Source organism: Candidatus Polarisedimenticolaceae bacterium (assembly GCA_036376135.1).
Classification (GTDB): domain Bacteria; phylum Acidobacteriota; class Polarisedimenticolia; order Polarisedimenticolales; family DASRJG01; genus DASVAW01.
In genome coordinates this window covers 1-56,911 of the sequence record DASVAW010000107.1, presented here as the reverse complement: position 1 = coordinate 56,911, position 56,911 = coordinate 1, and the positions used below count along the sequence as shown (strand labels likewise).

Annotated in this window: 53 protein-coding genes; 14 read left to right on the top strand and 39 right to left on the bottom strand. The window is 70.2% G+C overall.

Annotated features, from left to right (window positions below):
* Positions 1–22 precede the first annotated feature (22 nt).
* Genes VF139_11045 through VF139_11035 form a run of 3 tightly spaced genes read left to right on the top strand, consistent with a single transcriptional unit; the run spans position 23 to position 4,858 of the window.
* Positions 23–1,000 (top strand): magnesium transporter CorA family protein, encoded by a 978-nt coding sequence (locus tag VF139_11045; protein ID HEX6851928.1) that lies wholly within the window; start codon positions 23–25, stop codon positions 998–1,000.
* Positions 1,001–1,025: 25 nt separating this feature from the next.
* On the top strand, positions 1,026–4,514 hold the full coding sequence (locus VF139_11040) for a glycoside hydrolase family 38 C-terminal domain-containing protein (protein HEX6851927.1): 3,489 nt from the start codon (positions 1,026–1,028) through the stop codon (positions 4,512–4,514).
* On the top strand, positions 4,511–4,858 hold the full coding sequence (locus tag VF139_11035; protein ID HEX6851926.1) for a hypothetical protein: 348 nt from the start codon (positions 4,511–4,513) through the stop codon (positions 4,856–4,858). The genes VF139_11040 and VF139_11035 overlap by 4 nt, the downstream gene beginning before the upstream one ends.
* On the opposite strand, the gene VF139_11030 is transcribed toward VF139_11035, so the two are convergent.
* Positions 4,828–5,361, bottom strand: a complete 534-nt coding sequence (locus VF139_11030; protein HEX6851925.1) for a hypothetical protein — start codon at positions 5,359–5,361, stop codon at positions 4,828–4,830. The two genes, VF139_11035 and VF139_11030, sit on opposite strands and share 31 nt — an antisense overlap.
* Before the next feature lie 77 nt (positions 5,362–5,438).
* On the opposite strand from VF139_11030, the gene VF139_11025 reads away from it, so the two are divergent.
* Both VF139_11025 and VF139_11020 read left to right on the top strand, forming a co-directional pair.
* Positions 5,439–6,113, top strand: a complete 675-nt coding sequence (locus VF139_11025; GenBank protein ID HEX6851924.1) for a PDZ domain-containing protein — start codon at positions 5,439–5,441, stop codon at positions 6,111–6,113.
* Entirely contained in the window at positions 6,110–7,228 is a 1,119-nt protein-coding gene (locus VF139_11020; GenBank protein HEX6851923.1) for a hypothetical protein, read from the top strand. The genes VF139_11025 and VF139_11020 overlap by 4 nt, the downstream gene beginning before the upstream one ends.
* On the opposite strand, the gene VF139_11015 is transcribed toward VF139_11020, so the two are convergent.
* Positions 7,174–8,514 (bottom strand): COX15/CtaA family protein, encoded by a 1,341-nt coding sequence (locus VF139_11015; protein HEX6851922.1) that lies wholly within the window; start codon positions 8,512–8,514, stop codon positions 7,174–7,176. The genes VF139_11020 and VF139_11015 overlap by 55 nt on opposite strands.
* Before the next feature lie 65 nt (positions 8,515–8,579).
* On the opposite strand from VF139_11015, the gene VF139_11010 reads away from it, so the two are divergent.
* Complete coding sequence (locus VF139_11010; protein ID HEX6851921.1) at positions 8,580–9,590, top strand: DUF3179 domain-containing (seleno)protein; 1,011 nt, start codon at positions 8,580–8,582, stop codon at positions 9,588–9,590.
* Positions 9,591–9,593: 3 nt separating this feature from the next.
* Here VF139_11010 and VF139_11005 read toward each other — a convergent pair whose 3' ends face one another.
* Genes VF139_11005 through VF139_10935 form a run of 15 tightly spaced genes read right to left on the bottom strand, consistent with a single transcriptional unit; the run spans position 9,594 to position 23,956 of the window.
* Positions 9,594–10,220 (bottom strand): cytochrome c oxidase subunit 3, encoded by a 627-nt coding sequence (locus VF139_11005; GenBank protein ID HEX6851920.1) that lies wholly within the window; start codon positions 10,218–10,220, stop codon positions 9,594–9,596.
* Positions 10,217–10,573 carry a cytochrome C oxidase subunit IV family protein gene (locus tag VF139_11000; protein ID HEX6851919.1) on the bottom strand — a complete coding sequence of 119 codons (357 nt, stop codon included), beginning with the start codon at positions 10,571–10,573 and terminating at the stop codon, positions 10,217–10,219. The genes VF139_11005 and VF139_11000 overlap by 4 nt, the downstream gene beginning before the upstream one ends.
* Before the next feature lie 9 nt (positions 10,574–10,582).
* Positions 10,583–11,449, bottom strand: a complete 867-nt coding sequence (locus VF139_10995) for a cytochrome c oxidase subunit 3 family protein (protein HEX6851918.1) — start codon at positions 11,447–11,449, stop codon at positions 10,583–10,585.
* Between the two features lie 6 nt (positions 11,450–11,455).
* The gene (gene ctaD, locus VF139_10990) at positions 11,456–13,132 is read right to left on the bottom strand and encodes a cytochrome c oxidase subunit I (GenBank protein HEX6851917.1); all 1,677 of its coding nucleotides are present in this window, start codon (positions 13,130–13,132) and stop codon (positions 11,456–11,458) included.
* A 16-nt stretch (positions 13,133–13,148) separates the two neighbouring features.
* Entirely contained in the window at positions 13,149–14,132 is a 984-nt protein-coding gene (gene coxB / locus VF139_10985) for a cytochrome c oxidase subunit II (GenBank protein HEX6851916.1), read from the bottom strand.
* Positions 14,133–14,152: 20 nt separating this feature from the next.
* Entirely contained in the window at positions 14,153–14,962 is an 810-nt protein-coding gene (locus VF139_10980; protein HEX6851915.1) for an SCO family protein, read from the bottom strand.
* Complete coding sequence (locus tag VF139_10975; GenBank protein HEX6851914.1) at positions 14,959–15,279, bottom strand: hypothetical protein; 321 nt, start codon at positions 15,277–15,279, stop codon at positions 14,959–14,961. Before VF139_10975 ends, VF139_10980 begins: the two co-directional genes overlap by 4 nt.
* 10 nt (positions 15,280–15,289) lie before the next feature.
* The gene (locus VF139_10970; protein HEX6851913.1) at positions 15,290–16,507 is read right to left on the bottom strand and encodes a hypothetical protein; all 1,218 of its coding nucleotides are present in this window, start codon (positions 16,505–16,507) and stop codon (positions 15,290–15,292) included.
* Positions 16,508–16,509: 2 nt separating this feature from the next.
* Positions 16,510–17,160 (bottom strand): cytochrome c, encoded by a 651-nt coding sequence (locus tag VF139_10965; protein HEX6851912.1) that lies wholly within the window; start codon positions 17,158–17,160, stop codon positions 16,510–16,512.
* 3 nt (positions 17,161–17,163) lie between these two features.
* Positions 17,164–17,709, bottom strand: coding sequence for a DUF3341 domain-containing protein (locus tag VF139_10960; GenBank protein ID HEX6851911.1), 546 nt, complete (start codon positions 17,707–17,709; stop codon positions 17,164–17,166).
* Entirely contained in the window at positions 17,706–19,124 is a 1,419-nt protein-coding gene (gene nrfD, locus VF139_10955) for an NrfD/PsrC family molybdoenzyme membrane anchor subunit (protein ID HEX6851910.1), read from the bottom strand. The genes VF139_10960 and nrfD overlap by 4 nt, the downstream gene beginning before the upstream one ends.
* Positions 19,125–19,128: 4 nt before the next feature.
* Positions 19,129–22,206 (bottom strand): TAT-variant-translocated molybdopterin oxidoreductase, encoded by a 3,078-nt coding sequence (locus VF139_10950; protein HEX6851909.1) that lies wholly within the window; start codon positions 22,204–22,206, stop codon positions 19,129–19,131.
* The gene (locus tag VF139_10945) at positions 22,194–22,862 is read right to left on the bottom strand and encodes a cytochrome c3 family protein (protein ID HEX6851908.1); all 669 of its coding nucleotides are present in this window, start codon (positions 22,860–22,862) and stop codon (positions 22,194–22,196) included. Before VF139_10945 ends, VF139_10950 begins: the two co-directional genes overlap by 13 nt.
* Positions 22,863–22,919: 57 nt before the next feature.
* A complete protein-coding gene (locus VF139_10940) occupies positions 22,920–23,507 on the bottom strand; it encodes a thioredoxin family protein (protein ID HEX6851907.1) in 588 nt (195 codons plus the stop codon).
* Complete coding sequence (locus tag VF139_10935) at positions 23,504–23,956, bottom strand: TlpA disulfide reductase family protein (GenBank protein HEX6851906.1); 453 nt, start codon at positions 23,954–23,956, stop codon at positions 23,504–23,506. The genes VF139_10940 and VF139_10935 overlap by 4 nt, the downstream gene beginning before the upstream one ends.
* Before the next feature lie 101 nt (positions 23,957–24,057).
* On the opposite strand from VF139_10935, the gene VF139_10930 reads away from it, so the two are divergent.
* Both VF139_10930 and metH read left to right on the top strand, forming a co-directional pair.
* The gene (locus VF139_10930; GenBank protein ID HEX6851905.1) at positions 24,058–24,603 is read left to right on the top strand and encodes a hypothetical protein; all 546 of its coding nucleotides are present in this window, start codon (positions 24,058–24,060) and stop codon (positions 24,601–24,603) included.
* Positions 24,600–28,274 (top strand): methionine synthase, encoded by a 3,675-nt coding sequence (metH, locus tag VF139_10925; protein HEX6851904.1) that lies wholly within the window; start codon positions 24,600–24,602, stop codon positions 28,272–28,274. Before VF139_10930 ends, metH begins: the two co-directional genes overlap by 4 nt.
* A gap of 28 nt (positions 28,275–28,302) precedes the next feature.
* Here the strand turns inward: metH and VF139_10920 are convergent, their stop codons facing one another.
* The 6 genes from VF139_10920 to VF139_10895 all read right to left on the bottom strand — a co-directional run bounded on the left by VF139_10920 (position 28,303) and on the right by VF139_10895 (position 32,219).
* Complete coding sequence (locus VF139_10920) at positions 28,303–28,653, bottom strand: DUF2200 domain-containing protein (protein ID HEX6851903.1); 351 nt, start codon at positions 28,651–28,653, stop codon at positions 28,303–28,305.
* Between the two features lie 31 nt (positions 28,654–28,684).
* Positions 28,685–29,056: a DoxX family protein gene (locus VF139_10915; GenBank protein HEX6851902.1), complete on the bottom strand. Its 372-nt coding sequence runs from the start codon at positions 29,054–29,056 to the stop codon at positions 28,685–28,687.
* Between the two features lie 118 nt (positions 29,057–29,174).
* Complete coding sequence (locus VF139_10910; protein ID HEX6851901.1) at positions 29,175–29,615, bottom strand: nuclear transport factor 2 family protein; 441 nt, start codon at positions 29,613–29,615, stop codon at positions 29,175–29,177.
* Positions 29,616–29,750: 135 nt separating this feature from the next.
* Positions 29,751–30,215 carry a VOC family protein gene (locus tag VF139_10905; protein HEX6851900.1) on the bottom strand — a complete coding sequence of 155 codons (465 nt, stop codon included), beginning with the start codon at positions 30,213–30,215 and terminating at the stop codon, positions 29,751–29,753.
* 145 nt (positions 30,216–30,360) lie between these two features.
* Positions 30,361–31,110, bottom strand: a complete 750-nt coding sequence (locus VF139_10900) for an amino acid racemase (protein HEX6851899.1) — start codon at positions 31,108–31,110, stop codon at positions 30,361–30,363.
* Positions 31,107–32,219: an alpha/beta fold hydrolase gene (locus VF139_10895; GenBank protein HEX6851898.1), complete on the bottom strand. Its 1,113-nt coding sequence runs from the start codon at positions 32,217–32,219 to the stop codon at positions 31,107–31,109. The genes VF139_10900 and VF139_10895 overlap by 4 nt, the downstream gene beginning before the upstream one ends.
* A 137-nt stretch (positions 32,220–32,356) precedes the next feature.
* Here VF139_10895 and VF139_10890 point away from each other — a divergent pair, with 137 nt between their 5' ends.
* The gene (locus VF139_10890) at positions 32,357–33,127 is read left to right on the top strand and encodes an isoprenylcysteine carboxylmethyltransferase family protein (protein HEX6851897.1); all 771 of its coding nucleotides are present in this window, start codon (positions 32,357–32,359) and stop codon (positions 33,125–33,127) included.
* Here VF139_10890 and VF139_10885 read toward each other — a convergent pair.
* The 11 genes from VF139_10885 to VF139_10835 are packed head-to-tail and all read right to left on the bottom strand — an operon-like array spanning position 33,043 to position 40,671.
* Positions 33,043–33,549: a hypothetical protein gene (locus VF139_10885; protein HEX6851896.1), complete on the bottom strand. Its 507-nt coding sequence runs from the start codon at positions 33,547–33,549 to the stop codon at positions 33,043–33,045. The two genes, VF139_10890 and VF139_10885, sit on opposite strands and share 85 nt — an antisense overlap.
* Complete coding sequence (locus tag VF139_10880) at positions 33,549–34,292, bottom strand: class I SAM-dependent methyltransferase (protein ID HEX6851895.1); 744 nt, start codon at positions 34,290–34,292, stop codon at positions 33,549–33,551. Before VF139_10880 ends, VF139_10885 begins: the two co-directional genes overlap by 1 nt.
* The gene (locus tag VF139_10875; GenBank protein HEX6851894.1) at positions 34,289–35,200 is read right to left on the bottom strand and encodes a dienelactone hydrolase family protein; all 912 of its coding nucleotides are present in this window, start codon (positions 35,198–35,200) and stop codon (positions 34,289–34,291) included. The genes VF139_10880 and VF139_10875 overlap by 4 nt, the downstream gene beginning before the upstream one ends.
* 26 nt (positions 35,201–35,226) lie before the next feature.
* Positions 35,227–36,045 (bottom strand): hypothetical protein, encoded by an 819-nt coding sequence (locus tag VF139_10870; protein ID HEX6851893.1) that lies wholly within the window; start codon positions 36,043–36,045, stop codon positions 35,227–35,229.
* Positions 36,042–37,079 carry a DUF3500 domain-containing protein gene (locus VF139_10865; protein ID HEX6851892.1) on the bottom strand — a complete coding sequence of 346 codons (1,038 nt, stop codon included), beginning with the start codon at positions 37,077–37,079 and terminating at the stop codon, positions 36,042–36,044. Before VF139_10865 ends, VF139_10870 begins: the two co-directional genes overlap by 4 nt.
* Positions 37,080–37,124: 45 nt before the next feature.
* Positions 37,125–37,949, bottom strand: coding sequence for an alpha/beta hydrolase (locus VF139_10860; protein HEX6851891.1), 825 nt, complete (start codon positions 37,947–37,949; stop codon positions 37,125–37,127).
* A complete protein-coding gene (locus VF139_10855; GenBank protein ID HEX6851890.1) occupies positions 37,946–38,578 on the bottom strand; it encodes a hypothetical protein in 633 nt (210 codons plus the stop codon). Before VF139_10855 ends, VF139_10860 begins: the two co-directional genes overlap by 4 nt.
* 4 nt (positions 38,579–38,582) lie before the next feature.
* Positions 38,583–39,047, bottom strand: coding sequence for an RES domain-containing protein (locus VF139_10850; GenBank protein HEX6851889.1), 465 nt, complete (start codon positions 39,045–39,047; stop codon positions 38,583–38,585).
* Positions 39,044–39,532, bottom strand: coding sequence for an antitoxin Xre-like helix-turn-helix domain-containing protein (locus VF139_10845; protein ID HEX6851888.1), 489 nt, complete (start codon positions 39,530–39,532; stop codon positions 39,044–39,046). The genes VF139_10850 and VF139_10845 overlap by 4 nt, the downstream gene beginning before the upstream one ends.
* 48 nt (positions 39,533–39,580) lie before the next feature.
* Positions 39,581–40,000 carry a Rieske (2Fe-2S) protein gene (locus VF139_10840; GenBank protein HEX6851887.1) on the bottom strand — a complete coding sequence of 140 codons (420 nt, stop codon included), beginning with the start codon at positions 39,998–40,000 and terminating at the stop codon, positions 39,581–39,583.
* On the bottom strand, positions 39,997–40,671 hold the full coding sequence (locus VF139_10835; protein HEX6851886.1) for a glutathione S-transferase family protein: 675 nt from the start codon (positions 40,669–40,671) through the stop codon (positions 39,997–39,999). Before VF139_10835 ends, VF139_10840 begins: the two co-directional genes overlap by 4 nt.
* Positions 40,672–40,725: 54 nt before the next feature.
* Here VF139_10835 and VF139_10830 point away from each other — a divergent pair, with 54 nt between their 5' ends.
* Positions 40,726–41,958, top strand: a complete 1,233-nt coding sequence (locus VF139_10830; protein ID HEX6851885.1) for an alpha/beta hydrolase-fold protein — start codon at positions 40,726–40,728, stop codon at positions 41,956–41,958.
* On the opposite strand, the gene VF139_10825 is transcribed toward VF139_10830, so the two are convergent.
* From VF139_10825 to VF139_10815, 3 genes are read right to left on the bottom strand one after another with little or no spacing between them, the layout of a single operon-like run.
* Positions 41,934–43,757 (bottom strand): S9 family peptidase, encoded by a 1,824-nt coding sequence (locus VF139_10825; GenBank protein ID HEX6851884.1) that lies wholly within the window; start codon positions 43,755–43,757, stop codon positions 41,934–41,936. The two genes, VF139_10830 and VF139_10825, sit on opposite strands and share 25 nt — an antisense overlap.
* A gap of 27 nt (positions 43,758–43,784) precedes the next feature.
* Positions 43,785–46,019, bottom strand: a complete 2,235-nt coding sequence (pbpC, locus tag VF139_10820) for a penicillin-binding protein 1C (protein ID HEX6851883.1) — start codon at positions 46,017–46,019, stop codon at positions 43,785–43,787.
* The gene (locus VF139_10815; GenBank protein HEX6851882.1) at positions 46,016–51,628 is read right to left on the bottom strand and encodes an MG2 domain-containing protein; all 5,613 of its coding nucleotides are present in this window, start codon (positions 51,626–51,628) and stop codon (positions 46,016–46,018) included. Before VF139_10815 ends, pbpC begins: the two co-directional genes overlap by 4 nt.
* A 41-nt stretch (positions 51,629–51,669) precedes the next feature.
* Between VF139_10815 and VF139_10810 the strand changes: the two genes are divergently transcribed.
* The 3 genes from VF139_10810 to VF139_10800 are packed head-to-tail and all read left to right on the top strand — an operon-like array spanning position 51,670 to position 55,093.
* A complete protein-coding gene (locus tag VF139_10810; GenBank protein HEX6851881.1) occupies positions 51,670–52,635 on the top strand; it encodes an FAD-dependent oxidoreductase in 966 nt (321 codons plus the stop codon).
* An 11-nt stretch (positions 52,636–52,646) separates the two neighbouring features.
* A complete protein-coding gene (locus VF139_10805; GenBank protein ID HEX6851880.1) occupies positions 52,647–54,626 on the top strand; it encodes a dehydrogenase E1 component subunit alpha/beta in 1,980 nt (659 codons plus the stop codon).
* On the top strand, positions 54,620–55,093 hold the full coding sequence (locus VF139_10800; GenBank protein ID HEX6851879.1) for a TspO/MBR family protein: 474 nt from the start codon (positions 54,620–54,622) through the stop codon (positions 55,091–55,093). Before VF139_10805 ends, VF139_10800 begins: the two co-directional genes overlap by 7 nt.
* 2 nt (positions 55,094–55,095) lie before the next feature.
* On the opposite strand, the gene VF139_10795 is transcribed toward VF139_10800, so the two are convergent.
* Both VF139_10795 and VF139_10790 read right to left on the bottom strand, forming a co-directional pair.
* Positions 55,096–55,278, bottom strand: a complete 183-nt coding sequence (locus VF139_10795) for a PspC domain-containing protein (protein ID HEX6851878.1) — start codon at positions 55,276–55,278, stop codon at positions 55,096–55,098.
* A gap of 32 nt (positions 55,279–55,310) precedes the next feature.
* On the bottom strand, positions 55,311–56,024 hold the full coding sequence (locus VF139_10790; protein ID HEX6851877.1) for an energy transducer TonB: 714 nt from the start codon (positions 56,022–56,024) through the stop codon (positions 55,311–55,313).
* A gap of 314 nt (positions 56,025–56,338) precedes the next feature.
* On the opposite strand from VF139_10790, the gene hisG reads away from it, so the two are divergent.
* On the top strand, positions 56,339–56,911 hold a 573-nt coding region (gene hisG, locus VF139_10785), incomplete at its 3' end, for an ATP phosphoribosyltransferase (GenBank protein HEX6851876.1).

The following is a 56,911-nucleotide window of genomic DNA, read 5'->3' as shown; positions in this document are numbered from 1 at the left end:
CTCGGTCGCCGCCCTCATCTAGATGATCCACGCGTACGTCCCGCGTGCCGCGGCGGTGGACCGCCTCGAGGTCCAGCCCGGCCAGCTCCTCCCCGACGGGGCGGTGTGGATCGACCTCCACGCTCCCACCGACGAGGAGCGACGCCAGGTCGACAGGCAGCTCTTCGTGGAGCTGCCGTCGCGCGAGGACATGCTGGAGATCGAGCCGTCGAGCCGGCTCTACGTCGACGGGGACGCCACGTACATGACGGCGACCGTGATCACGCACGCCGACGCGCCGAACCCCTCGAGCGACGTGATCACGTTCATCCTCACGCGCAAGACGCTGCTCACGCTGCGTTACGTCGATCCCAGGCCGCTTTCGACGTTCGCCCAGCGCCTCGTCAAGCAGCCGGGGGCCTGTGCGACCCCCGAGGACGCGTTTCTCGGGCTCGTCGAGAGCTTCATCGACCGGATCGCGGACATCCTCGAGAAGGTGGCGCTCGACCTCGACCACCTGTCCCAGAAGATCTTCCACGAGGACCCGCAGCGGATCGGCCCGAGCCAGCTCGACCTCCGGGGGGCGTTGCGCTCGCTCGGCCGCAACGACGATCTCGCCTCGACCGCGCGCGAGAGCCTGCTGTCCCTCAGCCGGATCCTGCGGTTCTCGATCCAGACGATCGATCTCAACGGCCGCAAGGAGCTCAAGAACCGCCTGAAGGAGATCCAGTCCGACCTCGCGTGGCTCTCCGAACACGCCTCGTTCGAGGCGAACAAGGTCGTCTTCCTGCTCGACGCGACGCTCGGCATGATCAACATCGAGCAGAACGCGATCATCAAGATCTTCTCGGTCGCCGCGGTCGTCTTCCTGCCCCCGACGCTCGTCGCGAGCATCTACGGCATGAACTTCAAGGTCATGCCGGAGCTCGAGTGGGTCCACGGCTACCCCTTCGCCCTAGGGCTGATGGTGATGTCGGCGGTCCTCCCCTACCTGTTCTTCAAGCGGAAGGGTTGGCTCTAGGCGTCGATCGACGTATCGTCCCGCAATGCGCGCGTTCGTCCTGGTCACGGCTCTCGCGGCATGCGGGGCTCCCGCCCTCGCCTACACCCCGGGGAGCGGAACGCTCTTCACCGAGAACTTCAACGGGACCCTCGACGCCGACTGGGAGCAGCAGAACGGGTATCTCGGGAACCCGGCCCCCTGGACGCAGGTGGTGGACGGGGTCGACAAGGCCTTCTACGCGGACGGGATCGGCCCCGGCGGGAACAACCAGACGCGGCACTGGGCCCGGCACTACGTCCAGCCCACGCCGGCCACCGCCTTCTCGATCGCCTTCGAGCACCGCGCCGAGCTGGGCGCGGGGTACCTGTTCGACCTCGATCTCGAGCAGCGCGCGCCGGTCGCGCGCCGCTACCGCATGCGCATCGACGGCAACGGCGTGGTCTCGTTGTGGAGGACGACCGCGGGGGTCTTCGCCCAGGTCGCCGCGACCGGCTCGGGAACGATCCCGGTGAACCAGAAGCGGTGGGTCCGCTTCGCGATCGAGCCCGACGGCACCGGACACCCGCGCGTGCGCGTGCGTGTCTGGGGGACGAGCGCCACCGCCGAGCCCGCGACGTGGAATCTCGACTTCCTCGACGCGAACGACACCCTCGATCGCGTCCACCGTTACGAGCTCACCGCCGACGGCCCGCGCGGGATCGAGACGTGGGTGGACGACCTCGACGTGTGGGGGGACGGCTCGGAAGGGTGCGCCTCGTCGATCCGGACGATCTGGCTCATGGAGCTCAGCCACCTCGACATCGGCTTCACCGATCCGCCGGACGTCGTGGCGGCGTTCCAGAAGACGCACCTCGACCAGGTGCTCGACAACCTCGACGCCGACGCGGACTACCGCTGGACGATCGAGGCGGGATGGGACCTCGACCGCTGGTGGGAGGTCTCGACCGACGTCGAACGGCAACGCATGGTCGACGCGCTGCGGGCCGGGAGGATCGTCCTCACCGCCGGATACGCCAGCCTGCACACGACGACCGCGGGGCACGAGGAGCTCACGCGCAACGTCTACTGGGCCTCGCGATTCGCGCGCACGCACGGGATCCCGCTTCGGACCTGGATCACCGACGACGTTCCGGGAACGAGCTTCGCGGTTCCCGAGATCCTGAAGCGCTCCGGGATCGACTTCTTCGTCGGCGGGATGAACACCCCCTTCGGCGGGAGGATCACCCAGCCCGATCACGGCGACCGGCCGTTCTGGTGGACGGGACCCGACGGGAGCTCGGTTCTCTCGTGGATCACGTTCGACTCGTACGCCGAGGCCTTCGACTACGGGTTCTCGTTCTTCGACAACCTCGGCGTCATGTACAAGAAGATGGGGAAGAAGCTCCCCGAGCAGGAGGAGGCCGGATACCCCTGGGCCGACCTGCTCCTCATGCGCGCCTTCGACAACCACTACCAGGGATTCCACGCGCGAAACCTCGTCGACCAGTGGAACGCGACCTACGACAACCCGAAGTTCCGGCTCGCGACCGCCGAGGAGTTCCTCGACCACATGCTCGCCACGCACGGCGCCGCGGCGTTCCCGTCGTTCTCGGGGGATTTCGGCGCGGCGTGGTCGGGCTCGCACGCGAACGCGCCGCACACGGAGGCGATGGTGCGCGAGTCGCACCGGGACGCGCGCGCGGCCGAGGCGCTGATCGCGGCGGGTTCGACGATCGACGGCGGGGCGGTTCCCGCGGCGTCGATCGACTTCGCCTACCGGATGATGCTGCAGGTCGACGAGCACTCGGGTGCGGGGGGCTGGCCGGGGTACTTCACCCCTCAGGAGATGGACGCGAACAACGTCCAGCACCTCCAGTACGCGCAGGACGCCAAGGGGACCGCCGACGCGCTGGTCGAGCAGGGGCTCGACCGGGCGCTCGCCGACCTGCCGGTCGCGGGAGACGCCGTCGTCGCGGTGAATCCCCTCGGGCGGCCGCGCGACGGGTTCGTGCGCCAGGTGCTGCCGCCGGAGGTCTACGCGACGACCTTCCGCGTCGTCGAGCGGGGCACGGGGACCGAGATCCCCTTCCAGCGGGACGCCGCCGCGCAGAGCATCACCTTCGCCGCGACGGGCGTGCCGGCGTTCGGATACCGCGTCCACGACCTGGTGCCGGGCTCCCCGACGGCGAGCCCGACGGGGGTCCTCTCGGTGACGGCGACGACCCTCGAGAACGACTTCTACCGGGTCGTGGTCGACGGGACGGACGGGTCCCTGACGAGCCTCTACGACAAGGTTCGCGCGAGAGAGCTCGTCGACGGCGCGTCGACCTTCGACTTCAACGAGCTCGCGGCGGCGACGAAGCAGCAGATGGACGCGGCGCAGGCGCCCGTCGCGGTCGTCCCGGGTTCGGCGTCGGCCGTGGTCCTCGAGTCGGGCCCGCTCGTCGCCTCGATCCAGGTGACGCGTACCGGCACGCCGCACGTGCGGTCGGTCTACCGCCTCCGGCGCGGCGAGGACCGCGTCGAGATCGAGAACACCCTGGATCAGGCGCAGATGCCTTACGTCCCCAACGCGACCGGCGTGCGCGCGTACACGGTCTCGCTTCCCTTCGACGTCAAGAACTTCCAGATCCGCAGCGAGACGACGACCCGGTTCCTGAACCCCGTCGCCGACGGCTTCCCGCGCACCTCGGTGTTCGACTGGCACAACGTCGAGCACACCCTCGCCTTCCACGACGCGCAGAAGGGGGTCCTCTACGCCGTCGACGCATCGGACGCGCACAGCTTCGAGCGTTTCTCGACGCTGCCGCCGCCGACGTGGGCGACGGGAACCGCCCTCGTCCTCACGCGGATGAAGGACAAGGCGGACGAATACGAGTTCGAGGGCGGTTCGATCGGTCCCTACACGATCGAGCCCGGAACCGACCCGATCCTGAAGTTCACCCATCACATCCGCGCCACGGCGCCGTCGTTCGACCCGGCCGCGGCGAGCCGATTCGGGTTCGAGGCGCTCAACCCCGTCCTGTCGCGGTTCCTGCGCCGACGGCCGGGGAATCTCCCCGACGCCGCCGCGAGCTTCGCGGGCGTCGACGCGCCGGGGGTCCTCGTGTACACGATGAAGAATGCGGAAACGGGCCCCGGGATCGTGTTCCGCATGACCGAGCTGACCGGCGTCGCCTCAACCGCCCGCTTCGCCTCGGAGGCGTTCACCTGGTCCGTCCCGGAGCGGGTCGAGCAGGACGAGGACGCCGGCGCGCCCCTGGCGATGGACGGCGACGGGTTCCTCGTGCCGCTGCAGCCGTACGAGACGGCGACGGTTCGCGTCCGTGCGGCGCCGAACTGGTCCCCGATCACGCTTTCGGTCGGCAAGGACCCCGGGAACGGGTCGGTGTCGCTCACGTGGAGCGGCGGGCGCGCCCCCTACACCGTGACGCGGGCGGAGAACGCCGCGTTCACGACGAACCCGTCGACCCTGGCCGACGAGCAGCCGGCGACGGCGGCCTCCGATCCCGTGCTCGGCGACGGGAAGAACTGGTTCTACCTCGTGCGATGAAGCGAGGCTTGCTGCTCGTCGCGCTCGCCGTCACCCCCGCCTTCGGTCACGGGGCGTCGAAGGGGCTGCACCTGCACGCCACGCCGGACCGCGCCGCCGCGGGGACCGAGGTGACACTCGCGGTCGACGCCTCGCGCCCGATGCGCGAGTTGAAGGTCGGCTTCGTGGGAGCCGAGCCGGTCCGCGTGGTTCCGAAGGCCCCCTCGAAACGGCTCGAGGTCGTCCTCCGCGTCCCGGCCGGCACCGGGAGCGCCCACGCCGAGGCGATCACCGATGACGGGCGGACGGTCCGCGCGGCGTTGCTGATCGCGCCTCAGCGCGACGCGAGCCGCGACGCGGAGTAGAGGATCGCGAGACCGGTGTCGGACTTGTCGCCGAAACCGGAGCTCCCCTGGATCGCCGCTCGATAGATCGCGAACGTGAAGGCGAAGTGCTCCGGGGCCGAGCCGAGCCGGATCCGCGCCCCCGCGTAGACCTGCGTCTGGTAGGAGATGCGGTCGTCGGTGCCGAACGGCTTCTCGAGGTTCAACCCGGCGACCGGTGAGACGGTCCGGTCCGGCCGGCAGCCGACCCCGATCGTGCCGCCGAGCGCCCACCCGGTGACCTTCGGCGCATCGTCGAGGTACTGCGTCCATGCCGCGCGGCCGCCGTAGAACCACCAGAAGCCGGTGTCGAAGACGTCCCCGAAGGTGAGCCCGCCGGCGACGCGCGCCGTCTCGGCTCCGCGATAGACGTCCACGTTGAACTCGTCGAGGATCCCGGATCGCTTGCCGAAGACGCCGGCCTGCGCCGCGTCCGCGCCGAGGGCGAGCAGGGCGATCGCGAGCACTCCCGATCCGAGCCTCATGGTCTGGAACCCTCCCGTGCGACGTCCGATTGTACACGCCGCTGGCCCGGGCCAAGCAGGGGCCGTAGACTCCCGGCATGCTGCGAATCGTGCTGACCCTCCTCCTGTGCTCGGCCGCGTGGGCGGCCCCGGGCGACTCCCCTCAGGGGTGGCTCGGCGCCTCCCTCGCCCCCGTCGAAGACGCGGCGACCGAGACCTCCGGCGTGTTCGTGTCGCAGATCGTCGAGGACTCCCCCGCGGAAAAGGCGGGGCTGCGCGGGCGCGACGTGATCGTCGGGATCGACGGCGTGAACGTGAACTCGCCGGCGGAGCTGATCGAGCGGATCCGGAAGCTCCCGCCGAACTCGTGGATCGGGCTTCGCGTCGTTCGCCGCGGCGCCGAACGGCAGATCGACGTCCGACTCGGAGAGCGCCCGGCGGAAGGCGGCCCGCTGAAGCTCGTCCGCGGGTGGATCGGCGTCCGGACGATCGACCTTCCCCCTTCCCTGCGCGTCCACTTCGGCGCGCGCGAAGAGGCCGGGATCATGGTCTCCGACCTCGTTCCCGGGGGACCCGCGGAGGCGGGAGGCCTCGAGCTCGGGGACGTGATCTACGAGATCGACGGCGAGCCCGTGGCCGGTCCCGGCGAGCTCTATCGCCTCGTCTCCCAGTCGGGGGTCGGGAACCCCGTCGAGATCGCCGTCGGCCGCGACGGCGCCCCGCTGACCCTCGAGATCGTGGTGGCCAAGGCCCCTCCCCGGGAGAACGAATGACCTTCGCGGTCCTGCTCCTCCTCACGGCCGGGGCGGCCTCCGATCCCGCCGCGATCGAGGCGCTCCTGGAGTCCGGCAAGCTCGACGAGGCGGTCGTGAAGGGTCGCGCGGCGGTCCTCGCGCACCCCGACGACGTCGAGGTCCGGCTCGCGGCGGCGAAGGCGCTCGCCGCCCGGGGCCGTCGCGTCGAGAAGCTCGTCGAGTTGTCGGGAACGCCGAGCGATCTCGCCTCCGGCAAGGTGAAGATCACGCGCGAGACGCTCGAGGCGGGCAAGATCACCCCGGGGTACGAGGCGACGTATTACGAGGAGGCGCTGCTCAACCTCGCCGAAGGAATCAAGCGCGCCCCGGCGCGCAAGGACCTCCGGTCGATGCAGCTGTTCCTGCTCACCGACGGGGCGCGCCTCGACCGTGCGGCCGCGGCGTTGCGCGACGCGATCGCGAAGCTCCCGCGAGAGCCCGGGCTCGCGTCGGAGCTCTCCCGGTTCGGCGCCGAGCGGACCCGGCGCGGCGACCCGGCCGGGGGCGTGCAGCTCCTCACGATCGTCGCCGACGCCTTCCCCCAGGAGGGGGCGATCCGGGCCGACCTCGGGCTGAGCCTCGCGCGCCTGGGCAGGAAGAACGAGGCCCTCGCGGCGCTCGACCGGGCGGTCTCCGTCGCCCCGCGCGACCTGCGCATCCTCAAGATGCGCGCCACGGCCGCGCTGATCCTCCGCGACTACCCCAAGGCCCGCTCGGCCTACGAGGCCGCCTTCTCCGCGGGGAAACAGGAATCCGACCGCTTCGCCGCCGCGGTCGCCGCGTACGGGCACGACCCGGCCTCCTCGAAGGAGCTGTTCCAGGAGCTCGCCACCCCCACCGCGTCGGCGCCCCCCGCGATGCTGACGCTCGCGTCGGAGTTCGCGACGGTGGCGGCGCAGGGGCCGGGCTCGGCGGCGGCCTCGAGCCTCGCCCAGAAGGTGATCGGCGCGAAGCAGGAGCTGCTCGCGATTCCGCTCCTCGACCGTTACCTCAAGGCGAAGCCCGCCGATGCAAAGGCGCGCGAGCACCTCGCGGCGGTCTACCGGGCGCTCGAGAGCCCCTCGCTGGCCGAGGCGGTGTCGAAGGGGCGCTGAAGCGGGAGCGCCACCAGGCGCCGCCCCCACGCCACGCACACGACGGCCGCGGCGAGAAGGATCGCCCCCGTCCCGTGATGCGCGGTGCGCACCACGACGTTCCAGGCGCCGGAGATCGCGCTCCCCGTCAGCCCGCCCGTCACCACGAACGCTCCGAAGCCGAGTCCGAACTGCAGCGCCGTGACCCCCATGAGGATCTTCCCCGCGCGGGCGAGCTCGGGTTTGTCGGGGTGGATCCCCCACGCGCGCACGCCGACGGCGACGGCGAGCCCTGCGACCGCGAAGGCCAACGTCAGGTGGATCCAGAGCCCCCACGCCAGGTGGCGCTGCAACGCGCCGAGGGCGAGCTGGACGACGAGGAGCGCGACCAGGGTGGCGCCGAGCCCCCGGTCGGTGGACGCCGCCCGATGCGGCGCCGCCGCGCGCGGGGAGGTCCAGGTCGGGGAGACGATCGCCGCGAGGGTCGCCATGACGGCGAAGAAGACCTGCCCCAGGATCCCGTGCGCCACCGCGAGGTAGATGTTCGGCTCCGTGAACGCAGGGTCGTCGGACAGGGTGAACTTCCCCGTCACCCGCAGCCCGCCGAGGATCCCCTGGAGCACGACGAGCGCGAACGCCGCGATCGCGACGCGCTTCACCCAGGCCCGCGACTCGGTGCGCAGGAGGTGGATCGCCAGGACGAGCGTCGTGAGCCCGACGAGGGAGCCGAGCAGGCGGTGGGCGTGCTCGTAGTAGATGCCTCCGGTCATCCGGGTGACCGGGTACAGGAACATGTTGTAGCCGAAGCTGTTCGGCCAATCGACGACGGCGAGCCCCGCCTGGTTCGAGGTCACGACCCCGCCCGCGACGAGCAGCAGGAAGGTCGCGGCGGTCGCGACGCGTGCGAACCACGCGGTCCAGGGAGGCGCCGGACGGGCCGGGTCGAAGCGCTTCGCGCCGGCCGCCGCCCCGAGCGCCCCGAGGAGCGCCATCGCCGCGATCGAAAGCGGTGCCCACACCGCCGCTCCCGGGTGGATCGCATTCGGCGTGTCGCCGGAGATCAGGCTCCCGATCACCAGGAGGTTCAGCAGCCCCGCGATCGCGCCGGAGGCCGCCCCGCCCTTCCACCCGCGCGTGCCGCGGGTGCCGGCGATCCACCCCCCCGCGACCGGCGCGGCGAGGGCGGCGAGCCCGATCAGGAAGCTCGGCGCTTCGACGACGGGCAGCCGTCCGACGTAGGCGACGGCCCACATCGCGACGGTGATCCCGAACCCTGCGGCGAGAAGATCGGCCGAGCCTTTCTTCATGGGTCCTCCAGGAAGACCGGAGATTGTAGCTGTGCTACGGTCTCCGGTCCTCTCGGAGGATTCCCATGGAAGCCGCCCCGAAGAAGGAACGCCTGTTCACCTTCGCCAGTGCCGGATGGGTGCTCCTTCTCGCCTTCGCCTTCACCGCCGTCGGGACCGTCTGGAACCTCGCCCCCCTGTTCGACCCCAACCGGGTGAAGCCGCGCGGCGACGGGCGCTCCCCCGCCTCGTACGGATTCGATCTCTCGAAGACCCTCGTCCCGAAGGACACGATCGTCTCGAGCGGAATGGTCGTGGACGCGCTGAAGGCGCTCGACGATCCCGCGACGATGGACCCGAAGAAGGTCCCGCTGATGGCCGAGGTCGAGCGCGGGAAGTACCTCGTCGCGAGCGACCGGGTCATCGGGGTCGAGATCAACGGCCAGTCGCGGGCGTACCCGCTTCGGGTCCTGAACTGGCACGAGGTCGTCAACGACGTCGTCGGCGGCGTGCCGATCGTCGTCACCTACAACCCGCTCTCGGAAGGGGTCGCGGTCTACGACCGCCGGGTGAACGGCGAGACGCTGAAGTTCGGCGTCTCGGGACTCCTCCACAACTCGAACCTGCTGATGTACGACCGCCGGGACGCGCCGGGGAAGGAAAGCCTCTGGAGCCAGCTCCAGGCCCGCGCGATCGCCGGCCCGGCCGCGGGGGCGACGCTGACGCGGATCCCGTGCGCCCTGTCCCGTTTCGACAAGTGGACCGAGCGGCACCCGGAGTCGGACGTCCTGGCGCCGATCCTCGCCGAGGTGAACGAGTACAAGAAGGACGCCTACGGGACCTACTTCAACTCGGACATCATCCGGTACCCCGTGGACCCGATGCCTCCCGCGGACTCGCTCGCGCCCAAGCAGCGGGTGCTCGTGGTGGGCGACGCCGGGGCCCGGCGCGTGGTCCCGCTCGTGACGCCGAAGGACCAGATCCGCAGCGATTCCGCGGTCGGGCCCGACGACGGCGCCGTCTTCGACGGGGTCTACGCCTTCTGGTTCGCCTGGTACGCGGCGCACCCGGAGGATCCGGGGACGATCGAGCCGTAGCCCCTACGCGAACACGAACATCACGAGGAACATCACGATCCACACGGCGTCGAGGAAGTGCCAGTACATGGCGCTGTAGAGGACGCCGGGGTGCCAGCCGCTCCCGTATTTCCCGAGCATCGCCTTGACGATCACCCAGCCGAGCTGGACGAGCCCGCCGACGACGTGGGCCGCGTGGAGCCCGGTGAGCATGTAGAAGGTGAAGGCGTAGAGGTTCTTCGTGTCGGGCCCGAACTGGGCGGTGATGAGCCCCCACCAGTTCCAGGCCTGCATCGCCAGGAACAACACGCCCAGCCCGAACGTCACGAACAGCCACCGCGTCATCGCGGTGGGGCTCCCCTTGCGGATCGCGCCGAGCGCGAGGTGCACGGCCACGCTGCAGCCGATCAGCACCAGCGTCGCGAGGATCAGGCCGCCCGGAAGGCGCGGCATTCCGGGCGGGGGCCACTCCGCGGCGCGGAAGCGGACCACGAGGTATCCGGCGATGCTGGCGATGAAGAGGATCGCGAGCGAGGCCAGGAAGACCCACATCCCGAGGACGCCGCTCCCCGGAGGCGAAGGGCCCTCGCGGTCCTTGCGGGGGTCCCCGGTGTCCGGCCCCCCGACGACGGACCGCAGCCCGGGGGTCACTGGACCACGGTTCCCATCTTCGGCGCGTAGCCGGGGATCTGGTCGGGCTTGTAGGCGTGCGTGTCGGCGAGGGCGATGCCGATGAACAGGGCGACGAGGAACAGCGCGGTGATGAAGATCACGGCGTTGAACGGCCTCTCCCAGCGCATGTGCATGAAGTAGAGGACGACCAGGGCCGCCTTCACGACGGCGATCGCGAGCGCGATCCAGACGTTGTAGCTGCCGAGGTCGAACCGCGTCGCGCCCACCGTCGCCACGGTCAGGACCAAAAGCGCGCCCAGGACCGAGACCAGGAGCCGGAACGGCACCACGTGCCCGACGATCGGATGTCCTTCACCGTGACCGTGCGCCATCGTCTTACCTCAGTGGATCAGGTACAGGAGCGGGAAGAGGAAGATCCAGATCAGGTCGACGAGGTGCCAGTAGAGACCGACGAAGTCGACCGGCGTGAAGTACTGGGGGCCGTACGCGCCCGCCGCGGCCTTCTTGAGGATCCAGCTGATCAGCCCGATCCCGACCACGACGTGGATCCCGTGCAGGCCCGTCATCAGGAAGTAGATCCCGAAGAAGACCTGCACGTTCTTCGCTTCCCTCGCCGTGTGGGTGGCGTGCTCGGCGTCGCCGCGCGCCTCCTTCGACACGGTTCCCGTCGGGCCCTGCGGCGCCGGCGCGACCTTCGACTGCTCGAAGACGACGTCCTTGGCGAGCGGCGTCATCGGGGCGACCGGCGGGAGCGCCGGCGCGGGGGCGGGCTTCTCGGCGGCCTTCGTCTCGTGGTGGCCGAAGGCGGCCTCCTTCGCGTGCTCCGACGGGGCGTATTTGGTGCCCCACATCAGCCCCTCGTGCCACTTGTGCCGGTACTCGACGTACTTGATCCCCATGAAGCCGAAGCCGCCGAGGATCGTCAGCGCGAGGAGGACCTTGAGGGCCTTCTGTTTTCCGAGCTGCGCGCAGCGGACCGCCCACGCCATCGTCAGCGAGGAGCACAGCAGGACGACGGTGTTGATCCCCCCGAGCGTGCTGTCGAGGAACCGGTGCGCGTACAGGAAGATCTCCGGGTGGTTCGCCCGGTAGACCGCGTACGCGACGAAGAGGCCTCCGAACATCAGGATCTCGGTGGCGAGGAACAGCCAGATCCCGAGCTTTCCCGAGTCGAACTGCTGCGCCGGCGTCTCGAAGTGATGCTGGAGGTGCGCCGGATGATCGTGGTCGTGGGCGGCGTGACTCATCGCGGATCAGGCCCTCGCGGCGTGTTTCGGGAGGTACGAGTCCGTCGCCGGGTCGTACTGGAGCCGGGTGTAGTCGTAGGGGTCCTCGGCCGTCGGCGTCTCGGAGAAGTTGTCGTGCGGCGGCGGGGAGGGCGTGTGCCACTCGAGCGAGTTCCCGCCCCAGGGGTTCGTCGGGGCGGCCTTGCCGCGGAAGAGCGAATGCAGCAGGTAGGCCGCGATCATGACGAAGCCGGCGCCCATGAGGTACGAGCCGATCGTCGACACGACGTGGTAGCCGTGGTAGGCCTCCACGTAGTTGTAGTAGCGGCGGGGCATCCCCTGGCTTCCCATCAGGAACTGCGTGAAGAAGGTCACGTTGAACCCGACGAAGACCATCGCCGCGGCGACGCGGCCCCAGAACTCGCTGTACATGCGCCCGGTGATCTTCGGCCACCAGTGATGGAGGCCGCCGAGGAAGGCGATGACCGTGCCGCCGAACATCACGTAGTGGAAGTGCGCGACCACGAAGTAGGTGTCGTGCAGGTGCACGTCGACGGCGAGGGCGCCCAGGTGCAGGCCGGTCAGGCCGCCGATCCCGAACAGCACGATGAACGACAGGGCGTAGATCATCGGCGTGTTGAGGACGATGCTGCCCTTGTAAAGCGTCGCCAGCCAGTTGAAGGTCTTGATCGCCGAGGGGATCGCCACGCTGAAGGTGAGGGCCGAGAAGATCATGTTCGCGACGCCCGACTGGCCGCTCGTGAACATGTGGTGGCCCCACACGAGGAAGCCGAACGCGGCGATCGCGATCGACGAGAGCGCGATGAAGCTGTAGCCGAAGATGTGCTTGCGGCTGTGGATCGAGATGAGCTCGGAGATCACGCCCATCGCCGGGAGGATCATGATGTACACGGCGGGGTGCGAGTAGAACCAGAAGAAGTGCTGGTAGAGGACCGGGTCGCCGCCGAGCGACGGATCGAAGATCCCGACGCCCATCACCCGCTCCGCGATCAGGAGCAGGAGGGTGATCGCGAGGACCGGCGTCGCGAGGACCTGGATGAGGGCCGTGCCGTAGAGCCCCCAAAGCATGAGGGGCATCTTGAACCAGGTCATCCCCTTCGGGCGGAGCTTGTGGATCGTGACGATGAAGTTGAGGCCGGTCAGGATCGAGCTGAACCCGAGGACGAAGACGCCGAAGGTCGTCTTGATGACGTTGGTGTTCGTCGTCGTGCTGTACGGCGTGTAGAAGGTCCAGCCCGTGTCGACGCCGCCGGTGATCACCGCGGCGATCATCAGGGTGGCGCCGGTCACCCACAGCCAGTAGCTCGCGAGGTTGAGGCGCGGGAACGCGACGTCCTTGGCGCCGAGCATCAGAGGCAGCACGAAGTTGCCGATCGCCGCGGGGATGCCGGGGATGATGAACAGGAAGATCATCACCGCGCCGTGGAGGGTGAACATCTTGTTGTAGCCGTCGGCGGTCATGACCGTCTGTTGCGGACCGAGCAGCTCGGTGCGCACCGCGAGGGCCGCGAACCCGCCCAGGGCGAACGCGGAGAGGATCGAGACGAGGTACATCACCCCGATCCGCTTGTGATCGAGGGTGAGGGCCCAGGACAGGAATCCGGACGAGTGCGTGAGGTAGTTGGTGCCCCCGCCCCCGGGCTTCACGCCCGCGCCGGTGAGGGTTCCTTCGGCAGTGCCCATCGGTGTTTCTCCCGCCTCACTTCTCGAGGGTCTTGATGTACTCGATGATCGCGGTGATCTCCTTGTCCTTCAGGCGACCCTGATAGGTGGGCATCACCGGCTCGTACCCCGCGACGATCTGGCCCTGCGGGTTGAGGATCGAGCTCCGGACGTAGTTCTCGTCGACGAGCACCTTCTCGCCGGTCTTCAGCTCGGCCGGGTGGTTCCAGATGCCCTTGAAGCTCGGGCCGGTCCCCGTCTTGCCGTCGACCGAATGACACTGCGCGCACCCGCGCTGCTGGTAGAGCTTCTGCCCCGCCTCCCAGAGCTTCTCCGGGGGGAGCTTGTCGATGTAGTTCGCGGCGTCGGCGAGCCACTTCTCGAACTCCCCCGGGGGATGCACGATCACCCGCGCGAGCATGTTCGAGTGGCTGGTCCCGCAGTATTCGGTGCAGAACAGGTCGTAGTCCCCCGGGCGCTCGGAGCGGAACCACAACGAGGTGTACCGGCCCGGCACCACGTCCTTCTTCACCCGGAAGTTCGGGACGTACAGGCTGTGGAGCACGTCCTGCGAGGTCATCGTCAGCTTGACGTTCTGGCCGGCCGGGACGTGCAGGTTCGCGTCGACGTACCCGTTCGGGTAGGTGAACGACCAGTTCCACTTCTGGGCCAGGACCTGGATCTCGTAGGAGTTCAGCGGTGCGCTGTGCAGGTCGAGGTACCGCGTGAACCCCTCCCAGAAGATCCAGATCACGATGAACAGCGGGATCACCGTCCAGGTGACCTCGAGGGCCTGGTGGTGGGTCGCCGTCTGCTGCTCGACGTGCCCGGGGCGCCGGCGGTACTTCGCGATGAAGACGAGGAGCACGGCGGTGATGAGGACGAAGAAGAAGATCGAGATCCACGTCACGACGTCGAAGAGCCAGTCGACGACCGGCGCCTGCTCGGACGCCTGTTGCGGGAGCCACGCCGTCGCGTCGCGCCCGGTCGCCTGGATCGCGTTCCACAAGCTGGCCGTCATGCCGAAGCCTTCCGCTCCTCTCACGCCACGCTCCGGCGGCGGAATTCCCGCGCCCAGAACGAGCCCAGGACGACGGCCAGAACCAGCGTCGTCAGGATCGCTCCGAACCGCATGATCTTCAGCGCTGCCGGGGCGTAGGTGCCCGTGCTCGGGTCGTAATGGTAACAATAGAGAATCAGCTGATCCAAAGCGGAGCCGATCCGCCCCTCGGAGGCCTCGACGAGGGCGAGTCGCAGCGTCGCCGGCTCGAACTTCACGCCGTACAGGTACTTCGACACGCGCCCCTCGGGGGTCAGGACGAGGATGACGGCCGCGTGCGCGTACTGGTCGGCTTGCGCGTCGTACGTGTAGCGGAACCCGACCGCGTCGGTCAGCCGCTTGACGCTCTCGGCGCTTCCGACGAGGAACGGCCAGCCGCGGTCGGCGAGCGGCTTCCCGTACTCCTCGAGGTAATTCTGCTTCTTCGCCCGCGCGAGCGTCGGCAGCTCCCTCGGGTCGATGCTGACGGTGACCGACGTGAACTCCCCGCCGGGGTACCAGTCGAGCGCCTTGAGCCCCTCGATGTAGCCGTTGAGCACCAGGGTGCACAACATCGGGCACCGGTAGTAGTTCAGCGTCAGCACGACCGGTTTGTCCCCGCGAACGAAGTCGCGCAGGGTGACCTTGCGGCCCAGGTCGTCGGTGAACTCGAGGTCGAGCGGGACCTGCGCGTCGAGCTTCTCGTCCACGCCCACGCCCTCGAGCTCCTTGGGGAGGGGCTCGGTGCGGTCCGCCGACACGGCCGGAACGGCCGTCGCGGCGAGGACCACGGCGAGGGCGAACGCGTTCATGGGCGCGCGGCCTGTCCGGCGCGCTCGGTCACGACGAGCTCCATCGCGCGGTCGATCGGCATCCGCACGACCCCCGTCGCGGGATCCTTCACCCAGCGGGAGATCTTGTCGCGCTGGCGGGCCTGGAGGTCCTGCAGCTCGACGGGGGCCTGCGCCTCCACCTTCTGCCGGAACTCCGCGGCGTCGGCCTTGTCGTAGAGCCCCTGCAGGGCCACCACGATGCCGACGAGCAGCGCGACGCCGATGACGCCCGTGGCGACGGTCCCCGCGATGTCGGGGTTGTCCTCGGCGACGTGGGAGAGGGCGGGTTCGTTCATCACGGGCTCCCTAGATGTTCTCGAACCGGATCGACTCGGCCAGGCGCGGGTCCTTCCGCGGCACCAGCGCGCGGCTCGACAGGCGGCGCAGCGCGAAGAAGGCGAACAGTCCGCCCATCCCCAGGAACAGCGCCCCGTCGACCATCGAGAACGGCAGGTGCTCGGGGAACGCCTGCGGCATCACGATCCAGTAGAGGTCCATCCAGTGCATCGCCAGCATCCAGCAGGCGCCGAACGCGAGGATGGGCTTGCGGCGCTTCATGTGGCGCGACATCAGCAGGAAGAACGGCGCGACGAAGTGACCGAAGAGCATGAGCCACGACACGGGCGCCCAGGCGTCGTTCATCCGATAGGCGTACCAGACCGTCTCCTCGGGGAGGTTCGCGTACCACATGAGCATGAACTGCGAGAAGCCGATGTAGGCCCAGAAGACCACGAAGGCGAAGACGAGTTTGCCCATGTCGTGGTAGTGCTCGTCGTTCACGAGGCCGCGGACCCTTCCGGCGCCCTGCACGAGCATCGCGATCAGGGGGAGCAGCGCGAAGAACCCGACGACGCAGCCGGCGAAGAAGTAGACCCCGAAGATCGTCGAGAACCACTGCGGCTTGAGCGACATGAGCCAGTCGAACGAGAAGAAGGTGGCGCTCAGGGCGAACAGCAGCGTGCCCGGGGCGGCCCAGCGCTGCATCCGGACCGTCAGATCCGGGTCGCCCGAGGCGTCCTGCTCGGTGGAACGCGAGAGGAACCAGTGCGCGAGCGCTCCCCAGATCAGGAAATACACGGCCGTGCGGATGAGGAAGAAGGTCGGGTTGAGGTACCCGAGCTTCGCCTCGACCAGCGGGTCGCCGTGGGCGACGGCCGGGTCGGCCCAGGGAAAGACGGTCGACAGCTTGAAGGCGATCGGGGCCAGCAGGATCAGGGCGGGGAGCAGGATGTTGGCGGCGACCGCCTCGGCGAAGCGCCGGACGACGACGCTCCACCCCGCCCGCGTGAGGTGCTGGATCAGGGTGAAGAACAGCCCGCCGAGCGCGAGGCTCGTGAAGAAGGCCGCGTTCGCGAGCCACGAGTGCCAGAACTGGCGCCAGCCTCCGTCGAGGCCGCCGCCGGCGACGAACGCCCCGACGAACCCGATGGCGCCCACCGCCAGCGCGATCATCTGCCAGCGGGGACCGATCTCGTCGAGGGTCAGGCGCTCGGAGGCGAGGTCCACGTGCTTGTGCGAGGCCACGGCTACTTCTCCGCCAGCCGGGCCCGAAGGTCGGCCGGAACGTCGGTGTCGGTCCCGTGCTGGCTGCGCTGCAGGGCGCGGACGTACGACACGATCGCCCAGCGGTCCTGCTCGGGGATGATCGGCCCGTAGGCCGACATGGTGCGGATGCCGTTCGTGATCGTGTTGAAGAGGTGGCCGTCGGCGCGCTGCCGGACCTGGTCGTCATGGAGATTCGCGGGCGGGACCCAGGTCCCCTCCTGCAGCCGGTCGGCGCGCACGCCGACGATGCCGTCGCCGTACCCCGACAGGCCGTGGCAGGGGGAGCAGTAGATGCCGAACCGCTCTTGACCGCGATGGAGCAGCGCGGGCGTCACCTCGACCGGAATCGCCGTGACCCACTGCCCGTTCTCGAGGCCGCGGTAGAACCGGTCGTCGTTGCGCAGCTGGCCGCGGGCGACGGTGCCGGCGACCGGCGGGCGCTGCGCGCGCGTGTCCGAGAAGACCGGGTTGGAGCGCTGGGCCTTGTACTTCGGCTGGTTGTCCATGCCCTGGATCGGGTGGACCCGCGGGAGCGGCGAGAGCGTGTAGCGGGCCTTGAACAGGTACGCGAACGGCACCAGCGCCACGACGGCGACGGCGATCAGCGTGAGGCGCAGCGAGCGCGGCAACATCCCCTACTCCTCGATCCACTCGACGTGGAGGCTGCCGGCGTCGCGAAGGAGCTTTTCCGTCGCCTCGACGTCGAACCTCGGGTCGGTCGCCTCGATGCTGATGAAGAACCGGTCGTCGGTGGTGCGCTTGAAGCGTGCGTTGCGCAGCAGCGGGTGGAACCACTGCGGCAGGCCGTTGAACGCGAGCATGCCGCCGAACGCGGTGAGCGCGCTGAGCAGGATCGTCAGCTCGAACGCCACCGGGACGTTCGCGGGAATCGACCAGAACGGCTTGCCGCTGATGATGACGCGGTAGTCGTAGGCGTTCATCCACCACTGCATGAGGAATCCGCCGAAACACCCCGTCAGCCCGGCGCCGAGCACGACCCAGGGGAGCTTGGTCGGCTTGATCCCCATCGCGCCGTCGAGCCCGTGCACGGGGAACGGCGCGTGACAGTCCCACTTCGAGAATCCCGCGTCGCGCACCGCCTCGGCGGCGTGCACGAGCTCGGCGGGAGTCCGGAACTCCGCGAGCAGGCCCCAGAGGGCGCGACCGCCGGCGCCGCTCATCGGTGGCCCTCCGCGCGGCCCTGCGGGTGCGGCTGCGGCATGACGCTCTTCACCTCCGCCATCGCGATCATCGGGAGGAACCGCAGGAACAGCAGGAAGAGGGTGAAGAACAGGCCGAAGCTCCCGGCGAGGGTCAGGTACTCGACCCACGTCGGCTCGTACATCGACCAGTTCGACGGGATGAAGTCGCGGTGGAGCGAGGTGACGATGATGACGAAGCGCTCGAACCACATGCCCACGTTGACGAGCACGCCGACGGTCCACACGACCCAGACGTTCGAGCGCGCCGCCTTCGACCAGAAGACCTGCGGCACGATCACGTTGCAGGTGACCATCGTCCAGTACGCCCACCAGTACGGGCCGAAGGCGCGGTTGATGAAGACGAAGCGCTCGGTGGGGCTGCCGCTGTACCAGGCGATGAAGAACTCGATCGCGTACGCGTAGCCGACCATCATCCCGGTCGCGAGCAGGATCTTGCACATGTTGTCGATGTGCCGGAGGGTGATGATCTCCTTGAGGCCGAACCACTCGCGCGCGGGGACGATCAGCACGAGCACCATCGCGAATCCGCCGAAGATCGCGCCCGCCACGAAGTAGGGCGGGAAGATCGTCGCGTGCCAGCCCGGGAGCATCGAGGTCGCGAAGTCGAACGACACGACCGAGTGCACCGAGAGGACAAGCGGCGTCGCGAGCGCGGCGAGCAGCAGGTAGGCGCGCTCGTAGCGGTGCCAGTGCCGGTGCGAGCCGCGCCAGCCGAGGCTGAACAGGCCGTAGGCGAACTGCCGGATCTTGCCGGAGGCCCGGTCCCGGATCGTGGCGAGGTCGGGGATCATCCCCATGAACCAGAAGACCAGCGACACGGTCGCGTACGTGGAGACCGCGAAGACGTCCCAGAGCAGCGGGCTGCGGAAGTTCGGCCACATCTGCATCTGGTTCGGGATCGGGAAGAGCCAGTATGCGAACCAGACCCGGCCGACGTGGATCCCCGGGAAGGTCGCGGCGCAGATGACCGCGAAGATCGTCATCGCCTCGGCGAACCGGTTGATCGAGGTCCGCCAGTTCTGCCGGAACAGGAAGAGGATCGCGGAGATCAGCGTCCCGGCGTGGCCGATGCCGACCCAGAACACGAAGTTGGTGATGTCGAAGCCCCAGCTCACCGGCTTGTTCAGGCCCCAGACGCCCACGCCCGTCGTGAACAGGTAGAGGATCATCGCGCCGAGGATCCCCGCGAAGAACGAGGCGACGGCGAAACCGACGTACCACGCCTTCGGGGGCTTCGGCGCCTCGACGATCCGGCAGACCTTCTCGGTGACCGACGCGTAGTCGTTCTCGCCGAGGATCAGCGGCGCGCGCCGGGTCGGGTCGTCCGTCGTGTTGTCGAGGACTTCCCGGCGATCGATGGAGATGACGCCCATGCCTCTAGGCCTCCGAGCCGTGGTGGCCGCCGCCGTGGCCGGACGTCGGGGGCTCGACCGTGAACCCCTCCGGCCGGTTCTTGAGGCGCGCCATGTACTTCAGCCGCGGCTTGGTGTTGATCTCCTCGAGGACGCCGTAGCTGCGCTTGTCCCCGAAGGCCGCCGCGACGCGGCTCCCCTCGTCGTTCAGGTCGCCGAAGACGATCGCCTGCGTCGGGCAGGCCTGCTGGCAGGCGGTGACGATCTCGCCGTCCTGCACGCGCCGCTGATCGTTCTTCGCCCGGATCTTGGCCCCCTCGATCCGCTGGATGCAGAAGGTGCACTTCTCCATCACGCCTCGCGAGCGGACCGTGACCTCGGGGTTGTAGACCATCGACTCGATCGCGTTGGGGTGCTTGTGGTTGTTGAAGTAGTTGAACCGCCGCACCTTGTACGGGCAGTTGTTCGAGCAGTACCGCGTGCCGATGCAGCGGTTGTAGACCATCACGTTGAGGCCTTCCTGGTCGTGCACGGTGGCCGCCACGGGGCACACCTGCTCGCAGGGGGCGTTCTCGCAGTGGTGGCAGGTCATCGGCTGGAAGGCGAGCGAGTGCGGCCGGTCGGGGCTTCCCTGGAAGTACCGGTCGATGCGCAGCCAGCTCATCTCGCGGCCGCGCCTTACCTCCGCCTTGCCGACCACCGGGATGTTGTTCTCGGCGTAACAGGCGACCGCGCACGCCCCGCACCCGATGCAGGACGACAGGTCGATCGTCATCCCCCACTTGTACCCCTCGTAGGCGTGGGGGCTCCACAGCTGGATGTCGCCCGGGACGTGCACCATGTGCTGCGCGAAGTCGGGATGCTCCCGGAAGTAATCCAGGTCCGCCTCGCGGACCAGGTGCAGCGCGCGCCGGTCGCGCTCGGTCTTGCCGAGATCGTCGACGACGTGGTGGTCCTGGACGGAGACGATGTCGTAGGTCGCCCCGGTCCCGGCGACCTCGGCGACTCCGAACCACGACGAGGCCGCGCTGCGCACCGGGTAGACGTCGAACCCCCGCCCCGTCCCCACGCGGCCCGCGCGGCGCCTGCCCCAGCCGGTGTGGAGGACGATCGTGTTCGCGGCGGTCCCGGGGAGCACGAAGACGGGGATCTCGATCGAGCGCCCGTCCACCGTGACCTTGACCACGTCGCCGGTTCCGACGCCCAGCGCCTTCGCGGTCGCGGGACCGACGATCGCGGGGTTGTCCCACGTCGTCTTCGTGAACGGCTCGGGCATCTCCTGCAGCCAGCCGAGGTTGGCGAAGCGGCCGTCGTGCACGGGGATCGAGCGCTCGAAGACGACCTCGAGCTTCGACCCCTCGACGGCGGTCGTCCCCGCCGCCGCGGCGAGCTCCGACGACCATGCGGCCGCGGTGATCTCGGGGACGATCGCGGGGAAGGCGCTGTCCGCGACGATGCCGTCGTGGAGCACCTGTCTCCAGCGCGGCTCGAAATCGGGGGTCCCGAGCGCGCCGCCGAGCGAGCGGCGGACGAGGTCGTACCCCTTCGCGGTCGGCTCCTCGAGCAGGAGCGCGAGGGTCTCGGCCGCGGTTCTCCCGTCGTAGAGCGGCTCGAGGACGGGCTGCGTCACCCCCCACGTTCCGTCCCACGAGCGGAGGTCGCTCCACGCCTCGAGGTAATGGGCCTTCGGCAGGTGCCAGGAGCACACCTCCGACGTCTCGTCGAGGTAGTCCCCCAGCCGCCAGGTCTCGCGGACCTTGCCGAGAGCCGCGGGGAGGCCGGCGTCGGCGGGGGCGTCGAAGACGGGGTTGCCCCCGAGCAGGATCAGCGTCTTCACGCCGCCGTTACCGATCGCGGCGGTGAGGGCACCCAGCGACGCGGCGTGCGCCGGGCGGTCGCCCTCGGGATCCTCGGTGTAGCGCACCGTCGTCCCGGCGTTGCCGAGCATCGCGTTGATCGCGTGGGCGAGCGCGTGGACGACGGCGGGCTGCCGCGGCCCCGCCGCGACGATCGACCGCCCGCGGTTCGCGGCGAGGTCGGCGGCGATCTTCTCGATCGCGGGGTCGGTGAAGGCGTTGCGCCCGAACGCATCGATCGCCGGGCGAATCGACTGGAGGCTCTCGGGAAGCGCGACCCCCGCCTTCAGGAGGGCTGCGGCGACCTTGCCTGCGACCACCGCCACCATGCGGGCCTGCACGGGAATGCGGACATCCGCGACGCCGCCGGTGAGCGAATACACGCTCTCGACGGCGTAGAGGCGGTTCATCGACCCGCCGGCCGCCGAGCGGCGCGAGCCCCAGTGGCGCGCGTACCGGACGCCGTCGGGGTGCGCCATCAGCAGATCCGCGTCGAGCGCGAGGACGACCTCGGCCTCGGCGAGCGCGTAATGGGTCCGGACGGCCCGTCCGAACGCCAGGCGCGCCCCTTCGCGCTCCTGGTCGCGGTTCAGCGGCTCCCAGGTGTGCCACGACGCGTTGGGGTAGGCCGCGAGGAAGCGCGCCTTGAGATCGGCGAGGCTCGGGGAGGAGGAGGCCTCGCACAGGACGCGAAGTCCGCGGCCGCCGTCGGCCTTGTGCTCGCGCATCGTCGGCAGGGCGTGCGCGAGGAAGGCGTCCCAGCCGCGCTCGACGAAGACCTCGCCCTGCCGCTCCGACACCCGGACCTCGCGGTCGGGGTCGTACATCTGGAGGACGCTCGCCTGCGCGAGGTGGTCGGTCCCCCCGAGCGAGGCGGGGTGCATCGGGTTCCCGTCGACCTTGATCGGGCGCCCGTCGTAAGCGGTGACGAGCAGCCCCTGGACCGAGCCGCCGATCTCCATCGACGTCGCGTACTGCACCGGCACGCCGGGGACGTACCCCTCGGGGCGGTGCGCGAACGGGACGAGTAGCTCCGCCGGCCAGCGGCGGCAGCCGGTCAGGCCCGCGAGCGCGACCGAGGCGCCCATCAGCTTGAGGAAGTCCCGCCGCGACGGGGCGAGCATCTCGTCCGCGAAGAGCGGGAACTCCCGCCGGACGAGCTCCCGGAACTCGGGCTTGTCGGCCAGGTCGTCGAGGCTGCGCCAGTACGCCCGGCCGTCGTGGTGCTCGTCGGTCATCGATGACATGTGCTGCAGTCCTGCGATGGATTGAGGTTCAGCGCGGCGCGGAGCTTCCTGCCCAGCTCCGCGCGGTCGCCCTCGGGTTGCCACGCCATGTTCGTCACCTGATCCACCGGCCTCAGGCGCGGCTCGGGGTTGCGATGGCAGTCCAGGCACCAGCCCATGCTGAGCGTCTGCGCCTGGTAGACGACCTCCATCTTGTCCACGCGTCCGTGGCATTCGACGCAGCCCACGCCACGGCGCACGTGCGCGCTGTGGTTGAAGTAGGCGTAGTCGGGAAGGTCGTGCACCTTCACCCACGGGATCGGCATCCCGGTGGTGTAGCTCTCGCGAAGCGCGACGAGCTTCGGCGAGGTGGTCCGGATCTTGGCGTGACAGTTCATGCACGTCTGCGTCGGCGGGATCGCCGCGTGCGCGGCGTTCTCGACCGTGTTGTGGCAGTAACGGCAGTCGATGCCGAGCTGCCCCGCGTGCAGCGCATGGCTGTACGGGATCGGCTGGACCGGCGCATACCCCACGTCGGTGGTGCGTGGCGAGGCGCCGTACCAAACCAAGATCACGAGATAGATGGGGAGGATGCCCAGTAGGATGGCGCCCAGGACGTCGCGGAGACGGTCCACCCACTTGGGAAACGAAAAGGTACCGACCTGGTCCTGATTCATGTGTGGGGTGGATCGTAGCAACCCACCCCAACCCGCTTCAAGGCTTGTCGCGCCGCGTCAGGCGCTCTTCTTCCACTTGATGGAACAGCCGAGCGCCTTCGTCTGCTTCACGTCGATCGCTTTTCCGGACAGAAGGGCGTCGATCGCGTCCTGCAGGTACCTCGCGGTGACCTTTTCCGGCTCGCGCGCGTTGTCGTCGAGGGCGCCGTGGTAGACGACCTTCCCGGTCGCGTCGAGCAGAAAGAACTCCGGCGTCTTCGTCGCGCCGAACGCCTTCGCGACCGAGGAGTCCCCATCGACGACGTAGGGGTACTTCACGCCGCGTTCCTTCGCGCGCGCCTGCATCGCCTCGAATCCGTCCTCGGGCTGGACGCCCGGATCGTTCGCGTTGATCGCGATGACGCCGAGCCCCTTCGAGAGGGCTTCGTTGCCGAGCGCGACGGTGCGCTCCTCCCACGCCTTCACGAACGGGCAGTGGTTGCAGGTGAAGATCACGAGCGTGCCCTTGGTGCCGGCGGCCTGGGCGATCGTCGTTTCCTTCCCGTCCACCCCCTTCATCTTCACGTCGAGAGCGGGGGCCGCGGTTCCGGGGCCGGCGGCGGCGGCGGCGGCGGCGGCGGCGAGCAGCAGGCTGGCGAGGATCATGGGTTCAGGGCCTCCTTCACGTGTCGTTCGAGCGTGGCGTAGTCGGCCTTCCCTTCCCAGAAGGCGGTCTTGCGTCCGGCCCCGTCGAACACGATCGTCGCGGGAAGGGCCCCGCTCCAGCGGGGGTCGAGGCCGTCGATGAATGCCTGGTCGGGGACGTCGCCGTCCTTCAGGAACGTCTGGAACGCGACGCCGTGCCGCCTCAGGAACGCCTCGGCCTCCGCGACGGCGTCGGGAAAATCGGCGGAGACGAGGACCAGGCGCACCCCCTTCGCGCGGTACTCGCGCTCGAGGCGGAGCAGGTCGGGAAACTCCTCCCGGCAGGGCTGGCACCACGTCGCCCAGACGTTCAGGACGACGACCGCGGCACCGGGGCGCCGGACCTCCCCCAGGATCCGCTCCGGGCCGGCGGGGAGGAGGGACGCGGCGAGCAGCCAGGCGGCGACCATGACGCGAAATCCTGCCGGACCCCCCCGCGGCCCGCAAGCGCCGCGGCGCTCCGGGACGGTACACTTCCGCCGTTCGAGGGGAATCTGCAGGGAGGACTCCATTGAATAAGGCCCTGACCCTGGGCTTCGCCGCCGCCCTTTTTGCATTCGCCCCGGCCGCCGAGGCCCGGGTGGACGTCACGCTCGACACGGCCACCCTCAACGACCTTCTCGGGAAGATGGCCCCGGAGCGGGTCTCCGTCTCGCTGGGCGGGGGCCGCTCGCTCGAGCTTCGCCTGGGCGACCTGCGCATCAACGGCTTCGAGCCGGCGGCGGGAGACCGCGGCCACCTGTTGAGCTCGCTCCAGCTGAGCATCCCCGAGCTCGGCGTCAACGTCCCCGTCGCGCCCCGGCTGTCCCTCCAGTTCAAGGAGGCGAACGGCCGGAAGGTCGCCTACCTGCGCTTCGAGGAGGTGAAGCTGCCGCTCCCCATGACGGGGACCGTCGACATCGCCCCCCTCCTCCCCCCGCTTCCGATCACGACCGACACCTCCTGGAAGGTCGCGGCGCATCGCGGTCCGATGCGCGTCGAGCCCAGGCTCGTGGACGCCACGATGGGGCAGAAGAACCTCAAGCTGACCTTCGATCTCGTGGTGACCCCGGAGTGAGCCTCGAACGTCTCCTCCGCGAGCGGATCCTCGTCCTCGACGGCGCGATGGGGACGATGATCCAGGGGTACCGCCTCTCCGAGGCGGACTTCCGGGGGAAAGCCTTCGCGGATCACCCGAAGGACCTGAAGGGGTTCAACGACCTCCTCTGCCTGACGCAGCCGAAGATCGTTGAGGAGATCCACCTCGCCTACCTCGAGGCGGGGGCGGATCTCGTCGAGACGAACACCTTCAACGCGACGTCGATCTCGGCATCCGACTACGCCATGGAGCCCGAGGTCTACGCGATCAACAAGGCGGCCGCCGAGATCGCCGTGCGCGCCGCAAGGGAGATGACGCGCCGGACCCCCGGCCGCCCGCGGTTCGCCGCCGGGGCGATGGGCCCGACCAACCGCACCGCGTCGCTCTCCCCCGACGTGAACAACCCCGCCTTCCGCGCGATCACCTTCCGCGAGCTGAAAGGTGCCTACAAGGAACAGGCACGCGGCCTTCTCGACGGCGGGATCGACCTGCTCCTTCCCGAGACGACCTTCGACACGCTCAACCTCAAGGCGGCGCTCTTCGCGATCGCGGAGCTGTTCGAGGAGACGGGGCGCCGCGTTCCGGTGATGGCGTCGCTCACGATCACCGACAACAGCGGACGGACTCTCTCGGGGCAGACCGTCGAGGCGGCGTGGGTGTCGATCTCCCACGCCGACCTGCTCAGCGTGGGGCTCAACTGCGCCCTCGGCGCCGAGCAGATGCGCCCCTTCATGGAGGACCTCGCGCGCGTCGCGCCGAAGTACATCTCGTGTTACCCGAACGCGGGGCTCCCCAACGCCTTCGGGGGGTACGACGAGACGCCGTCCATGATGGCGGCGACGCTGCGCGAGTTCGCCCGCGAGGGTTGGTTGAACTTCGTCGGCGGCTGCTGCGGGACGACCCCCGACCACATCCGTGCGATCGACGAAGCGGTGCGAGGAGTCGCCCCGCACGCGCCGGTCGAGCGCTCCCCGTTCCTGCAGTTGAGCGGCCTCGAGCCGTTCACCCTCCGCCCCGACGCGAACTTCACGATGATCGGCGAACGCACGAACGTCACCGGCTCGAAGAAGTTCGCCCGCCTGATCCTCTCCGGAGACTACGAGACCGCCCTCGAGGTCGCGCGCGACCAGGTGGCGGGGGGCGCCAACGTCCTCGACGTCAACATGGACGAGGGGCTGCTCGATTCCGAAAAGGCGATGGCGACGTTCCTGCACCTCGTCTCGTCCGAGCCCGAGATCGCGAAGATCCCGATCATGGTGGACTCCTCGAAGTTCTCCGTGATCGAGGCCGGGCTGGCGTGCCTGCAGGGAAAGGCGGTCGTCAACTCGATCTCCCTCAAGGAGGGGGAAGACGCCTTCCGCGCGCAGGCCCGCACCGTGCGCCGCTACGGCGCCGCCGTCGTCGTGATGGCGTTCGACGAGACGGGGCAGGCGGTCGAGGTCGACCGCAAGGTCGCGATCGCCGAACGCGCCTACCGGATCCTCGTCGACGAGGTCGGCTTCCCCCCCGAGGACGTGATCTTCGACCCGAACATCCTCGCGATCGCGACCGGGATCGAGGAGCACGACCCCTACGCCGTGAACTTCATCGAGGCGACGCGGCGCATCAAGTCGCGCCTCCCCAAGGTGAAGATCTCCGGGGGGGTGTCGAACCTCTCCTTCTCGTTCCGCGGGAACGACCTCGTCCGCGAGGCGATGCACGCGGCCTTCCTCTACCACGCGATCCGCGCCGGCATGGACATGGGGATCGTCAACGCCGGCCAGCTCGCCGTGTACGACGAGATCCCTCCGGACCTCCTGGAGCACGTCGAGGACGTGATCCTCAACCGCCGCCCCGACGCGACCGAGCGCCTCGTCGCGTTCGCCGAGACGGTGAAGGGGAAGGGAAAGGCGAAGATCGTGGACGACGCGTGGCGGAGGCTCCCCGTCGAGGAGCGCCTGCGCCACGCCCTGATCCAGGGGATCGTCGAGCACATCGACGAGGACGTGGAGGAGGCCCGGAGGAAGTACCCCCGCCCCCTCGACGTGATCGAAGGGCCGCTGATGGACGGAATGAACGTCGTCGGCGACCTCTTCGGCTCCGGGAAGATGTTCCTCCCGCAGGTGGTCAAGAGCGCCCGGGTCATGAAGAAGGCGGTCGCGTGGCTCCTCCCGTACATGGAGGAGGAGAAGCGCCGCACCGGGAACACCGCCTCGACCCGCGGGAAGATCCTCCTCGCGACCGTCAAGGGGGACGTCCACGACATCGGCAAGAACATCGTCGGGGTCGTCCTCGCCTGCAACAACTACGAGGTGATCGACCTCGGCGTGATGGTCCCGTGCGAGAGGATCCTGGCGAAGGCGCGGGAGATCGGCGCCGACGTGATCGGCCTGTCGGGGCTCATCACGCCGTCCCTCGACGAGATGGTCCACGTCGCCCACGAGATGAAGCGGCAGGGGTTCACCGTCCCGCTCCTGATCGGCGGCGCGACGACCTCGAAGAAACACACCGCGGTGAGGATCGCGCACGAGTACCCGAACGCCGTCGTGCACGTGCTCGACGCCTCGCGCGCGGTGGACGTCGTCGGGAACGTCCTCCACCCCGCGACGCGCGAGCCTTACGCCGCCGAGATCCGGGCCGAATACGCCAAGGTCCGGGAGGCCTACGGGGCGCGGGAGACCGAGCCGATCCTCCCGATCGCGGAGGCCCGCCGCCGCGCGCCGAAATACGACTGGGAGCGCGCCGAGATCGCGGTCCCGGCGTTCCAGGGAACGCGCCTGCTCGCGGACTTCCCGCTCGACGAGATCATCCCGTTCATCGACTGGTCGCCGTTCTTCCACGCCTGGGAGATGAAGGGGTCCTACCCGAAGATCCTCGACGACCCGAACCGCGGCCCCGCGGCGCGCGAGCTCTTCGAGAACGCCCAGACGCTGCTGAAGCGATTCCTCGCCGAGCGCTCCGTCCACGCCTTCGGCGTCTACGGCTTCTTCCCGGCCCAATCCGACGGCGACGACATCGTCGTGTACGAGGACGAGGCGGGGCGCAACCCGATGGCGCGGTTGCACACGCTTCGCCAGCAGCGCGCGAAGGCGGACAACAAGCCCCTGTACGCGCTGTCGGATTTCATCGCCCCGCTCTCGTCGGGGAAGATCGACTGGATCGGCGGATTCGCGGTCACGACGGGGATCGGCCTCGACGCCGTCGTGAAGCGGTTCGAAGCCGAGCACGACGACTACAACGCCATCCTGGCGAAGGCGCTGGCCGACCGGCTCGCGGAAGCGTTCGCCGAGCTCGTCCACCAGCGCGCCCGCCGCGACTGGGGGTACGGGCGCAACGAGGAACTGTCGATCGACGACCTCATCCACGAGCGGTACCGCGGCATCCGCCCGGCTCCCGGCTACCCCGCGCAGCCCGACCACACCGAGAAGGCGACGCTGTGGCGCCTGTTCGACGTCGAGCGCCAGGCCACGATCCGCCTGACCGAGTCGTTCGCGATGATGCCGGCGGCGTCGGTGAGCGGCCTCTACTTCGCCCACCCCGAGTCGCAGTACTTCACGGTCGGCAAGATCGGGCGCGACCAGGTGGAGAGCTACGCGAAGCGGAAGGGGATGACGGTCGCGGAGGTCGAACGGTGGCTGGGGCCGGTGCTGGGGTACGAGGCGACGCGATAGCCGGCGCCGGCGACCCCGGCGAGCCCCGCTAATCCCTCAGGATCTTCTCCATCGTCTTTCCCTTGGCGAGCTCGTCGATCAGCTTGTCGAGGTATCGCACCTTCCGCATCAGCGGATCCTCGACATCCTCGACGCGAACCCCGCACACGACCCCCTTGATGAGCGAACTTTTCGGGTGGAAGGCCGGGGCCTGAGCGAAGAAGGTCTCGAGATCGTTCTCCTGCTCGATCTGCCGCCGCAACCCGGCCGGGTCGTACCCCGTCAGCCAGCAGATGATCCGGTCGACTTCCGCCTTCGTCCGGTTCTTGCGTTCCGCCTTGGCGACGTACATCGGATAGATCTTCGAGAACTTCATCGCGAACACTCGATGCTCGGCCATCGTCACTCCTCCTGCGCCTCGAACCGGCTCGTCAGGCGATGGGCCGGAGAACCATCCGGCCATACGCGATGAACGCCATGACGAGGCCCAGGACGCCACTGAAGATGATGGGCGCCATTTCGTGGTACCTGACGTGCACCCAGATGAACACGAGGCTCTCCGCCGCCAGGAGCGCGGCCGCCACGACGGTCAGTTGCGGTCGCCAGTGGAGGACGCCGGGGACGATGAGCCCGATGGTGCAGGCGAGCTCCAGGATGCCGAGCGCCGTCCACGCTTCCCGCGGCAGCGCGCCGAACGACGGGACGTCCTGGCTGATCTTCTCGAACATGAAGACCTTCATGACGCCCGAAGCCGCGTAGAGCAACGCGGCGAGGACCTGCAGAACCCACAACAGCTTGTTCATCGTTCTCCCCCTGGCTTGCGCCCGCGCTCGAAGACGAAACTCCCACCGGTCGACGGGTGCGTAAGACCGGTCCCGGCCGGATCTGCTCGTTCGGCGTTCCTTGTGCCGGCCCTCCGAGTTATTGGGTTTGAGTTCCTTGCGACCAGACGATCTGCCACCGGCCATCCCTCTTCTCATAGAGGTCCGTGAACCAGAAGCGGCCCGATGGTGCGTTTGGCGCGGCCTTCACGACGATCTTCAACGGTGCACGATATCGGAGGACCGCGGCGTTACCGAACAACCTCACCTCGATCGATTCCGGTTCCCACTCGAGATAGTCGATCTCGCCGGAGGCAACCAGCCCCAAGTACTCCTGCTTCGAGAGAACACCGCCCATCGGGTTTATCAGTTGGAAGTCATCCGCGTGCAACGGCCGCGCCACCTCCATGTTGCCTTCCACAAGAGCCCGGGTCCGCTTGCGCTCCACGCTTCGAAGCTCGTCCGCCACAGTCTGCGCTTGGACGTCGGCCGCAAGCATCGAGGCTCCCATCGCGCAGAGGAACACGATTCCCTTGAACATCACGCGTGCCTCCTTGTGGCGAGGTCATGAGACGCCGAACGATCGCGCTCCGCGTCCGCGCCCCGCCGAACGGTCCCGCGCTCTCTTGCGGCGGCAGGCCCGGCCCCGGGCGGCGTCTTGGATCGGGCGCTACGCTCATCGCACCGAGTCGTACGCTCTCTCAAGGGCCGCCACGTCGAGCTTCACCATTTGCATCATGGCGTCCATGACGGCCTTCACTTTCGCAGGGTTCTTGTCGCGGATGAGTTCGATGAATCGCTTCGGGACAATCTGCCAAGATAGGCCGAACTGGTCCTTGATCCAGCCACACTGCATTTTGGTGGCTCCGGCCTTGACGAGCTTATTCCAGTACGCGTCCACTTCCTCCTGGTCCTCGCACTCCACGAACAGCGAGAAGCCTTCGGAGAAGGTGAAGTACGGACCGCCGTTGTAGCCCATGAAGGACTGACCGCCGATGACGAATTCGGCCGAGTTGATGGGGCCATCTTCGCCAGTGCGGGCGACATTCGTGACCCTGGAGTCCGGGAACGTTGAAGTGTAGAACTCGATGGCGGACTCGAGCTGGTCGTTGAACATCAGGAACGGGGTTACCTTGCTCATCTGTGCTGGCTCCTGTCGTGGTCCGCATCACGAGATTTCGGCCTGACCAGGTCAAGCGGTAAGCCCAGTTCTGGATTACGCGGTAACGACCACAACCGGAATGGCTTCACAGCTTGCCCCCCCCCGGCACGGAAACGTGGTCGCACTATACGCCCGTTCCGCCCCCGCGGGCTTGGCCGGCCCCCTCCACCGCCCTCCGCAGCGCCGCCCGCGCCAGAAGGCGCGTGGAATCCAGCGTCGGCAGCGGCGAGTTCGTGTCGTCGAGGATCAGCGGGATCTCCGTGCACCCGAGGATCACCGCGTCGCAGCCCTTGGCCAGCAGATTCCGGACGATCGCCAGGAATCGCGCGACCGTTTCGGGCTTGAAGACGCCGTACACGAGCTCGTCCATGATGAGTCGGCCCATCTCGTCGCGCTCGGCGTCCGACGGGCGCACGCATGCGAGGCCGCGAGCCTGCAATCTCTCGGGGTACACCTCGCTGGCGACGAGCCAGTGCGTGCCGGTGAGCCCGAGCCGCCGGTTCCCGCGTGCGACCGCCTCGTCCGCGACGCAGTCGGCGATGTGCAGCCAAGGCAGGGGTGACGTCCGCACGACCCGCGAGTAGGCCCGGTGGCTCGTGTTGTCCGGGCAGATGAGGAAGTCGGCCCCCGCGGCGGCGAGCTTCCGTGCGGAGTCGAGCATGAGCTCGGCCACGCCGTCGAGGTCGCCGCGGTCGAGGCAGTCCCGGTATCCGGCGAGCGGGTTCGTGTGAAGCGAGACCTCGGGGTGGTCGTGGGGCCCCAGCAGCGCCGAGCCCTCCGAGCAGATCGTCCGGTAACAAAGCGCCGCCCCTTCGGCGGAACAGGCGACGATGCCGATGTGGAGGGGCTTCGGCTCGGGAGGTTTCGTGGTCACCGCTTCGACTCCGATCCCTCCCCGCGGGGCTCAGACCCCCGGAACCCCCGGTCCCTGGCGAACACGATCGCCTGCGCCCGCGTCCAGACGCCGAGCTTGTCGAAGACGTTCGAGACGTGGTTGCGCACCGTCTTCTCGCTGATCCCCAGGCGCTCGCCGATCTCGGCGTTCGCGAGCCCGTCGGTGACGAGGGCGAGCACCTCCCGCTCGCGGGGAGAGAGCGTCGCGAAAGGAGAGGCGGGATCATACGCCGCCGCGACGCCCGTGAAATCGAGCACCGCGTCGCAGAAGCGGCCCCACGCGGGCTCGTCCTCGAGCAGGATGTGGTTCGCGGAGTCGAGCTCGACGAACTGGGCGCCGGGGATCTCGGCCGCGAGGACCCGGCCGACGCCGATCGGGATCACATCGTCGTTGCGCGCGTGCACGACGAGGGTCGGGACCCGGACCTCCGGGAGCAGCGCGCGGATGTCGACCTCCGATCGGGACTGCAGAAGCCGCGCGGCATTCTTCGGGGAGGTCGTCTTCCGGCAGAGCTCGTTGAACCAGTCGAGCTGCTCGTCGGTGCCGCCCGGGATGAACCGCGAGGTGAACAGCTGGCGGAAGACCGGGTTGCGCCGGCCCCAGCCGTGCTCGATCAGCTCGACCATCGCCGCGTACCGGCGGCGGGTGGCCTCGTCGCCGCGCGCCGCCCAGCCCTGGCTGTAGCCGCCGTACAACACGAGGTGGCTGACCCGCTCGGGGTGGCGCACGGCGAACTCGATCGCGGGGACCGCGCCCTGGGAGATGCCGAGCAGGGCGAACGTCGGCTCCGGGACGGCGGAGGCCACGACCGCGGAGAGGTCCTCGACCCATCGCGGGGGACTCACGTCCTCGACATCCCAGTCGCTCATCCCACAGCCGCGCTCGTCGTAGCGCACGAACCGGAAGTTCCCGGCGAGGAAGCGCAGCCAATGCCGCCAGACGGGGCTGTGCCACTCGAGCTCGAGGTGGGTCATCCAGTTCGACGCCTTGACCAGCGTCGGGCCGCTCCCGGCCTCCGCCCACGCCAGCCGGGCCCCGTCGGACGAGCGCAGGTAGCGGATGGCCTGGCGTGGGGTCGGTTCGCTCACCGGTCCGTGACTCCTCGGACGGCGGGGTCCGGGACATTTGTCGGGGGTCCCGCCGGTCGATTCTAGCCCCGTCGGGACATTCGGCCGATGGGAGGAATCGACCCGCCGGCGCACCTTGACCGGCGGAGGAACCCGCCATGATCCGCCGCCTCGCCATCTTCGCCTTCGGCTGCGTCAGCTACCTGACCTTCCTGGGGACCTTCCTCTACGCGTTCGGCTTCGTCGGAGGATTCCTCGTGCCGACGACGCTCGACGGCCCCCCGCGGATCCCCTTCGGCGCCGCGCTCGCCGTGGACCTGGGCCTGCTCGCCCTGTTCGCCGTCCAGCACAGCGCGATGGCGCGTCCCGCCTTCAAGCGGTGGTGGACCCGCATCGTCGCGCCGCCCCTCGAGCGGCCGATCTACGTGCTCGCCTCGAGCCTGTGCCTGATCGCGATGTTCGTGTTCTGGCAGCCGCTGGGGGGAACGGTCTGGAGCCTCGAGTCGCCGATCGCCCGGGGTCTCGCGTACGCCCTGTTCGCCTTCGGCTGGGGGCTCGTCCTCGTCACCACCTTCCTGATCAACCACTTCGACCTGTTCGGGCTGCGGCAGGTGTGGCTCGCCCTCCTCGACCGGCCCTACACCCCGCTCCGGTTCGTGCAGCCGGGGCCGTACAAGCTGGTCCGGCACCCGCTCTACGTCGGATGGTTCTTCGCCTTCTGGGCGACGCCGACGATGACCGCCGCGCACCTGACCTTCGCGATCATGACAACCGCGTACATCTTCGTCGCCATCCGGCTCGAGGAGCGCGACCTCGTCGCCGAACACGGCGCCGCGTACGAGAGCTACCGTCGACGGGTGCCGATGCTCGTGCCGGGGACCGCACGTCGAACGATGAGCGCGATCGGCAATCCGACGCACACGATGTGAATGCCCACCATCACGATCGCGGTGCCGAGGACGAACGGCCGGTTCGCGACCGCCGAGAGCGGCAGGACGACGTGGTTCATGAACAGGTACACGGCGACGCCGTAGGCCGCTCCCGACACCAACGGCCGCTGGACGAGTAGCGGCAGGCGCCGACTCGCCAGATAGAAGACGGCGGCCGCGCTCGTGGCGATGAAGAAATGCAACGCGGCACCGAGCGCCGCCGTGGAGGCTCCGCCCGAGAACGCGGCGGATCCCATCACGCCGCTGGCCACCGACTGGAGGATGCGGACCGGGCTCACGCCGCGCAGGGCGTAGAAGCCGAACGCGGCCGTGATGTCCAGGGCCCCGGCGACGAGGCCCGCGCCGAGAATCGCCCGGAGAGGGGGCGCGTCCCTGAGCCTCGCGAGGAAAGCCGACGGCACTATTCGCCCGGTTCCCGATGCGACCCCACGACGCGGCGGCCGATGAGGACGATCTCTCCTAGCCCGCCCAGGCGCTCCTCCTCGCGATGCACCTCGTCGACGAGCGCGGCGGCGTCGGGGGTCTCCGGGAAAACCGGCACGAGGTAGCGGTAGAGATAAGGAACCGGCCGCGCCTCCCGGATGGCGAAGCACTCCGAGATGGACCGGGTCATGGCCTCCATCGAATGAAGCTCGTGATCGTGCCTCATGCGCCACGCGTCCATGGGGTCCGCGGCGGCCAGCAGCATCGTGACGAATTCGTGACGCGACGCGGTCAGAAGCGCCCGGACGGCTCCGGATCGCACGACGTCCAGGAACCAGCGCATCGTCGCCCGATCGGCCCGGTCGAACGCGAAGTCGTCGACCAGGAGCGTCCCCGCGGGCCGCAGGACCTCCCGCGCCTTGCGCACCGCCCCGTCCAGCGGATGGATGTGGTGCAGCGACCTCGTGAAGGCGACGGCATCCACGGGGGCCACGTCGATCTCCGGCCACGACGCGCGCACCACGCAGACGCCGCGCTCCCGGGCGCGCAGGACGTTCGTTTCGTCCGCGTCCACGCCGATGACGTCGAAGCCGCGGGACCGAAGCTCGAGCGCGAGGTGCCCCTCGCCGCATCCCACTTCGAGGACCGATCCTCCGGTCGGGACGTGCGCCGCGATGAACTCCGCCGTCGCGCGGGTGGAAACGTCGATCGGAGCGATCACGGCTTCCCGTCGGCGGCCCCGCGCACGTGTTCGTCGAGAAACGCGATCGTCCGCTCCCAGGCGAGCTTCGCCGCCGCCGCGTCGTAACGCGGCGTCGTGTCGTTGTTGAAGCCGTGCTGCGTGCCCGGGTAGAGGTGGCGCTCGTATTTGACGTTCGCCGCCTTCAGGGCCTTCTCGAACTCCGGCCAGCTCGCGTTGATGCGTTCGTCCACCTCGGCCGACTGCACGAGCAGCGGGCACCGGATCTTCGAAACGTCCGCGGTGTCGGCGGCCGAGCCGTAGAACGGCACGCCGGCGGACAGGTCGCCGCCCAGGCGCGTGGCCAGGTAGTTCACCATGCCGCCGCCCCAGCAGAACCCCACGGCGCCGATCTTCCCCGTGCATTCGGGGCGCGCCTTCAGCCACCCGGCCGCGACGACGAAGTCCTCCCGCGACTTCTCGCGCTCGAGCTGCTGGAACTGCGCGCGCGCCTTGTCCTCGTCCCCCGGGTAGCCGCCGAGCGGGAAGAGCGCGTCGGGGGCGAAGGCGACGAAGTCGTGAAGGGCGAGGCGCCGCGTGACGTCCTCGATGTGCGGGTTGAGCCCGCGGTTCTCGTGGATGACCAGTACGCCGGGTAGCTTCCCCTTCGCAGCCCGAGGACGGACGAAGTACCCGCGCATCTTCCCGTGGCCTGCTGGAGAGTCGAACTCCAGGTGCTCCGCCGCGATCCGCCCGTCGTCGGGCTTCACCTCGCCCGCCTCGGCGAAGTTGGGGCTGAGCTGGTCGAGGAGCATCGCCGCGGTAAGGCCTCCCACGGCGTACTTGGCGGCCTTGTCCAGGAAGGCGCGACGGTCGATCAGGCCGTGGACGTAGGCGTCGAACAACGAAAGCACTTCCTGGTCGAAGTCGTGGGCGGTCTTGCGGGGCACGTGGATTCCCTCCTTCGTCGCGACGGTCAGGCCGAGGCACCACCGCGGTCGCGAACCAAGATCACCCCCAGAAAATACGGCATGATCCACGGCATCGCCGGAATGCCGGCGATGAACCCGGGGCGCGTGTACCACGCTTCGAGGCCGCTCGCCGGCGTCGGGTACGAAACGCCGCGGGCCAGGAGCATCACGCAGGCGAGCAGATTCAACCCGAGGTAGACGTGCGCCGCGACCGGCCCGAGCCGCCCCGCCCGCCCGAGGGCGCAGGCGAGACACGCGGTCGCGAGGTAGGCGAGCACCCCCGCGGCGAACAGCAGCGCGTCGAAGACGTTGTTGATCGCGGCCGTCCCGGGCGCGCGCTCGCCGCCGGCGATCCGGAGCGCGAAGTCGCCGAGCTGGAAGGAGGTCCACACGACGTACGCCGAGCCGGAAAGCAGGCCCAGGACGAGGGCGAGCGGGGCGAATCGCTTCTCGCCCGCGTCGCGGAGCGCGTCCGCCACCACGTACGAACCGGCAGCGACCGCGATCGCCATGGCGAGGAGCACGGCGTACCGCATCCTGTTCTCCTCGGGCGTCGCGTCCCACGGCGTCCCGATTCCCACCCACTCGCAAGCCATCAACGCGATCGGGACGAGCAGGAGCAGCCCGCCGATGCGCAGGCGCGGATCGGACTCCCCCGCCGTCTGCCGGCCGCGCGAGAGCACCCACACCGCCGCGGCGAGCGTCGCGAAGAGCAGCCAGCCGATCGCCTGGGACAGCCCGGATACCCGCAGGTCGCGAATCGCCGCGAGCGGCAGGACCACGCACGGGAGGATGCAGAGCACGACGTACGCCGCGCGTTTCACCTCGCGCCGCCCGACGGCGAATGATGCGGCGCCGTCTTGTAGTGCTCCTCGAGCAGGTCCCTTCCCCAGTCCCCACGGAACGCCCGCCACACGCAGTGGATGTGGTTCGCGCCGTTCTGGGTGTTGTCGTATTCGATCAGGTCGGTCGAGCCCTGGATCCGGTAGTAGTGCCCCTGCCCCTTCTCGAGCCCGCCCATCCACGCGAACTTCAGGTTGGCGAGGTCCCCCTTCACCCGCGTGAGGCGCGTCTGCGCCTCCGCGGGCGCCTGCGAGGCGGCGTACTCCCGGATCAGCGAGAGCACCAGCCCCTGCTGCTCGGCGTCGAGTTTCCCGTAGGGGATCCCCTCGTCCTTCTGGATCGACGCGATCCGGGACGCTTCGGTGAGGATCTCCCCCGGAGAAGCCTCGCCGACGAGCGCCTGCGCGAGCTGCTCCGGCCGCAGCGACTTCACGAGCGCGCGTCCGAGGTCCTCCTCGGCGGCGAGGGCCCGCGTTCCCTTCTGCGGCCCCTCGCGGACGTCGGCGGGGTTGGCGCCGAAGAACTGCGGGGTCGACGCCGCGAGTTTCCCGTCCACGACCGTCCAGTTGAACGAGAGGTGATGCCCCTCGTACCGCCAGCCCCACGCCCCCTTCGGCGACGGCTCGCCGAAGACGGTGAAGAAGAACAGCTCCGTGTCGCGGACGGGGTTCTTCGACTGGGCGAACAGCACCTCCTCGAGGCGACGGATCGTCTCCGCCTTGTCGTATCCCACCGCCGACAGGCTCGACTTCAGGAGGGCGCCTGCGGTCTCGCGCTCCCCGGGGGTCATCTCCTTGAACGAGACCCCCTGCCGCTCGCGCGGGATGAAGTGCCAATTGAGGCGTTCGTCGGAGTTGAACGGGAGGTTCGCCTTCGCCCGCTTGCCGGGGTCGAGCGACGCGAGGAACGCCTTCGCGGCAGCGGCCATCGCGGGAGACGCCGGCGGATCGGCCGCGCGCGCGGAAGCGGCGACGAAGAGGACCGCGAGGAAGATCGGGAACACGGTCGAACGCATGGGGCCCCTCCAGGGTCGGCGGAGGATCGCACAACTCGCCCCTCTTCAGGCCGCCGCGCGCACCACCCCGGCCCCGGCGAGGAACTCCAGGACCTCCCCCCAGGCCCTCGGGCAGTCGTTGTGATCGCACTCGAGCGGGACCAGGCGCGCCCCCGGCACGGCCGCGGCGAGGCGCTCGCCGTGCTCGAAGGGGGCGATCGTGTCGTGGCGGCCGTGGATCACCAGGAGCGGCCCGCGGCAACCCCGCAGCGCGGCGAGGTTGTCGAAGGGGTCGCGCACGAGGAACCCCGGCGCGAGGAAGCGCCGCGCGAAGACGCGCGCGCTCGTGAATGCCGACTCGAGGACGATCGCCGCGACGGGGCGTCGTGCCGCCAGGCGCGTCGCCGCACCTCCTCCGATCGACCGGCCGTGCGCGACGATCCGTGCCGGGTCGATCCCGGGCTGCACCACGAGCCAGTCGTACGCGGCAAGGACGGCGGCGGTGATCGATTCCTCGCTCGGCGAGCCCGGAGCGCTCCCGTAGCCGGGGTACTCGGGGACGACGATCGCCATGCCGGCGCGTCGGAGGGTCTCGAACTCGTGGAGGGTCCACTCGGCCCGTTCGGCATTGCCGTGCGTGTAGACGACCGCCGGAACGGCCCCTTCGCTCGCGGCGAGCGGCGGGAGGAACCACGCCTCCACCGGCCCCGTGGCGGAGGTCAACGCCACGCGGCGGGCCCCGTCCGGAGCCGTTCCGTTCCACGGACCACGCGGCGCCGGGTACATCACGCCGCGCTGCATGAAGAACAGGAAGGCGTAGTAGAGGAAGACGCCGACTCCGACGGAGGACGCGACCCGGAACAGCGTCTGCCGAGTCTCGGGGTCGATCACCAACCGCCTCCGGATCCCCGCTCGAGCACCGACCACACCCCCTGCCCCAGCCAGAACAACCCCACGATCCGGAAGACCCAGAAGGTCTTGTTCACACCGAGGAGGAACAGGTTGTGGACGGGGAAGTCGATCGCGGGCTCCCGAGACAGGAACCGGCCCAGGGGCCAGGCGAACGACAGCGTCACGACGGCGAGGGCGATCGGGATCTTGAAACCCCACGCCGCCGCCCCGAGCGGGACGATCGTCCATCCGGCGATCGCGACGAGGGCGTTGAGGAGGTAGAGGGCGACGGGGACGAGGATCAGGAGCGCGAGAAGCGGCTTCGCCGTCGCGACGACGTGTGCGAAGGCGTGGAGGTCGTCGCGATGATCCTCGGTGCAGGTGCGCGCGGCGATCGTCGCCCCCTTCGACGCGAAGTTCGCGTCGACGGACGCTCCGGAGCGCCCGCACCAGAAGCAACGGGCCGATAGGTGACGCTCCATCCACGGCCGCGCGACGAACCGGTGCGCGAGCATGATGGCGATCCCGCCGAGGACGCTCGCGGGGAGGCCGAGCGGCATCCGCAGGTAGAGGACGAGCACGAGGGGGATGAAGAGGAAGAGGAGGAGGCCCTGGAGGGCGAGGGACATCGCCTCACCTCCGTCGGAGGCGAGGATCGATCGTCAGGACTTCGCCCGAACCGACCGCCAGACCCGCGAACCGTGGATGCGCCGGGTTGAGGACGAAGTTCCACGAGCGCGGAACGACCGCGCTCGGCACGCGGAGGACCGGGAGGCGCGCGCGGTCGAGCCAAGCGTCGCCGAGCGCTCGATTCGCCGCCGGCGCGACCGGCGCCCTCCAATCGCGGGGAAGGAGGCCTGCTTCGACCGTCTCCATCTCGTCCTCGTCGAAGCTCACGGGGACGACCTCGTAGCTCGGGAGTAGCGTGAGCGGCTCGTGCACGAAGACCTCGAGCAGCGCGAGGGCGATCGAGTCGGCGACGTAGACCGCCCGGTGCCCCGCACTCGTCCAGCGACCGCCCCCGAAGGAGGCACCTTCCCCGTCGAAGGCGGAGGGAGCGTAGCGCGGATGGACGACGCGCCACGCGGTAAGCGTCACGGAAACACCCCGTGCGCGAGCTGGTGGATCAGCGTCTCGACGGCGCGCGTTCCGACCTCCGTCCGCACCGCGTCGAGGGGGCGGACGTACCCCAGGCCGCGGATCTCGGACTTCCACCACTGCCGCGCGGAGTCGAGGTGGCCGTCGAAGAGATCGACCGTCGCCGCGAAGACCCGGGAGACCCGGACGAGCCGGTCGGACTCGTCGGTCGTCAGCCGTCCCTGCGCTCGTCGTCGCGCGAGCGTGCGAACGGGAATCCCGAGGGGGATCGCGAGCTCGGTCGCGGTGACCGCGAGGTTGTCCTGGAGGCGCGCGAAGGCGGTGAACGGGAGCCCCGTGCTCAGTTCCCGGACGAGTGCGGCGTCGGGCTTCCCGCTCATCCCCAGGAAGGCGACGTAGGGGTTCTCGAGGCGCGGCTCCCCGACGGAGAACCGCCGATATCGATCGGCATCGGACTCGTGGTTCGAGGAGCGCGAACGGGCCATGACGACCTCCTGCCAGATGGCGTAACTATATACGCCGAATGGCAGGGGTCAATCCGCTTCCTTCTTCTTGAAGAACCTCTCCGGGTCCCAGCCGAGCCACTCCGGCTCGTCCTCTTCCGGTCGCGGGGCCTCCGGAGGCGGCGCCTCCGGCTCCGGAGCCCGCAGCCAAACCTCGCCCTGCTCGACCTTCACGTCGAAGACGCGCACCTTCGCCCACGGGCGGAGCGGGCACTGCCCGGTCTCGACCGAGTACCGCCACTCGTGCCACGAGCACTGGACCTCGTCTCCCGCGACGAACCCCGCCGCGAGGGAGGCGCCCATGTGCGGGCACTTGTCGTCGAGGGCGATCCAGCGCCCCTTGTGACGGAACACCGCCACCGTCGCGCCGTCGCACGGGACGGCGCGGCCGCGCCCCTCGACCCAGAGCTCGGCGCGGCCGACCGCGACCCACTTCCCCGCGTCGCTCATCCCTGGATGCGCAGCGGCTCCTTGGGTTTCGACGCGTCGTACGCCGGGCGCTCGACGATGCGCGCGCGCCAGGCGGCGAGGTTCGGGTACCGCTTCGGGTCGGGGAGCACGCCCAGGAGCTCGAGCGTCCCGGTGAGCGCGGGGGCGAGGGTGATGTCGGCGAGGGTGAACTGCGTCCCGCCGAACCAGGCCTTGTCGCCGAGCTCGGCCTCGAGCCGGGCCAGGTGGTCGTGGACTTTCGTGCGCGAGGCCTCGAGCGCCCTGTGGTCGACCTGGGACTCGGGCTTGCGCACGAGCACCGGGGGCCTGTACTCGAACAGCGAGGCCCGGTATTCGCGCAGCGCGGCGTAGAGGTACTGATCGGTCGTGTCTTCGAGGAGGCGCATCCGCGCGCGCGCGAAGGGCTCCTTCGGGAGCAGCGCCGGCTCGGGGTGGACGTCCTCGAGGTACTCGCAGATGACGGTGGATTCGTAGAGCGTGCGCCCGTCCTCGACCTGCAGGACGGGGGTGAGGCGGTAGGGGTTGAGCTTCGCGAAGCCGGGGTCGTCGGCCTTGTTCAGGGGGACGATCCCCTCGTAGGGGATCCCCTTCTCGGCGAGGACGAAGCGGACCTTCCATCCGAAGGGGGATCGATCGAGGTGGTAGAGCTTGACCATGACGGCGCCCTCCATGCGACGTTGCGAGTATAGAACCGGGGCGAGCGCATCGCCGGTAGACTGGCGCGGATGAAACGACTCGCCGTGGTTCCGATGCTGCTGGTTTCCATCGCGTGCGCGGGAGCGCGTCGCACGCCGGCCCCGGCGCCGGCCCCCTTCGACGCGAGCCCCGCCGGGTTCGAGCGCTGGGTCGCCGCGCTCGGCGCGATGGATCCGGAGGCGCGACGGCGCGAGGTGGACGCGCGGCTCGACGCGACGGTGACGACGCCCCTGGTCGACCGGGAGCGCGCGGTTCTCTTCTGGCGCGGCGAGGCGAATCGCGTCCAGTGGATCGGGGACGCATCGCAGTGGGACGAGGACAAGGCCCCGGACCTCGCGCGCGTCGAGGGGACCGACCTGTGGTGGCTCGCGGCGCCGCTCGCGTACGAGGCCCGGCTCGACTACAAGTTCCTGCGGAACGGCGAGGAGTGGATCCTCGATCCGCGCTGCCTGCGCCAGGTAGTCGGCGGGTACGGACCCAATTCCGAGCTCCGGATGCCGGGGTACGTCCCGCCCCCCGAGCTCGGCCCGCAGCCTTCCGGCCTGTTCGTGTGGGAGGGGTACGTCGCCGACCTCGAGATCGAAAGCGCCGTCCTCGGCGAGAAGCGTCCCTATGCGATGTACGTCCCGGGCGGGTACAAGAGCCCCGCGGGGATGCGGACGTTGTGGTTTCTCGACGGGAAGGACTACCTGGACTTCGCCGATGCCTGGCGCACCCTCGACGTGTTGATCGCGCGCGGCGACATCCCGCCGGTCGTCGCGGTCTTCGTGCCGCCGGTGCGGCGGATGGAGGAATACGACGTCGGCGGGGACGCCTTCCTGAAGTTCTTCACCGAAGAGCTCGTCCCGTACGTGCGCGAGCGGTACGGCCTCAACCGTGCCCCGGAGCTGAACGTCGTGATCGGCCCGTCGATGGGGGCGCTCGGGGCCGCGCGCCTCGCCCTCGCCCGACCCGACCTCTTCGGGAACGTGGTCGGCCAGTCCGGCGCGTACCACCGGGGGGACGACGCCGTGATCCGCGACGTTCGCGAAGGGCCCAAGCGCGACGTGAGCTTCCATCTCGCCGTCGGCACCTACGACCGCCTGCTCGAGCCCCAGCGCCGCTTCGCCGCCGCGCTGAAGGAGCGCGGCTACGACGTCACGACGCACGAGGCCCCGGACGGGCATTCGTGGGGATTCTGGCGGGCGGAGCTCGGTCGGGCGCTGACGCGGCTGCTCGGGAGGAATCCCGACGAGCCTTACGATGCGGGCTCCCCGAGGTGACGCTCGAGGAACGATTCGACGGTGCGGTAGAGCTCGAAGAGGTTCTCCTCGTTCCGGAAGCCGTGCCCCTCGTCGTCCTTCACGAGGTACTCGACCGCGACGCCGCGCCCGCGTAACGCGGCGACGATCTGGTCGGACTCCTCCTTGCGGACGCGGGGATCGTTGGCGCCCTGCACCACGAGCAGCGGCACGCGGATCCGGTCGGCGTGGAAAAACGGCGAGGTCGCGCGGAAGCGCTCGGCGTCGCGCTCGGGGTGGCCGACCATCACGTGCATCATCTCGAGGTACGGCTTCCAATACGGCGGGATCGCGGCAAGCCACGTGAAGAGGTTCGACACGCCGACGTAGCTGATCCCGCAGGCGTACAGCTCGGGGTGTTTCGTGAGTCCCGACAGCGCCGCGTAGCCGCCGTAGCTCCCGCCGTAGATCGCGACCCGCGCAGGGTCGGCGATCCCCTCGGCGACCGCCCACGCGACGGCGTCCGCGATGTCGTCCTGCATCGCGAGCCCCCACTGGCCGAAACTCGCCTCGAGGAACTTCCGCCCGTATCCGGTCGATCCGCGGAAGTTCACCTGCAACACCGCGAAGCCGCGGTTCGCGAGGAACTGGATCTCCGGGTCGAATCCCCAGCCGTCGCGGTGCCAGGGGCCGCCGTGGGGGTTCACGACGAGGGGGAGCCCCTTCGCCTCGCGCGCCGCGGGCAGCGTCAGGTACCCGCGAAGCGGCAGGCCGTCGCGGGAGGTGAAGGCGACGGGGCGCATCTCCGCCATCTCGGCCGCGCGAAGCCACGGCGACGCGTCGAAGAGCTTGCGCAAAGTGCCCGCCGGCGCGTCGTAGAGCCAATACGCGCCGCGCGTGCGGTCGCTCGTCGCGTGGACGATCCAGCGATTCTCGTCGCGGGAGGTCGACGCGATCGCGTTGAACGTGTCGGGGAGTCGCTCGTCGATGCGCCGCTGAATCCCGAGACGCTTCTCGTCGAAGAACACGTAGCGGGGCTTGTCGGTCTCGAACAACACCCCGGTGACGGCCTTGCGCACCTTCGAGACGAGCAGGTGCGAGACGTCGACCTCGGGGTGCTCGAAGACCAGGCGCGTCTCCTTCCCCGCCGCGAGGTCGTATTCGAAGATCGCGCGGCGGTCGCGGCCGACGTTGGAGGAGACGAAGACGTTCCGGTTGTCGAAGGTGAACTTCAGCGGCTGCGCGGTCTCGCGGAAGTCGTAGGTGGCGACGGTCCGCCAGGGATCGGTCTCCGACTCCCGGAAGAGGATCGACGTGTTCACGCCGTCGGTCGTCGTCGCCAGGCGCAGGCGCCCCTCGTGGTCGGTGTACCAGCCCTGGACGTTCCCCGGGTTCTCGGCGATCGCCGTCATCGCGCCGGTGTTCACGTTCAGGCGGTAGACGTCGAAGACGTGCGGGTCGCGGCGGTTCATCTCGAAGAGGATCTCGCCGGGGACCTCCTCGAGATCGTCCACGACGCGGCACTGCACCCCTTCGAACGGGGTCAAGTCGAGCGGGTTCCCACCGTCGCGCGACACCGCGTGCAGCCGCCAGTTCTCGTCGCCTCCCGCGTCCTGCACGTAGACGATGCGGTCGTCGTCGGCCCAGAGAAAACCGGCGACGTCGCGCGCGCGGGCGTCGGTCACGCGTCGCTCGATCCCCGTGTCGAGGTCGAGCACGTGCACGTTGAGCCTGCGCTCCCATGGGGCGAGGAAGGCGAGGTGGCTCCCCGAGGGGGACAACTCGAACCCGGTGCGCTCGGGCTTGCGGAAGAAATCCTCGAGAGGGATACGTCGCGTCATGACGCCGGATCGTAGCAGAGCGCGCGGTCAGCCTCCGTACACCGTGAAGGTCACCGGGCGCGAGATCCGGCCGTCGGCGCGGGCCTCGATGCGGTGGGTCCCCGGCTCGAGCGTGAAGCGGACCGAGTACGGAGCCGCGGCCCGCGCGAGCTCGCGACCGTTGACGATCCAGACGACCTCGCGCGGATTCCCCGGCACCGCCGCGCGCAGCTCCACCGTCTGGAACCGCCGCGGCAGGTCGGCCGCGAGGAGGAACGCGTCCCCCTCGGCGGGGGCGGTGATCTCGGGCGGACCGCTCGCGCGTGCCACCGCAGGAGGATCGTTCTCGAGCAGGCCTTCCTTCGCCGCCCAGTCGAGGTACGCCGCGGGCCAGCGCACCGCGACGCGGCCGTCGTCGCGCACGCGGTGCCAGGAGCAGGGATCGTCGGGCCGCGATCCCGGCCGAAACCACTCCGCGACGCTTCGCGGGCAGGCCGACGCGGAGCGCATCCCCGACAACGCGCAGACCCGCGCGCGCTCGAGACCCGAGGAAGGGTCCGGGAGGCCGGGCTCGAAGTCCCGCGCCGCGACCTCCCGCCAGGCGAGCATCACCTCGTGCCAGACGCTCCCGGCTCCGGTGACTCCCGAGACGTTCCCCATCGGCGCGCGGTCGAAGCTCCCCGCCCACACGCCGACGACGACCTCGCTCGTGCCGCCGATCGCCCAGTTGTCGCGGAACCCCTCGCTCGTGCCGGTTTTCACCGCCGCAGGGAACGGCAGGCGCAGCACGCTCCACGCGCCGAAGGCCGGAGCGCGCGCCTCGGGGTCGGCGAGGATGTCGGCGACCTGCGCCGCCGCGGCTTCCGAAACCACGCGACGCGACTCGCCCGGCGTCCCCTTCAGCACCGACGCCCGCCGCCACCTCCCACCCCGAAGCAGCGAAGCGTACGCCGCGGTCAGCTCGTCGAGGCGGACCTCCCCGGCGCCGAGGGTCAGGCCGAGCCCGTACCACTCCGCGTCCTGCGCGAGGGTCGAGATCCCCGCCGCGCGCAGCGTGCGCAGCAGTTCGCCGGGACCGACGGCGTCGAGCACCACCGCCGCCGGAACGTTGACGGAGCAGGCGAGCGCGTCGCGCGCGCGGAGCGGGCCGTGGAAGGCGTCGTCGTAATTGCGCGGCACCCACGTCCCGTCGGGGGCGACGAACGCCCGCGGCAGGTCGGGGATCACCGTCGCCGGCGTGAATCCGCGGTCGAAGGCCAGGGCGTAGGTGAACGGCTTGAGCGCCGAGCCCGGCTGGCGCGGCGCGCGCGTGCCGTCGATCCCCGGCCCTTCGTGTCCGGAGCCCTCGAGGGCGAGCCAGGTCCCGTCCCGCACGTCGAGGACGGCGACGGCGACCGCGGTGACGCCGTGACCTTCCAGTCGGTGGAGCTGCCCGGCGGCGATGCGCTCGACGCGCCGCTGGAGCTCGAGATCGATCCCCGTCTCGACGCGCGCGCTCCCCGCGGGAGCCTCCTCGAGCGCACGTGCCACCGCCTCCGCGGCCTCGCTCCGGAACGGGTCGTCCGCGAGCACGATCGCTTCCGCCTTCGCGGCCTCGCGCGCCGCGTCGTCGATCCCCTCCATCCGGTCGAGAATGCGGTCGCGGCGCCGCCGGAGCCCCTCGAGGTCGCGTCGGGGGTTCTGCGCGGAGGGCGCGCGAGGGATCGCCGCGAGCAGCGCCGCCTCCGCCGGGGAAAGTTGCGACGCGGGCTTGCCGAGATAGGCGCGGGAGGCCGCTTCGTAACCGACGAGCCGGTTCCCCATCGGCGCGCGCGAGAGGTAGGCCTCGAGGATCGCGTCCTTCGACAACGCCCCCTCGAGGCGCACCGCGAGCGCCGCCTGGCGGACCTTCGCGGCGAGCCCGCGCGGCCTCGGATCGAGGATCCGCGCGAGCTGCATGGTGAGGGTCGACCCGCCGGAGACGACCGCCCCCGCGCGCGCGTTCTGCACGGCGGCGCGCGCGAGGGCGATCGGATCGATCCCGGGGTGCACGCGGAAACGACCGTCCTCGGCGGCGAGTACCGCGTCGCGTAGGTGCGGCGAAGTCTCGGCGAGCACGACCGGCAGGTACCGCGTGCCGTCGTCGTCCGGCACCGAGCGGAGCAGCCGGCCGTGACGATCGACGACCTCGACGGTCGGTCGCGGCGCCCTCGCGAGGAGGGGACCCGGCGCCGGCGCCAGCACCCACGGCGCCGCGGCGAGCAGCCCCACGCCGCCCGCGACGGCCAGCAGTCGCCGTCTCATTCGGCCGGCTCCACCCGGAACGTGCCGCCGGAGACGGTGCCGAAGATCTCGGGGGCGTACATCGCCTCGGCCCGGGCGGGGGCGACCGCGTACGTTCCCGGCGTCGTCGCCCGGCACGGGACGCGGTGCACCGTGCGTCCCATCGGCAGCTCGGTCGCGAACAGGGTCACGCGGTCGTCGTGCCGCTCGACGTGGTCGATCCCCGGCTCCCACCAGGGCCGCTCCTCCTCCGCCGCCGGTTCCGTCGAGGTCGTCGCGAGCCCCGGGTCGATCGCCTCGAGCCCCGCGGGGATCGGGACGTCGATCGCGACGTAACGCACCGGCCCCGTCGCCTCGATCGCGATCTCGAGGACGACCTCCTCCCCCGCGGCCGCCCGCATGGGAAGGCGCCGCTCGAGCTTCAGTCCCCGTGTGATCGCCGGGCGTTCCGAACGCGGGGCGTAACTCAGGATCGCGCCCGCGTGGACGGGGCCGCTCCCCGTCGTCTCGACGGTCAGCGCGAGCGTGCGGTCCTTCGCCTTCGCCGCGCGCTTCAGGAGCGACTCCATCGTCATGGACCCCGCGACCTGCTGCGCGGCGTCGCCGGAGAACCGTCCCTCCACCACGCGCTTGCCGTCCACGCGCGCCTCCGCCTCGCGCGGCCCGGCGCCCGCCTCGCGCACCTCGCGGTATCGCGCGAGCGCCTGGAGCGCCCAGGCGCTGTCGTGGGTCGTGCGCGAACCGCGCTTCGTCGTCTGCTCGAGGATCGACCGGGCGAGCTTGTCGGCGAGCTCGGGGTCGGTCTCGACGAGGAGCATCAGCACCGAGGCGTCCGCGCGACCGTCGCCGCCGAAGAACCAGTACGCCCACTCCGGGACGGGCTCCCGCAGCCGCGCCGCGCGCGCCTCGACGGCGAGGCGGCCGCGCACCTCCTGCGCGAGCACCCCCGCGCGCGGGTCCTTCGGGTTCGAGGCGAGCATCGTCCTCGCGAGGATCGCCCTCGCCCACGTCGGCCGCCCGTCGGCGCGCCGGTCGAAGAGGTCCTGGAAATACGCCGGCTCGGGACGCCCGAGCTTCTCGAGCGCGTGGAGCGCGGTCACCCGGGTCGTCCACCCGTCGCGCTCCCCGAAGCCGAACCCCCCGAGGCGGAGCAGCGCGGAGAGGTAGTCCCCCGCGCGCTTCAGCACCGCGGGGTCGACCGTGGCCCCGCCGCGCCGTGCCTCCACGAGCGCCCACGCGACGTACGGGGACAACGACTCCCAGCTGCGATCCCCCGACGTCCACAACGCGAACCCGCCGTCGGGACGCTGGAAGGTGGCGAGGCGATCCGCGAGCGACTGGAGGTCGGCCCCGAACGCCTCGTACCCGAGCCGCTTCGCGGCGACGAGGCCGAGCACCTTCGAGGACGTCTGTTCCGCGCAACCGTAGGGGTAGTCCGCGAGCCAGCGCCACGCGGCGATCGACTCGAGGAGGACCGACGATGCGAGCCGCACCTCGAGCCCGCCGGCGGACGCGAACACGTCGTCGGGAACCCGAACGCGCTGATCCGCCTTCCCCTCGACCGCGAAGAACGTCGCCGACGTCTCCGTCGGCGCGACGGCGACGACCGGGAGCACGACCTCCATCGCGTCGCGCTCGGCGCCCGCCGTCGCCTCGAAACGCAGCCTCGCCTCCCCGGGCGCCGCGGCCGTCCAGGCGAAGGGCACCTCGACCGAGCCTCCCGACGGCACGCGCACCCTGCGCACGGCGTCGCCCTCGATCGCGAGCGGTCCCGCGGCGACCGAAGCCGTCACCTCGAACTCCGCGTCGGCGGCGGTGCGATTGCGCGCGACGACCCCCGCCTGGGCGCGATCTCCCGGGCGCAGGAACCGCGGGAGCGCGGGCTCGACCCCGATCGGCTTCGTGACGCGGAACTCGGACTCGCCGGTCCCGAAGAGCTCGTCGCCGCCGACCGCGACCGCCATCAGGCGATAAGTCGTCAGGCTGTCGGGAACGGGGAAGTCGACGACGGCGGTCCCGTCCTCGCCCGTGACGAGGTCGCCGCGCCAGACCGCCAGCGCGCGGAAGTCGCGGCGCAGCGCCTGTTCCCCGGGGTCGCGCCCGCCGCCGCCGCCGGCCTTGTCCCCCTTCGTCCCGTACGAGCGACGGCCGATCAGCCGCGTGCGCGACTCCGCCGTCGTGACGCCGAGCCCCTGCCTCTCGAAGAAGACCTCGACGAGGTCCGGGGCCCGGTAGCCGCTCAGCGCGAGCACCCCGGCGTCGACGGCCCACAACGTGACCGCCGCGCGGCGGGGACCGCCGTCGTCCCCCGCGACCTTCACCTTCACCGACGCGATCTGGCCGGGGCGGTACTCGTCCTTCACCGCCTTCGCCTCGACCGCGAGCCTGCGCCCCTGCGGCGGGACCGTGATCTCCGCGTAGCCGATCCGGTACTGCGGCCGCCCCGGATCGATCGCCTCGGCGGAGGCCGACGCCTCGACCCGCCCGCGCATCAGCACGACCGAGACGAAGACGTTCGGGGCGTAGGCGTCGAGCACGGGGATCTCGACGACCGGCATCGTCCCTTCGAGGGTCTGCAGGCGCGCCTCGATCACCCCCGCCCGCTCGATCGTCACGAGGGCGTGCGCCTTCTCCCACGGCGACTTCACCAGCAGCCGCGCCGTCTCGCCGGGAGCGTAGACCTGCTTCTCCGCGACGATCTCGATGCGGTTCTCGCGGTCGCGCCGCCACGGCGTGAACCCGGGGCCGAGGACGTAGAACGGCGCGCTCGCGGCGACCGCGTTTCCACGCGCGTCCTTCGACCGCGCGACGACCGCGTATTCGCCCCCCTCCGCGAGGTCGAAACGAACCTCGACCGGGGCCTGACCGGACTCGACCGTCGTCTCGGCGAGCTTCTCGACGACCGGCCGGGACTCGTAGGCGAATCGCCCGACGGCGTCCCGGCGCCGCACGCTGTCCCAGCGGCGCCGCTCGAGGGCGACCACGAGCTCGCGCCCCGCGACCGCGTTTCCCGACGGGTCGACGGCGGCGACCTCGAACGTCGCGGGCTTCGCCTCGAGGAAATACGGGGGGCGCCGAACCGCCGCGAGGAACTCGCCGGGGAGCACGTCCACCCCCGTGCGCGAGGCGGAGGTCTGACGGTCGACGTCCTCGACCTCGGCCTCGATCGTCAGGCGCGCCGGGCGGGTCGATACGCCCTCCGCGCGCGCGATCGCGACCGCGAGCCGTCCCTGCGCGTCGAGAACCCCCTCGCCCTGGGCGATCACCCGCTCCCCCGACGACGGCGCCTCGAAATCGTCGAAGGCGTCGGCGACGAACGACCAGCCGTCCCAGGCGTTCCCCTCCGGGCGCCACCACGACGGCTCGCTGCGCACGACCCACCGCGCCGCCGCCCCGCGCATCGGGCCGCCGGCGAGGAAGGCCCCCTCGATCCCGGCGGCGACCTCGTCCCCCGCGATCACGCGACGCGCCGGGGCGTCCACCGACACGCGGAACTTCGGGCGACGGAACTCGGCGACGCGGAACGCTCCCGAGACGAACGTCCCCTTCGCCTCCACGGTCCAGAAGCCGAGCGAGGCTCCCGCCGGGACCTTGACCTCGGTCTCCGCGAGCCCCCACGCGTCGACCGGCGCGGTCGAGGTCGCGACCTCCGCCCCGCGCGCGTCGCGAACGAGGAAGGCGACCTCCTTCGCGGCCGGGCGGCGAAGTCCGGAGTCGCTGCGGTCGCGAAGGACCGCCTTCACGTGGACCGACTCTCCCGGGCGGACGACCCCGCGGTCGGTCCAGATCGTGCCCTCGACCGGCTTCTCGTCGCGCCAGTCGACGGGGAGGTTGAACTCCCAGCCCCGGTGCCCCTCGGACCAGCTCGCTCTCGTGTAGGCGAGATCGTCCCCCTGCCTCGCGGTGACGACGAAGACCTTCTTCGGGTCGAGGTCGGTCGCCGTGCGCGCGAGGCCGCGCGCGTCGGTGCGGCCGCGCCACATCACGGCGTTGTCCTTGTCGCGCAGGGTGATCTCCGCCCCCTCGACCGGCATCGCGTCGCGAAGGCGGGTCGCCCACACGAGCGTCCCCGCACGCACGCTCGACTTCACCGTGAGCCCGATCCCCGTGACCTGCGTGATCGCCGTCCTGGGCTCGCGAAGCCGGGCCCCCTCGTTCGCGTCGAACTCCGAGTCGGGCACGACGCCGTTCACCGCGAGCGTCGATCGGACGATTCCGGGCCGGCCGCGAAGCACCGCGTCGAGGTCGAGGGCGATCGTGCGCCACCGGTCCTGCGGGACCTTCGTCTGCACCGCGGCCGCCCCGGAGCCCGGCGCCTGCTCGGGCGCCTGGAGCGCGGCGACGAGGTCCTCCTCGGCGATCGCGCGATGCTCCACCCGGTAACTCGTGACGTTGAGGACGCCGACGGGGATCATGCGCGGCCCGTCGGACTCGAGCACGCCCTGCGCCTCCACGACCTGCAGGCGCGGCGCGAAGTGCGCGGTCTCGAACGACCCGCACCAGGGGAAGCCCAGGGTCCGCCCCCAGGCGTCCTTCATCCCCGCCTCGACGCACAACGTGTACCGCCCGCCGCCCTGGACGTCGAACGGATCGAGACGGAGGATCGGCTCGGCCCAGGTCCAGTACCACGCCGCCTCGGCCGGGACCGGGTTCACGACCTTCCCGGAGGCGTCGCGCAGCGTGACCCGCTCCACCGCGTCCGCCCAGCGCACCGGCGAGGAGAAACGCACCGCCGTCGACTCGGGGTCGAACCCCTTCGCGCGCATCGCCGCCCGTCCCTCGATCGACGCCGGCCCGAACGGCCAGGGAGTGTCAAAGGTCGCGGACGCGGCGGCTCCCGGGTTGGGCCCTTCCGTCGATCGCACGCCCGCGGCGACGGCGAGCCTCAGCACCGCCGACTCCGGCCACGTCCCCAACGGGGAGACACGGAAGGCCCGCCCGTCGGTCCCCGCGATCGGCTCGACGCGCACCGCGACCTTCGGCTGCTTCGTCCCTTTCGCGGAGGCGACGAACGCCTCGTACGCCGCGAGTTGGTCGGGGGACAACTTCCGGCGCGCCGGCGCATCCAGCAGGCTCGCGGCCCCCGCGAGCGGTCGCGGCGTCGTGGAAGCCGCGATCGCCGCGGCCACGCTCGCCGGTTCCACCGGCTGGTCGAAGACCACCCGCAGCGCCTCGTCCGGGGCGATCGCTCCCCCCGTTCCGGTGTTCCCGGAGTCGAACGCCCACTCCGCCCAGGCGAGAAGCTCCGCGTCGGGAGGCCCCTGGGCGAGAAGCACCGCCCGCGGCGCGGGGGTGGAGAATTCGAAGGCGTACGGCGCGACCTCCGCCCCGACGGAGATCCGGAAGGTCGTCGCGCGCGGGAGCGGCTTCGCCGGCTCGCCGACGAGGGTCGAGGTCCCCGCCCAGCGCCACCTCACCTCCGCCTTCGGCTCCATCCGGAGCCACGCCGGCGGGGTGCCGGACGGGTCGGCCGCGCCGAGCGCGACGACGGCGCGGTCGAAGACGAGCTGGATCCGCGTCGCGTCGCCGGTCGCGGCGGTCACCCGCGGCGCGTCGGCGGCGAACGAAGGCGAACACACGATGGCGGGGACGATCGCGAGGATCGCCGCGAGGGGGCGAACGGATTTCATGGGTCCTCCGGCGGGTGTGTCGGCGCTAGGCTACCACCGCCATGAACGCCCCGCAGCCGCCGATCGTGGTCGTCGGCGCCGGCGTCGCCGGGCTTTCGACCGCACTCGTCCTCGCGCGCGAGGGGGTGCGGGTCCGCGTGATCGCGCGGGAGCGTTCGCCGCACACGACCTCCGACGTCGCCGCGGCGGTCTGGTACCCGTTCCGCGTCGGCCCTCCCGACCGCGCCCTCGCCTGGAGCCGCCGGACTCTCGAGGTCTTCCGAACCCTGCTCGGCATCCCCGAGGCGGGGGTCACGTGGCTGCCGGGGATCGACCTCTACCCCGACGCGGGGGCCGAGGAGCCCTGGTGGAAGGACGCGGTTCCCGCGTTCCGCCGCGCGGCGGCCGCCGAGCTTCCGCCCGGGTTCGGCGGCGGATTCGTCCTCGAGGCCCCCGTCGTACGCATGCCGGTCTACCTGAAGTGGCTCGAGGCCCGCCTCGCGTCGCGAGGCGTCTTCGTCGAGGAGCGCGAGGTCGACTCGCTCGACGCCTGTTTCGCGGAAGCGCCGGTCGTCGTGAACGCGACGGGACTCGGGGCGCGAGACCTCCTCGGCGACCGCGACGTCCGCCCGGTGCGGGGCCAGATCGTCCGCGTCGCCCCGGGCGGAGCGCGGCGCTTCGTCCAGGCCGACCACGGCCCGGGGGAGCTCGCCTACGTCATCCCGCGTCCCGACTGCGTGATCCTCGGCGGCACCCAGGACGAGGACGCCTGGGACACCTCGGTCGACCCCGCGGTCGCGCGGGGGATCGTGGCGCGCTGCGAGCAGCTCGAGCCCGGCCTGCGAGCCGCTCCCGTGGTCTCGCACGCGGTGGGGCTGCGCCCGTGGCGGCGCGAGGTACGCCTGGAGGCGGAGATCCGGCGCGACGGCACCCTCGTGCACAACTACGGGCACGGCGGCGCGGGGGTGACGATGAGCTGGGGGTGCGCGGAGGAGGCCGCGCGCCTGGTCCTTTCGGCCTTGCGCTAGGATTCCGGCCCATGCGCGAAGCCCCCGACGAGACCCGCGCCCTCGAGCTCTATCGCACGATCCTCCTCCCGCGGATGATCGAGGAGAAGATGCTCCTGCTCCTCCGGCAGGGGCGCCTGTCGAAGTGGTTCTCCGGCATCGGCCAGGAGGCGATCGCCGCGGGGGTCGTGACCGCCCTCGACAAGGACGACTGGATCCTCCCGATGCACCGCAACCTCGCGGTGTTCACGACGCGCGGCCTCGACCTCGTCAAGCTGTTCCACCAGCTCCTCGGAAAGGAAGGCGGGTTCACCAAGGGGCGCGACCGCACCTTCCACTTCGGGACCCTCGAGCACCGGATCGTCGGGATGATCAGCCACCTCGGCGCGATGCTCCCCGTCGCCGACGGGCTCGCCCTGGCGGCGAAGCTCCGCGGGGAACGACGCGTCGCCTGCGCCTTCACCGGCGACGGCGCCACGAGCGAAGGCGATTTTCACGAGGCCGTCAATCTCGCCGCCGTGTGGAAGCTCCCGGTGCTCTTCGTGGTCGAGAACAACCAGTGGGGGCTTTCGACCCCGACCGCCGAGCAGTACGCGTGCAAGGACATCGCCGACAAGGCGATCGGATACGGGATCCCCGGCGAAGTCGTGGACGGCAACGACGTCCTCGCCGTCGTCGACGCCGTCTCGCGCGCCGCGGAACGGGCCCGGAAGGGGGACGGCCCGACGCTTCTCGAGTTCAAGACCTTCCGGATGCGCGGCCACGAGGAGGCTTCGGGGACCGCCTACGTCCCGAAGCACCTCTTCGAGGAGTGGGGGAAGAAGGATCCGATCCTGCGTTACGAGGCGCACCTCGCCGAACGCGGGTTTCTCGACGAGACGGCGAAGGCGAGGATCCGTCTCGAGCTCAAGGCGCGGATCGACGGCCTCGTGGACGAGGCGTACGCGGCGGCCGATCCCGACTCGACGCCGGAGCGCGAGGTGGCCGACGTCTACGCACCTTCGAGCCTCGTCCCCGTCCCCCCCGCTCCCGACGCCCCGATGCGCGAGCTGCGTTACGTGGACGCGGTGAAGGACGCGATGCAGGTCGCGATGCGCCGCGACCCGAAGATCATCCTGATGGGGCAGGACATCGCGGAGTACGGCGGCGTCTTCAAGGCGACGGAGGGGTTCGCCGAAGAGTTCGGGCGGGAACGGGTGCGCAACACGCCGATCATCGAATCCGGTGCGGTCGGGTGCGCGATGGGGCTCGCGCTCGACGGGTTCGTGCCGATGATCGAGATGCAGTTCGGCGATTTCATCACCTGCGGCTTCAACCAGATCGTCAACAATCTCGCCAAGAACCACTACCGCTGGGGCGCGCGCGTCCCCGTCGTGATCCGGGCGCCGATCGGCGGCGGCACCGGCGCGGGGCCGTTCCACTCGCAGAACGTCGAGGCGTGGTTCACGCACGTCGCCGGGCTCAAGGTGATCGCCCCCGCCACGCCGTACGACGCGAAGGGGCTCCTGCTCTCCGCCTTCGAGGACGGAAACCCGATCCTCTACCTCGAGCACAAGCAGCTCTACCGCTCGGTGAAGGGGATGGTCCCCGAGGGGCACTACACCCTTCCGCTCGGGAAGGCCGCCGTCGTCCGCGAGGGCTGGGAGGCCACGGTCGTGACGTGGGGTGCCGGGGTGTCCTGGGCCGTCGAGGCCGCGAAGGAGCTCGCGTTCGAAGGGTACGAGGTCGAGGTGATCGACCTGCGCACGCTCCTGCCGTGGGACCGGGAGACGGTCGACGCCTCCGTGCGCAAGACGTCGAAGGTCCTCGTCCTGCACGAGGCTCCGATCACCGGCGGCTTCGGGGCGGAGGTCGCGGCGACGATCGCGCACGACTGCTTCCAGCACCTCGACGCGCCGGTCGAGCGCCTGGGCGGGCTCGACACGCCGGTCCCGTTCTCGAAGCACCTGGAGGAGGTCTTCTCCCCCAAGGCGCGGCTGGTGCCGACCCTCAGGACCCTGCTGTCGTGGTGAAGTCCGTCGGCGTGCTGTTCGTCTTCCTCGTCGCGGCGTTCTCGGCCGCCGCGATCGGCGGCCTCGCCACCGCGCGCGGCGTCGTCGAGTGGTATCCGACGCTCGCGAAGCCCACGTGGACGCCGCCGTCGTGGCTGTTCGGGCCGGTGTGGACCGTTCTCTACGCGACGATGGGGGTTGCGGCGTGGCTCGTGTGGCGCGCCGCGGGGAACTTCCGCTCCGCGCGGCGGGAGCTGGCGTTGTGGGGGATCCAGCTGACCCTGAACGCGCACTGGTCGATCGCGTTCTTCGGCATGCGCGCCCCGGGGGCGGCGCTTCTCAACATCCTGCTCCTGTGGCTCGCGATATCGGCGACGATCGTCGTCTTCCAACGGCGCTCGCGTCCCGCCGCATGGCTGATGGTCCCCTACCTGGCGTGGGTCACGTTCGCGACGGCGTTGAACGCGGCGATCTGGCGGCTGAACTGACCTCAGTCCTTCGGCATCACCAGCCACAGGATCAGGTACACCAGAATCCCGGGGAACGCCGCGGAGAGGATCGAGAGGACGACGTACAACACGCGGACCGTCGTCACGTCCCAGCCGATCCAGTCGGCGATCCCCGCGCAGACGCCTGCGATCATCCCTTCCTTCCGGACCAGCTTGCCTGCCATGCGGACCTCCTCCGCGAGGCAGTGTAGCGTCGTCAACGGATCTTGAACTCCACGACCGCATCGAAGTAGACGCGCACCGGTCGTCCCGACTGCAGCGCCGGGGTGTAGCGCCACCGCCTCACCGCGTCGGTCGCCGCCTCCACGAACAGCGGACTCGTCGCGCGCACGAGCGCGACCTCCTCGACCGAGCCGTCCGGGCCGATCACCGCGCGCAGGAGGACGGTGCCGGACAGTCCCATGCGCAGCGGGATCCTCGGGTACTCCGGGCTCACCTTCAGGATCAGTCGCGGCGGGGTCATCGTGCCGGTCACGTCGATCGGAGCCTCGTGCGACGATCCGGAATCGTCACCGGGAGGGCCGTCGCCCCAACCCGGACCTTCGGGACCGGTGCCGTGCCCTCCCGCGCCGTCGTAGGGACCGGGAACCCCCTGGAACGTCGGATCCCCCTTCAGATCGGTGTCGACCGGCGGTCCGGGGGGCTCGGGGCGCGCCGGCTCCGGCGTCGGGATCGGCTGCTGCAGCTCCCGCCGCGCGGGAGCGGGGCGCGGCGCCGCCCGGCGCGGCGCGGGCCGCCCCCCGCCGTCGAGGATCACGCGGTGCGGCGGCGTGCGGAAGACCAGCGGGAGCTCCGGAGGAGCGGGGGTCGCACCCAGCGACAGCCACGAGAGCAACGCGATCGTGCTCCCCGCGCCGAGATGAAGTCCCAGGGCCACTCCGAACGGACGGGCGAGGGTCGTGTCCGACATGGCGGCCTCCTTCCCTTGATGAGACCGACGATGCGACCGCGGGTTCCCGTGCGCCGTCCCCTTTCGAAACCCCCGCTGCATCCGCACCGTGATTTATCGGAAGTCAACCTCGCGCGGGTTGCCGGGCCCCGGATCGCTCGGTACCCTCTCCGACGTGAACTCGCTCCGGCACCATCACGCCCATCTCCTCCCCCATCCCGAGGGGACGGCGTGATCGTGCGGAACAGCTTGGTCTGACCCACGGACGCCGGCCCCGGGGCCGGCGTTCCCGTTTCAGGGGACAGGCTCCGGGGCCGGCGTCGAAGGAGCCCCGAATGACGCCCCTCCAGGATCGATCGAATCTGAAGCTGGCCCTCCCGAAGGGACGCATGCAGGAGGGGGTGTTCCGCCTCCTCGGCGACGCCGGCATCCGCATCCAGACGGGAGCCCGCGGCTACCGCCCCTCGGTGGCGTTCGAGGGGGTCGAGGCGAAGATCCTCAAGCCGCAGACGATCGTCGAGATGCTCCACCTTGGGACGCGCGACGTCGGCTTCGCCGGCGCGGACTGGGTCGCGGAGCTCGGCGGGAACCTCGTCGAGCTCCTGGACACCGGCCTCGATCCGGTCCGCCTCGTCGCCGCCGCTCCGGCCTCGCTGCTCGTGGAGGGCGCGCTGCCGTCGCGCCCGCTCGTCGTCGCCTCGGAATACGAGAGGCTGACGCGTGCGTGGATGCAGCGGCGCGCCCTCGACGCCACCTTCGTCCTCTCGTTCGGCGCCACGGAGGTCTTCCCCCCCGAGGACGCCGACGTCATCGTCGACAACACGGCGACCGGCGCCACGCTCAGGGCGAACGGCCTCGTCATCGTCGACGAGGTGATGCGCAGCTCGACCCGCCTCTATGCCAACGCC

Coding starts and splice junctions, on each gene's coding strand:
- VF139_11045 (HEX6851928.1), top strand. CDS start 23: ATGATCCACGCGTACGTCCCGCGTGCCGCGGCGGTGGACCGCCTCGAG.
- VF139_11040 (HEX6851927.1), top strand. CDS start 1,026: ATGCGCGCGTTCGTCCTGGTCACGGCTCTCGCGGCATGCGGGGCTCCC.
- VF139_11035 (HEX6851926.1), top strand. CDS start 4,511: ATGAAGCGAGGCTTGCTGCTCGTCGCGCTCGCCGTCACCCCCGCCTTC.
- VF139_11030 (HEX6851925.1), bottom strand. CDS start 5,361: ATGAGGCTCGGATCGGGAGTGCTCGCGATCGCCCTGCTCGCCCTCGGC.
- VF139_11025 (HEX6851924.1), top strand. CDS start 5,439: ATGCTGCGAATCGTGCTGACCCTCCTCCTGTGCTCGGCCGCGTGGGCG.
- VF139_11020 (HEX6851923.1), top strand. CDS start 6,110: ATGACCTTCGCGGTCCTGCTCCTCCTCACGGCCGGGGCGGCCTCCGAT.
- VF139_11015 (HEX6851922.1), bottom strand. CDS start 8,514: ATGAAGAAAGGCTCGGCCGATCTTCTCGCCGCAGGGTTCGGGATCACC.
- VF139_11010 (HEX6851921.1), top strand. CDS start 8,580: ATGGAAGCCGCCCCGAAGAAGGAACGCCTGTTCACCTTCGCCAGTGCC.
- VF139_11000 (HEX6851919.1), bottom strand. CDS start 10,573: ATGGCGCACGGTCACGGTGAAGGACATCCGATCGTCGGGCACGTGGTG.
- VF139_10995 (HEX6851918.1), bottom strand. CDS start 11,449: ATGAGTCACGCCGCCCACGACCACGATCATCCGGCGCACCTCCAGCAT.
- ctaD (HEX6851917.1), bottom strand. CDS start 13,132: ATGGGCACTGCCGAAGGAACCCTCACCGGCGCGGGCGTGAAGCCCGGG.
- coxB (HEX6851916.1), bottom strand. CDS start 14,132: ATGACGGCCAGCTTGTGGAACGCGATCCAGGCGACCGGGCGCGACGCG.
- VF139_10980 (HEX6851915.1), bottom strand. CDS start 14,962: ATGAACGCGTTCGCCCTCGCCGTGGTCCTCGCCGCGACGGCCGTTCCG.
- VF139_10975 (HEX6851914.1), bottom strand. CDS start 15,279: ATGAACGAACCCGCCCTCTCCCACGTCGCCGAGGACAACCCCGACATC.
- VF139_10965 (HEX6851912.1), bottom strand. CDS start 17,160: ATGTTGCCGCGCTCGCTGCGCCTCACGCTGATCGCCGTCGCCGTCGTG.
- VF139_10960 (HEX6851911.1), bottom strand. CDS start 17,709: ATGAGCGGCGCCGGCGGTCGCGCCCTCTGGGGCCTGCTCGCGGAGTTC.
- nrfD (HEX6851910.1), bottom strand. CDS start 19,124: ATGGGCGTCATCTCCATCGATCGCCGGGAAGTCCTCGACAACACGACG.
- VF139_10950 (HEX6851909.1), bottom strand. CDS start 22,206: ATGTCATCGATGACCGACGAGCACCACGACGGCCGGGCGTACTGGCGC.
- VF139_10945 (HEX6851908.1), bottom strand. CDS start 22,862: ATGAATCAGGACCAGGTCGGTACCTTTTCGTTTCCCAAGTGGGTGGAC.
- VF139_10940 (HEX6851907.1), bottom strand. CDS start 23,507: ATGATCCTCGCCAGCCTGCTGCTCGCCGCCGCCGCCGCCGCCGCCGCC.
- VF139_10935 (HEX6851906.1), bottom strand. CDS start 23,956: ATGGTCGCCGCCTGGCTGCTCGCCGCGTCCCTCCTCCCCGCCGGCCCG.
- VF139_10920 (HEX6851903.1), bottom strand. CDS start 28,653: ATGGCCGAGCATCGAGTGTTCGCGATGAAGTTCTCGAAGATCTATCCG.
- VF139_10915 (HEX6851902.1), bottom strand. CDS start 29,056: ATGAACAAGCTGTTGTGGGTTCTGCAGGTCCTCGCCGCGTTGCTCTAC.
- VF139_10910 (HEX6851901.1), bottom strand. CDS start 29,615: ATGTTCAAGGGAATCGTGTTCCTCTGCGCGATGGGAGCCTCGATGCTT.
- VF139_10905 (HEX6851900.1), bottom strand. CDS start 30,215: ATGAGCAAGGTAACCCCGTTCCTGATGTTCAACGACCAGCTCGAGTCC.
- VF139_10890 (HEX6851897.1), top strand. CDS start 32,357: ATGATCCGCCGCCTCGCCATCTTCGCCTTCGGCTGCGTCAGCTACCTG.
- VF139_10865 (HEX6851892.1), bottom strand. CDS start 37,079: ATGCGTTCGACCGTGTTCCCGATCTTCCTCGCGGTCCTCTTCGTCGCC.
- VF139_10855 (HEX6851890.1), bottom strand. CDS start 38,578: ATGTCCCTCGCCCTCCAGGGCCTCCTCCTCTTCCTCTTCATCCCCCTC.
- VF139_10845 (HEX6851888.1), bottom strand. CDS start 39,532: ATGGCCCGTTCGCGCTCCTCGAACCACGAGTCCGATGCCGATCGATAT.
- VF139_10840 (HEX6851887.1), bottom strand. CDS start 40,000: ATGAGCGACGCGGGGAAGTGGGTCGCGGTCGGCCGCGCCGAGCTCTGG.
- VF139_10835 (HEX6851886.1), bottom strand. CDS start 40,671: ATGGAGGGCGCCGTCATGGTCAAGCTCTACCACCTCGATCGATCCCCC.
- VF139_10830 (HEX6851885.1), top strand. CDS start 40,726: ATGAAACGACTCGCCGTGGTTCCGATGCTGCTGGTTTCCATCGCGTGC.
- VF139_10825 (HEX6851884.1), bottom strand. CDS start 43,757: ATGACGCGACGTATCCCTCTCGAGGATTTCTTCCGCAAGCCCGAGCGC.
- pbpC (HEX6851883.1), bottom strand. CDS start 46,019: ATGAGACGGCGACTGCTGGCCGTCGCGGGCGGCGTGGGGCTGCTCGCC.
- VF139_10815 (HEX6851882.1), bottom strand. CDS start 51,628: ATGAAATCCGTTCGCCCCCTCGCGGCGATCCTCGCGATCGTCCCCGCC.
- VF139_10810 (HEX6851881.1), top strand. CDS start 51,670: ATGAACGCCCCGCAGCCGCCGATCGTGGTCGTCGGCGCCGGCGTCGCC.
- VF139_10805 (HEX6851880.1), top strand. CDS start 52,647: ATGCGCGAAGCCCCCGACGAGACCCGCGCCCTCGAGCTCTATCGCACG.
- VF139_10795 (HEX6851878.1), bottom strand. CDS start 55,278: ATGGCAGGCAAGCTGGTCCGGAAGGAAGGGATGATCGCAGGCGTCTGC.
- VF139_10790 (HEX6851877.1), bottom strand. CDS start 56,024: ATGTCGGACACGACCCTCGCCCGTCCGTTCGGAGTGGCCCTGGGACTT.